Origin of the sequence: Acidisoma sp. L85, from assembly GCF_009765865.1 — a bacterium.
Lineage (GTDB): Bacteria > Pseudomonadota > Alphaproteobacteria > Acetobacterales > Acetobacteraceae > Acidisoma.
The window spans coordinates 1-57,671 of sequence record NZ_LMUQ01000027.1 but is presented as its reverse complement, the minus strand read 5'-3'; the positions used below and the strand labels follow the sequence as shown (position 1 = coordinate 57,671).

Sequence of the window (57,671 nt, the reverse complement as noted above, 5' to 3'; positions counted from 1 at the left end):
ACCGTCGTGGTAAAGGAACTCTTGGTTCCAGGCATGCTCATCGAATGCGTGGTGCATGCATACCTTGGCTAGAAGAGCCCGAAAGCCTTGAGATCTCCAGTGACGAACGATCCCACTCGATCAGTGAAAGATCTAACAATTCGAGCTCTTCTGCAGCTACAGGTTGAATCTGCGGCGGCCGCGAAATGGATCGGACCCGCTGCCAGAATGCTCTTGACTAATCATCCCATCATAGGATGAAGTTACCGCTCGGCATGCGAATCCAACGACGCTGATCCCGTCGCTTGCGGAGGTTATCCTCGTGCATGACAAAAGACGGTCGTACGCATCACGGCGATGATCAGTGGGAGGCTGAGCTGACCATCGTTACTGCCGCAAATGGCTTGGAACGTTACACATGAAACGTGGGAGCGACCGATGAGGAGCATGCTTCAAGCTAGCGGTGTCGCGTTGCTGGTAGGACTCTGTAGTACCAGTATCGCGTTCGCAGCGGCTGGGGTCGCCACGGGCGACACGTCGAAAAAGCGCATAGCGCTGACAGACGGTTTTAGTTCCAACAGCTGGGAGCAATCGGCTTGGAACGCGTGGAAAGCGGTCGCCAGCCGGGCTGTAAAGGACGGGGTGATCGGCGAGCAGAAGATTATAACGGGAAACGACGATCCTGCTCAGCAAATCACACAAATGCAAAACCTGATACTTGAGGGGTATGACGCCATAGTCGTCGATGCCGCATCGCCGACGGCGCTCAACGGCACCATCAAAGAAGCATGCGACGCAGGAATCGTCGTCGTTATCTACGACTCTCTTGCGACCGAGCCTTGTGCCATCAAGGTCAACGTCGACTACAAAGACTATGGCGTGCAGGAAACGCACTACATGGCACAAGCGCTGGGTGAAAAAGGCAACTTCCTCGAAATTCGTGGTGTCGCTGGTTCAGAGGTCGATATAGATATCTCTGCTGGCATCAACGAGACGCTCAAGCAGTATCCCAATATGCATAAAGTCGGGACTGTCTATGGGAATTGGGACGGGACAATTGCTCAAAGGCAGGTTGCCACGGTGTTGCCGACACTGCCGCAGATCGACGGTGTTCTGACCCAGGGCGGAGATGGCTACGGCTCGCTTCAGGCATTCAAGGCGGCTGGCCGGAAGATACCAACGATCATCATGGGAAACAGGCAGGACGAGTTGGCGGTCTGGAAGGAGATGAGGGACAAGGATGGCTACAAAACCTTTTCGATCTCCTCCGCGCCCGGCATGTCGACCATCGCTTTTTGGACGGCTCAACAAATCCTAGCCGGCAAAAAAGTTCCAAACACTTTCTACGTGCCACTTTTGGCGATCAGGGAAAATACCCTCGATAGCTGGCTTGCCGCCACACCGGTTGGCACCGCGGCAAGTCCTCAATACACGCTGAAAGACACCGTGGAACTCATAGACGACAATCTGGCCGGGGTAAAACCAAAGGATCTGCCGCAACCCAAATTGCCGCAGTAGCCTGTACCGTGGCCATCCAGCGCACTGACGGAAGGGCCGCCGACGAGGGCGCCCTTCTGGCGTTGCGTGGGATCAGCAAGTCTTTCGGGCCGGTTCAGGCACTTAAACAAGTCGATCTGGAGGTGCGAGGCGGAGAGCTGCTCGGGCTGGTCGGACACAATGGCGCTGGCAAAAGCACCCTCATGAATATTCTCTTTGGGGTGACATCACCGGATCGCGGCGACATCATACTTGAGAGCCAAGCCATGGACGAGCGCTATGGCCCTGCCCTGGCACACAGGCTCGGAATACGCTGCGTGTTTCAGGAGCTGTCCCTCTGCCCCAATCTCAGCGCCGTCGAGAATGCGCTCATTGTTCATCCGAGTCTGGAAGGCACAGGTTGGAAGAGGCGCGCGAAGTCACTCATCCTAACGAGATTGCATGAAATATTCCCGGGTCACGGAATAGACGTCCAAACGCCGGTTGGAAACCTACCGATTGGTCAGCGGCAAATGGTGGAAATCGCCAGGGCATTCACCGAGAGCAACAATCTTGCGAAAGTCGTGATCCTCGACGAGCCAACCTCCTCGCTGGATTCGTCGGCGGCGCAACAGTTGCTCAGATTCTTGCAACGGACCGTGCTGGATGGAAAAGCCTGCATCTTGATCACCCATAAACTCACCGAGGTCTTGAATTTCGCGCAGCGTGTGGTTGTCATGAAGGACGCTGGCGTGGTTGCCGACGTGTCGGGAGCGGGCCTCTCCCGGGAACGTCTTTTCACTTTGATGGGATCCGTCGAACGAGCGATGGTCACGCCCGAGGCATCGTCGTTCGCAGGAATGCGGCGCGTGGATGTGGTTGGCAACACTGGAGGGCCATCAGAATTGCGGATCGAGGCGGGGGAGACCGTCGGTCTGGCCGGCCTGGCCGGTCATGGGCAGAAGGAGGTTCTCCACCGGATTTATGCGGCGTCTCGCAGTGGCCGTGACAAGGGATGCAGGGTTACGGGTTCAGCCGCCTATGTGAGCGGCGACAGGCAGCGAGAGGGTATATTTCCGCTGTGGTCGATCGCATCCAATATCACGATAGCAAGCGTCCGAAGTCTGTCCCGAGGCAGTTTCATCAATCCGGTCAAAGAACAGCGCCTTGCCGAGGCATGGCGTGAGAAGATAAATATTCGCAGCAAATCTGTGCTTCAGTCGATTTTGTCTCTAAGCGGGGGCAATCGACAGAAAGCGCTCGTGGCTCGGGCCTTTGCGACAGATGCCGAGATCATTTTGTTCGACGATCCGACCCGCGGCGTGGATTTCGACACGAAGCGCGAATTATATAGCCAAATCGATTCGGCTTCGCGTTCAGGACGGTGCTTCGTCTGGTACACGACCGAGACCGATGAGCTGTTCCTCTGCGATCGGGTATACGTGTTTCACGAGGGAAAAGTGGTGGATTCCTTGGTGAGATCTGAACTAAGCGAGGAACGCCTTCTCCAGGCTTCCTTCCATGAGGCGTGAGGCGGGTCGTGGCTAATACCTCGCGACGATACGCTGAAAACGCCGGATCGGCTCTGGCGGTCTTGATGTCCAAACGCTCGACTCTGTCCGTGATTGCCCTGGTGCTTGTCCTCGTAGCCGTATTCTGGATGCGTCCGAATATCGCGCGCTACAATGGTGTTCGGCTACTGCTGAATCTGTCCCCGGTTCTCATCTTCACCGCGCTCGCGCAAATGTTCATCATGACTGCCAGCGACATTGATCTCAGCATCGGATCCTTCGTCGCCCTCGTCAACGTCATTGTGGCGGGGATCGCGAGTCCAGGATTGGCTGCAGCGGCGCTGCTAGCCTGTGTCGCGGGCTACGGCCTAATGGGAGCCTTGATCCACTGGCTGCGTCTACCTTCGATCGTAGTGACCCTGGGAGCGTCGTTCGTCTGGTTGGGGCTGGGACTAATGGTGCTGCCGCTGCCTGGGGGTGATGTGCCTCTATGGCTGTCCGATGCCATGCGACTGCGCCCGCCGTGGGTTCCGGCTCCGGTGCTTGTGGCGCTCGTCGCCATGCTCCTCGGGCATCTAATTCTATACCAGACATCTTTCGGCGTGATCTTGCGCGGCGTTGGAAGCAGCCCCGCCGCTCTCGAAAGAGCAGGTCGCTCCACATTGCGCGCGCGCATGAGCCTCTATGCATTGGCGGGCATTTGCGGCGTCATTGCAGGCGTCTTCCTGGCAGGAATCACGACGACAGGTGACGCGAATGTGGGACGAGGCCTCACGCTCCTCTCCGTGGGCGCAGTCATCATCGGTGGCGGGGAATTTGTAGGCGGGATCGTATCGCCTGTTGGAACCGTGATGGGGGCATTGGTTATGCAGCTGTCTGGCTCCCTCTTGAGTTTCGCATCGGTGGCTCCTGCGTGGCAGTACAGCGTGCAGGGCGGCATCCTCGTCTGCATCCTGGGGTTACGCGCGATCTCCTGGCGGAGAGTAGTGACGTGATGCCGCTCGCCATTCGGCGACTAGTCGCACAACCCTCCTTCTATGCGACGGCCGGGGCGGTTTTGGTTTGGCTGGTCATCGTCGCACATTCGCATGGCGTAGGCGGAGGCGCGGTGATTTCGGGGGCGCTGAACTACTCCGTGTTTTTCGCACTGGTCGGCGTGGGGCAGATGCTGGTCATGGCCAGCGGTGCCGGCAATATCGACCTCTCGATTCCCGCAAATATCACGCTGGCCGCCTATCTGTCCTCGGGACAGATGCAAGGTGCAAATGCCGGCATGGCGGCGGGATTTGCGATAGGTCTTCTAAGCGGTGTGATCATCGGCCTTGCAAATGCTTTGCTGATTTTGGCGCTTCGGATACCGCCGATGGTGGCCACCCTCGCTTCTGGGCTCGTGATCGAGTCGTTTTGCTTCGCCTATTCGCGGGTTTCGGTCGCGAAGCCTGCGCCATTGTTGGTGAGCTTTACCACCCAGCGCCTTGCCGGGATTCCGTTGGTCGTGATAGCTGCTATCGTTGCCTCCGCCGCTGTCATCGCAGTATTGAAGCGTTCGCTTTTCGGCAGACATATTTTCGCCTGTGGGCAGAACATGACCGCAGCCTGGCTTGCCGGAGTGAACGTCCGGCGAACCCGTGTATTTGCCTATGTGGCCTGCTCGACCTTTGCCGCTCTCGCCGGCATTCTATTCGCAGGGTTTACAGGCGGGCCATCGCTCAATATGGGCAGCGAGTTTCTCCTGAGCTCTATCGCGGTGGTTGTGATCGGCGGCACCAATGTGGCAGGCGGACAAGCCAGTGTCGTGGGCACGTGGAGCGCCTCGATATTCTTATTCCTGCTCCTCACCATGCTGAACGTGTTCCAGGTTGATCCGGGACTCAAGAACGTTATCACTGGCGCTCTGATCATAGCGGTCTTGGCCTTGGGCAAAGCAAATAGACCTCAAGCACAGTGAACGGTGTTCGCGCACGATGACGAAGACGATCTTGTCCGGGGTTATGCTACCTTATCGCCTAGACGCGGATACGCACGAAGACAGTTGGGTGGCGGGCGAGTTTCCAGTTTAACTTGGAGCCGTCGTGCCGCACGTTGCATTGAGCGTCCGGGCCAAGGTGTTGCGCTCTCATGCTTGACACAAGTGCTTTTCGTCGAGGTGCTGCGGAGCGGATGCCCCGGGCTGCTGCGATAAATCCGTCCGCTGGAGCGTAGTCGCGCCGGGGCCGTCAGATACATCCCGGTCATCAAATAGGCTGTTTGGCTGTCAGGAATTTCCGAGAGCAGTTTGCCACTGAAGGCGGCGGCCAACGTGTTTCTACGACGGGGATCATCCTCCAGCAATAGCTCGTTGCAAGCGCGCAATTGCACCTGGCAAGCCGCGCACCTTCAAAATCCGGCCAGTGACGTCATAGTCCTCGGAGAGCACCCGGGCGCCCTCGTAGACATCGCCGAGGAGCCCTTGTTTGGCGTAGGGCAGCGCAAGCTCCTCCTCCACCATGGAGGCCTCGAAGAACGCGATGATGGTCTCGCGCAATGCGGCCACGTCTTCCGGCGACTTCGCTGAAGTCAGGATCGCATCCGGATGCCTGGCGATCAACGCCGCACGCGCCGCTTCGTCCACCCGGTCGATCTTGTTGAGGAGGAGGCGGGAGGGTACGACATCTGCGCCGATTTCCCGCAGCACGGCGCGGCTCACCTCGAGCTGCGCCTCGTAGGTCGGATCGGACGCATCAACGACGAACAGCAGCAACGACGCCTCCAGCGCCTCGTCGAGCGTAGATTTGAATGATGCGACGAGGTCATGCGGCAGATGCTTGATGAAACCTACCGTATCGGAGACGAGCACGCGTGGTTTCGCTTCCGGCTTGAGCGCCCGCACCGTCGTGTCGAGCGTAGCGAAGAGCTGGTCCGCAACGAGCACCTCGCTGCCGGTCAGGGCGCGCATGAGCGAGGATTTTCCGGCATTCGTGTATCCCACGAGGGCGACGCGCAGCTGGTCGCGGCGTGCAGTCCGACGCTGCTCGCTATCGCGCTGCACGTGTTCCAGCTCCTCTTTCAACTCCGCCAGGCGATCGCGAATGTTGCGGCGATCCAGCTCGAGGTCGCTTTCACCCGCGCCTACCCCGCGTTGGCGTTCGCTGCGCGACGCGGACTCCCGCAGTCGAGGTGCCACGTATTTCAGGCGTGCCATCTCTACCTGCAGCTTGGCTTCTCGGCTGCGGGCATGGCGATGGAAGATTTCCACGATAACGCCCGTCCTGTCGAGGACCTGCGCACCGGTGGCGTTTTCGAGATTGCGCGCCTGACTGGGTGATATCTCGTGATCGACAATGACGAATTCCGGCCTACGCGCACCGTCCGGTTTCGGTTCGGGAGCACTAGGCGTCGTGGCCTCGGCATTCTCGAAGCGCTCGCGTGCCTTCGATTTCTGGGGAGCCGTCCATCCTCCCACGACCCCGGTCCCACCGGTGATCGCGGCCAGCTCGGCGAGCTTTCCCTTGCCCAGCACCGTGAGCCCGCCAACGCCGTCGCGTTTCTGCGACACCGACCCTGCGACCTCGTAACCGAGGGTCTCGACCAGCCGGCCGAGCTCGTTGAGGCTCGCCTCGTGCGCGACGTCGTCAATGCCGTCGAGTTGGATGCCGACGAGGATTGCCCGCGGCACAGGCTGCTTAGTTTCCATCGCCCACCCTTAGCACGCCAGCAGCGGCGCGCCGATGGGGCTGGGTCGGCCGCACGCCAGAGCCAATGCTTCGCGCCGGCGACAACGATCTCATCGAGGAGCCACTCGTCACCGCGACCGGGTGCTCGATGACGGATGCGGTGGGCGAATCCCGGGACATATCCAGACACTATTGTGGGACAGGCGGGGGAGACACCGATGAGGGCGACGCCGCGGACAGCGGTGGGAACGGGCGGCACTTTTTACCGGAACCATGCCGCCAACGGAGAGTTTGCCGCTCCCTATCGAAGGCGGCGGCGTGTCAGTTATGGCGGTCGGTTTTACCGATCGCCATCTAACCCAGCGAAGGGGTATCGACGCTCAGACCTGCTCCTCTGGCCTGTAGGCCCTGACGATCCACAGCTTGACTATTTCTGGTCCCTGGAACACGGTTCCGCTATCAAAATGGAGAGTCCGAATGGATCAGTCAAAGCCAGACCCTTCCAAAATTCTCCAAATCGGAATGGGATTTTTTGCATCCAAGGTGTTGTTGAGCGCAGTCGAACTCGGCGTCTTCGAGACGGTTGCCGGCGGCCCAATTTGCTTATCCCAATTACGTGATCGTCTTGGGCTGCACGAGCGTGGTGCGGCTGATTTCTTTGATAGTCTCGTGGCACTTGGCCTGTTATCCCGGGAAGGCGATGGCACCAGCGCCCGTTACGGAAACACCGCCGACACGGCGGCGTTTCTGGTTCCTGCAAGTGCCGGCTATATCGGCGGCATACTGAAAATGGCAAATAATCGGCTCTACCATTTTTGGGGAAATTTGACTGAAGCCTTGCGCACGGGCTTGCCGCAAAGCGAAATAAAACAGAGCAATGGCCACGATGCTTTTGCGGCGCTCTATGATGATCCACGGCGGCTCGCCGAGTTCCTGGACGCCATGGCAGGTGTCCAACGTGGCAATTTCGCGGTGCTAGCAGAGACATTCGAGTTCGACCGATTCACCAAGATCTGCGACGTTGGCGGCGCGAGCGGGGCGTTGTCAATTGCCCTCGCGAAGCGTCACCCTTCTCTACAATGCATCTCTTACGATCTTCCGGCGGTAACCGAGCTTGCGCGCCAGAAAATTCTGGATGCGGGATTGAGTGACAGGATTACGGCCGTGAGCGGCAACTTTCTCGCCGACGGCCTGCCTCACGCGGAGGTAATAACAATGGGCAACATTCTGCACGATTGGGGTACCTCAACAAAAACGCTACTTATTGAAAATGCATATGGGGCCTTGCCGTTTGGGGGGGCGTTGATTGCAATCGAGAATGTCATCGACGATGCGCGGCGCGCGAATTCCGGCGGCCTGCTGATGTCGCTCAACATGCTCATTGAAACACCGGACGGTTACGATTACACGTTCGCCCAGTTCGATGACTGGTGCTGCTCAGCGGGCTTCCGATCGACACAAAGTTTCCCTCTCACCGGGGCGGCAAGCGCTGCAATCGCCTGGAAGTAAGAGTCGTAGGGCAAAGAGCGGTGGATAAAATCCTGCGTTTAAGGAGAAGATCGGCGAATTGGCTGTTACGGCCTTAGTTCGGCTGAGCGTCGTCGATACGCGGTAAGAAGGCTTCCTCGTGTTGACCAGCGGCTGGAACTCAACCTCTGGCAGGGAGGCTATTGTCGCGTATCGTGACTGGCGCCTATGCGTCGGAGAGGCCTTCGGTTGTCATGATTGCGGATCCGCCGGCGGTCGGCGGCGCGGGAAGAGGCTTCGGGCGACAGCAGGGCGTTGAAAAAGAGCGTGAGGTTTTGCCAGGCCAGTGCGGACCGGACGGCACCTTCGGCCCGCACACGATGCAGATCGCCGGCGAAGCATGGCCGTCGAAGCCTAATCACTCCGCGATAATTGCGCCGATCTCAGGTAGTTGAGGCTTTGGAAATTGGCCACTGCCAATGGTCTCATTTATATCGCCGTGCTGCCAGAATCTGAAGATTGATACCTGCCACGATATCGGTCATCTTTTGCTTGTCACCCACTGCGATGCGTTCTGGTATGAAAACTACGTCCGCGGCGTCGGCCATCAACGGATCACCGGCAAAACGTAGGTCTGCGCAGCGCTCTGGCAGAGAGATGCGCCCGATAACCAACAAGGTATAGAATCCAGTTGACTGCCCCGAGAAGTGACGCAACCGGGGACTTCTTAACAGAAGCGGTCGCGAAGTTGCACTGCGCCAGAGGCTCGCGACAAGCTAGTTCCATATTTTATCGATGGTTTCCATCAGGGGCCCGCCGGCTGCGTGCAACGGCGGTTTGCAGATCGGCGACGTCTGACGCCGCCTCACGTTGGGGAAAATGAGTTTTACTTACATAGTATTTAGCGACATAGCCATTGAAGAAACCCTTCGAAAAGCTTCCCGTGTTGTAGGCGGAAAGTGCAGCTCGAAGGGCGGTCTGTGGGTCTGGCCAGGTTTGCACGGCCGCTAGATAGTCAGCCGTCAATATGCTCGCCCCCGCTCGGATATTCGTACATGCATCGAACATATCGCGAACCGAGTAGCCTAGGTCGCTAAGATTCGCGCTATCAACCTGCATCAAGCCCATGTCGACCCTATAGCCGCGCTTGATCCAAGCTTGGGCAAGCCTTGTGGCATCTCCAGCACGACTTGCGGGCATTGGCTGTGCACTCAGTCCGTTCACATGAATGGCATAGGGGTACCCGTCCGACTCTATTCGGATCACAGCGCGAAGTGTGCTCGCGGGCACGGTACGACTGCACCGAAGAAGAGCATCGTCCTCCGTTGTCACGGCTATCGGCGCCGGTGCCCGCGCCGGGCCGGCAGTGCATACTGACGTATCAGAGGCAGTGTATCCGCACACGAGGACGGAGCGGGTGTCGGTTTCTGCGGCCGTCGAAAACGCCGCCTCTTGGCGCGAGCTGATCGGCCCGGCGAGGCACATGGAGGCATTGAGCACGAGTAAAAGACCGACAAGAGAGGCTTTGAGGCTGTCGAGCATTCAGTTCGCTGTCTTTCATCCAGACGAAACATGTGGGCGCTTGCAACGGACTCGAATTTCCACCTTAAACCTGCGCCGCCTGGCCGCCGCAGGCTCTTCCGTACCGTCAGTCATTGGCCCACTACCTATCTCGACCGATTTACCCTCGCCGAACTATCCGAGTAGGACGACCCGGAGACGTTTATGCAGGTTTTAGGACGAAGTCGATACACTAAATAGCATTTGACGAAATGACTTTTGTTCCGTTTTCAGTTGTTGAAAAGTCATGCTCGAATATCGAGACAAAGCAGCGCTTCGTGGCTAGACGAGTACTATAGCTGCTCTTAGATACAAACATACAATCCTTGCGTTCGATGGAGTAGCTCTAGGGCAGTGACGTATGAGTTTCACCTTTGTCGTGCTAAACGCTGTCGAGGCAGGGAGATGACGCAATCGAGGATCCGATCCCCCCGTGCGTGTCTGGTGCGCGACGTCGCGCGACCGCGCACCGCCTAGGCGGCGTTGCCCGTCGCCTTGTTGACGTCGGGAAGGGCCGCGTCCGTGGCCACTGTGCCGAGGTCGAGCAGTCCCGCCGCCTTGATACTACTGGCGGCCGTTGTGTCTAGGCGGGTGGTCACCATCTATCGGGTGAGAGGTGGAAAGCGATGAAGAGAAAGCCTACGCTGCGGTTTATTCTGGGCGATCAGCTATCCCGAGAAATCTCCTCCCTTCGCGATGCTGACCCGGCGCGCGACATGGTCTTGATGGCGGAGGTTGCGGAGGAGACGGTCTATGTGCCCCATCACCCCAAGAAGATCGCGTTTCTGTTTTCGGCCATGCGCCACTTTGCGTTGGAACTGCGCAACGAGGGATTTTGCGTCGACTACGTGACCTTAGCTGATCCCGCCAATAGCGGCTCTTTTGCTTCAGAGCTCGCCCGTGCAGTTTCGCGCCACCAGGCGGTCTCCGTCGTGGTGACCCATCCTGGCGAATGGCGCGTCTTGGACGCGATGCAGGTGTGGGAGCAGGCCGCCGGTGTTCCCGTTGAAATCCGAGAAGATGATCGGTTCGTTTGTCCGCTGCCGCGTTTTCGTCGGTGGGCGGAGGGGAAGCGCCAGCTTCGCATGGAATTTTTTTACCGTGAGATGCGGCGAGCAACCGGCTTGCTGATGGAGCAGGACGGCGAGCCCGTGGGCGGCCGCTGGAACTTCGACACAGAGAACCGTAAACCCGTGCCGGCGCGGCTAGATATGCCACCGGCCTTCTTCGTAAAACCCGACGCGATTACGCAGGAGGTTCTAGCTCTTGTCGGAACTCGCTTTGCTGGCAATTTCGGAACGCTGGATGGCTTCGACTACGCGGTGACAGCGTCCGATGCGCGACGTGCCCTCGCGCATTTCATTGCCCATTCGCTGCCATCCTTTGGCGACTACCAGGATGCGATGCGGCAGGGCGAAGATCGATTGTTTCACTCAATGCTTTCGCCCTATCTGAATGCTGGATTACTCGACCCTCGCGCGGTTTGCGACGCAGCAGAGGCTGCCTGGCGGGGTGGCCAGGTTCCGCTCAATGCTGCGGAAGGCTTCATCCGTCAGATTCTCGGCTGGCGCGAATATGTCCGTGGCCTGTACTGGCTAAAAATGCCTGGGTATGCCGACACCAATCGGCTTGGCGCCGATCGCGCGCTTCCCGGCATTTATTGGGGCGGCCCGACCGAAATGAACTGCCTGCGTCAGTGCGTTGATCAAACACGGCGCCTGGCACATGCGCACCACATCCAGAGACTGATGGTGACAGGAAACTTCGCCTTGCTGATCGGTGCCCGACCATCCGAGGTAGAGGCTTGGTATCTTGCCGTCTATATCGACGCCTATGAGTGGGTGGAGTTGCCAAATGTCCACGGTATGATCCTTTATGCTGATGGGGGTTATCTCGGGTCGAAGCCCTATGCGGCAAGTGGCAAATACATTGATCGAATGTCTGATTACTGCGGCCGTTGCCACTACGACGTCAGGCAGACTTTGGGTTCCAAGGCATGTCCCTTCAACTTCCTCTACTGGAACTTTATCATTGCGAAGGCGCCTGAATTGCGCGGCAATCAGAGGATGGCGATGACCTACGCCTCGCTCAACCGCATGGACGATATGAAGCAGGCCGCCATCCAAAGGCAGGCGGCTGAATTTTTGGCCGATTTGCCGGTAGAGTATTGAATAGTTGCAACAGAGGGTGCCCCGCTCGTCCCTGCTCAATCGTCAAACTGCACTATACGAACAAGGATCGGCTGGCCAATTGGGAGCCATCTCAACCGCTTCCAGGACATTGTGGGAGGCAAGTCCTCCCGGTCTAACTGACGTGTAGGGCTATCGACCGAGTAGAGCTTTCTCAATCCGCACGCTGGTCACCGGACCTGCAGAAGCCGCTGTCGCCCGCTGGGTTTAGTGCAGCTCGCCCGAGGCCGACAGCTAAGGTTGACGCCGCCCCGGCAGCGCGCCACCATTCTCATGATCATTGTCGTTTTTCTCTTCGAGACGAACCTTACGGTGAACGCAACGCCCTTAGGGAAAACGTCTGGGATTATCTGCGGCCGCCGCGTCTCGAGCTGGTCCGAGCGAGAATTCGCCGAAGAGTTTCGGAAAACGCCGGTGACCTACGTCCGCACCACCCAGACCGAGATGATCCCCGAGAATGAATGGCCCTATTGAAGGAGCGGCCCGGTCCGAAAGTGCCCGACACAGATCGCGCGCCGGCAGTCGCACGTAAGTGGGGTCAAGAGAATGCCTGACACCGGTCGAACACGAGGATAATCCAAGTTTGACTTTGGCTATGTGGGCAACGTCGCCCAAAAATTTACCATGCCCATGACCTTTACCCGAAAATCTTTAATCGGATGATACCCTATTTTGGATCGCGACTGCGATTCACTGAGTCGGGTCGCTAGCGAAAGCCTGGCGTTGCCGAACGATATCGCTCAAGCCAGTGCGCATACGCAGGGGGGAGCGTCCACGCCGGCCGACTCACGCCAAGCGCGCGTGCCGCCGCATAAGGCCAATGATGGTTTTCCAGGAGAGCGCGGGCAAGCATAACGAGGTCGACCTGATGGTCGCGAACCAGGGCGTTAGCCTCGTCGGGCTCGCTGATATACCAGCTGGTGGCTGTTGGGATGTCAGCCTCACGGCGTATGTGGCCGGCGATAGAGGCCATGAAATTGGGGCCAAACGGAATTTCAGCGTCTGGCGTGGAGAAGCCAAGGCTGACATCAATGAGGTCGAGCCCGCGCAGCTTAAACTCGCGAATAACCGCAACCGATTCCTCGAGCGTCTCTTCCCGATCATCATATTCAATGACGCCCATGCGGGCCGTGAGCGGCAAGTGATCCGGCCAAACCGCTCTCACGGCTGACAAGATTTCGTTCAGGAATCGGCTGCGGTTCGAAAGACTGCCGCCATAAAGGTCGCTACGATGATTGGAATGTGGCGATAGAAAATTTTGCCCGAGATAACCGTGCGCGAAATGCAATTCGAGCCATTCAAAACCAATATCGCGAGCCCGTTCAGCCGCCGCCACAAATTCGCCTGTCACACGAACGATGTCCTCGAGCGCCATCTCTCTGGGCACGCGAGCCAAACCGCCGCCATATGCAATAGCCGACGGTGCAATGGGCTGCCACGCTCGTGGGTCTTCCTCAGGGATATGGTCGTCGCCTTCCCAGGGCCGGTTGGCGCTCGCTTTTCTGCCCGCGTGCGCAATTTGGATTCCGGGCACGGCTCCAGCGGCCCGGATCAGCTCGACCGCTTTCCTGAGCGCCTCGGACTGGCGATCGTTCCAAAGACCCACGCAGCCGGGCGTGATGCGCCCCTCACCCGAAACCCCGGTCGCTTCAACTATCACGAGAGCCGAACCGCCTCGAGCTAATCCGGCAAGGTGGGCATAATGCCAGTCGTTGACGACACCATCGATCGCGGAATACTGACACATAGGTGACACGGCAATACGATTCTTAAGCGTCACGCCCTTCAGTACGAAGGGATCGAAAAGTGCCGTCATAGTCGCTCCTCCCCCGATGAGCAGCTTCAGCTGCATAGATTCAGATTGCAGCCCTCATGATACGACGTTCGCAGGTTCAACTGTGGTGGACCTGCGTACCAAGTCGGGAATAGCAAGCGCCGGATTCGCGCTTTTCAGAAATTCGACGGTCGTAAAAAGTAGCTCGGTATCGCCAATGTTCTCAAGGTCGTGAATCATCGACTGGCCGGAGGGAAATGTCATGTCCCTGGTATCCCCGGAGCGATAGGTCGTCTCGACAGATCGGCCGTCATTGTAGTGGGAGCGCGCGACACCATCCGAGATTACGGTCCAGAAATAGTCGAGTGCATGGCGATGAAAGCCAATTCTCTGGCCCGGTCGCAATCGCAGGCACCAAACCCTAACGCGTTCAGTCTCCGACACAAGTTCAGTGCCAACACAGCCATTTCCGGCGCTTTGCGCGAGCTCCGCCGTCAATAGCTGGTCCCAGCTTGGATCAGGACGCAATTCTGGAGTATTCACTCCGTGGGACATTTGCTTTCTCCTCTATCCGCAGCTTATTGTTCGATCGATCAATGTCAAGAGGATATATCTCGCGCCACCCCCGATGGCCTTGCGGGCACCCGATTGAGGTTATATCGGCATAGGCTTCGACGCCTGGAGGGCGAATGCGGCGCACCGGACCTAATGCTGATTACGCAAATGTTACTCAAAAGCGGACAAACCCTCTGATGGCAAAGAAGGCAATCGTGTCGGTGAAATCGTCTGTCGGCATCCGGCGGCGGCTCCGGCCGGAAGATAGACGAAGACAGATCCTTGACGGAGCGATCTCCTTCTTCGCAGAGCACGGTTTCGAAGGCGGAACACGCGATTTAGCGAAACAGTTGGGCGTCACGCAGTCTTTGATTTTCAACTACTTCCCGACCAAGGAAGAGCTGATCCGAGAGGTCTACCAAAGCGTCTATGTCGGCCGTTGGCGCTCAGAATGGACTGATCTGATCAGCAACACCAGTGTTCCGCTCCGTGCTCGGCTGATCGAGTTTTACATCAACTATACGAGCGTGATTTTCTCTTCAGACTGGCTCCGTATCTATCTGTTTTCCGGATTGAAGGGCCTGCCAATAAATTCCATGTGGATCGCCTTCGTGGAAGATCACCTGATCCGCCGCATTTGCGTCGAGGTTCGCCGTGAGAATAACTTCTGTGAAGGCACCATGTCCGAAATCTCAGCCGAGGAGATCGAGACCTTCTGGCTCTTCCACAGTGGCATCTTTTATTACGGTGTTCGCCGGGAGGTCTACCGGTCACCAGTACATCTTGGCGTGCAGAAATTCGTGGAGACGAGTGTCGACGCTATGCTGGCTGCGCTTCCCGCGATCATGCGGGCCAAGGTTGCGCAATGACTTTCGGCTTGACACCCGTTCTCGACCCCTCCTATTTATAGATCGATCGAACTATAACAATAAAACACCTCGGGGTAACCTGCGGGGGATAGGGTGGCGATTTGAGCTCTCAACCGAGCAAAAGCGCGATTATTGTGGGGGGCTCAATCGCGGGCCTCACGACAGCTCTTCTACTGCATCGCCAAGGATGGAGTGTCGATGTCTTCGAACGATCCGAAGTAGAATTGGCCGGCCGGGGAGCAGGCATCGTCACTCACCGGGATCTGTTCGACGCGCTCCAAGCTGCTGGCATCGAGCTAACCGCGGACCTAGGAGTGAGGGTAGAGGGCAGACGCGTCTTCGACCCTTCCGGAGCGGCTGTTCTGGAACTCGCCTACCCGCAGGTCCTGACATCCTGGGACCGGCTTTATCATGAGCTGCGATCGCGCTTGCCAGATGAATGCTATCACATGGGACACACGCTGGAATCGGTTGAGAATGGTGCCGACGCTGTGGTGGCACGGTTTGCCGGCGGTTCCGAGGCGCGCGCGGATCTTCTGATAGGTGCCGATGGCTTCCGCTCTTCTGTGAGGCGGCACTTCTTTCCGGACATCGTGCCAAACTATGCAGGCTACGTCGCATGGCGCGGGCTTGTCGATGAAGGGGACGTCACAGAGACAACCAGGCGGGATATTTTTGGGCATTTCACCTTCTCACTGCCGAAGGGTGAACAGATGCTTGGCTATCCCGTTGCTGGTGTCAACAACGACATGCGGGTTGGCCGGAGGCGCTATAATTGGGTCTGGTACCGCCCGGCGGATGAAGCGGTCGAGCTGCGAAAACTACTTACGGACGCCCAAGCTAATGTCCATGAGCTATCCATTCCGCCACGCCTGATACGCGGAGAGATGATCGAGGCCATGCAGCGGTCAGCGTCGCGTTCCTTGGCTCCGCAGTTTCAGGAACTCGTACACTTGACTGTCCAGCCCTTCTTTCAGCCGATTTATGATCTTGAGACGCGCCGGATGGCGATAGGCCGTGTGGCGCTCCTCGGGGATGCCGCCTTCGTGGTCCGGCCGCATGTTGGTGCCGGTGTCACCAAAGCAGCTCAAGATGCCCTGTCGCTAGCTAAATCGCTCCGGAATGATGATGGTGTCGAGTCTGCTTTGCTGGGATTCGAGCAAGAGCGTATGCCGGTTGGAGCCAAAATCATGCGGCGGGCGCGGCAACTTGGAGCTTACATGCAGTCGCAGGTTAGTACGCAAGAGGAGCGGCAGGACGCGGAACGGCATCGGACCCCCGAGGCGGTGGTGCAGGAAACGGCATCACTCGAATTCCTCCACTGACCGCATGTCCGAAGCCGCCTCTGAACAAAGTATCTCGTAGACAGAAACGTTCGAATTAGGGATCACGCAGATGCCAAAAATGAGAGCCGCCATCTTCGCCGAGGTCGGCCGCATCGTCCTGGACGAGAAGCCGGTGCCGGATGTCGGACCTACAGATGCTTTAGTACGCATTACGACGACAACAATTTGCGGGACAGATATTCATATCCTCAAAGGGGAGTATCCCGTGGCTAAGGGGCTGACGATCGGTCACGAGCCGATTGGCATCCTTGAAAAGGTTGGTTCTCAGGTCACCGGCTACAAAGAAGGGCAGCGCGTCCTTTGTGCCGCTACGACGCCCTGCGGACAATGCAACTCCTGTCTGATGGGATTTCACTCTCAGTGTGGCGGCAAGACTGCGGGCGGATGGATGCTCGGAAACTACCTTGATGGATGCCAAGCCGAGTACTTTCTCATACCGAACGCCCAGGCAAACATGGCGGTCATCCCAGATAATGTCACAGACGAAGAGGTCCTTCTTGTTCCGGACATTGTGAGCACCGGCTTTTCTGCGGCCGAACATGGCAATATAAAAATCGGCGACACTGTAGTCATTTTCGCCCAGGGTCCAATCGGCCTTTGCGCAACAGCCGGTGCCCGGCAGCTGGGAGCGGGGCTCATCATCGCCGTGGACCCAGTGGCGGAGCGCCGAGAAAAATCGAAGTTGATGGGCGCGGACGTCGTCCTCGATCCCAACGCGACCGATGTAATTTCGGAAGTAATGAGGCTGACCAACGGTGCCGGTGCCGATGTCGCACTCGAATGCCTCGGCCGCACCGAAACCTTAGCGGGTTGCCTGAATTGTACCCGGCCTGGGGCGATAATCTCAAGCGTCGGTATTTATTCCACCGATGTTCCCCTGCCGCTGCAAGGCATAGGAGCTGGACTCGCGAACAAGACGATCGTTACCTCAACTTGTCCCGGAGGCAAGGACCGCATGGCGCGGTTGCTGAAGATCATCGAGAACGGCCGGGTCAAATTCGGCTCTCTTGTGACGCACCGCTACAAGCTGGACGACATCGAGGCAGCCTACGAGTTGTTTGCAAATCAGCGCGATGGCGTCATCAAGGTCGCGGTCACGCCCTAACCACGTCGATACGGAGCAGTTGGCGCCGGAACCCTCCGCGCCGGCTGCGCCATATGGGCCAGAGGCCGGTCCAGCGGCCGGCAACGAGGGGCGCGATGCAACACCAGACCGACGAAATCGATGACGCTAGCGGAGGTCCCGCACCCCAAACGCCTGTGCTGCGCGTCGCGGGCGTGTCGAAGGCATATGGCGCCACGATCGCTCTAAACTCAGTCACACTCGAAGTGCTATCGGGCGAGGTGCATGCTTTGCTCGGTGAGAACGGCGCTGGCAAATCGACCTTCGTCAAGGTTCTGAGTGGCATCGTCCGGCAAGGCGGCGGCGCGCTCTCGCTGGACGGCACACCCTACGAACCCCGATCCCTGATGGACGCGCGTCGTTCTGGCGTCTCTACCGCCTTTCAGGAGCTTAGTCTCCTACCCAACCTCACCGTCGCGGCCAATCTTACACTCCCTCATCCCCTAAAGGGGGGGCTCGGGCTAGCGTCGCGATCACGCAATGAAGCCCGGGCCGTAGAACTCCTCCACCAATTCGATGCCGCCGATATTTCGCCCCGCTCGATCGTCAGCCGCTTATCTCTTGCGCAAAAGCAACGGATCGAGATCATCCGGGCCATCAGCCATAGACCCCGTTTGCTGGTACTGGACGAACCCACCGCGGCGTTGGCGGAACCCGAATGGCTCTTTCGCATCGTTGAGCAGCTGGCTGCTAGTGGAATGGCGACGCTGTACATATCGCACCGTCTTAGTGAGGTGCGCCGCCTCTGCAATAAGGGAACGATCCTGCGCAACGGGGACAGTATCGGCCCGATTGCCATCGCTGAGACAAGCGATAACGAAATCTTCCGCATGATGGTCGGAAAGCGCTCCGAAGAGCGGCGACAGGTCGCGAGCGGTTCCTCTGTGGTCCGGGATGTTGCGATCGAGGTATCCGGGCTGACCGGAGAATCGATCCACGACGTTGGCTTTTCGCTTCACAAGGGCGAAGTGGTGGGTGTGGCTGCACTTGAAGGGCAGGGACAGCGCGAGCTCTTTCGCATTTTGGGCGGGGTGGCGCGACCATTGCGTGGCACCATTTCGCTCGAGGGTTCACTAGTCAACCTGAAGTCCCCGGGACAAGCTTTAGCGGCGGGCGCGGGCATTGCTTTCGTGCCAGAGGAGCGCAAGTCCGAAGGCATTTTCCTTACTCAATCGACATGTGCCAACGTCACGCTTCCTCTGCTGAATCGGCTCAGCCGGTTTGGGCTCGTCAGCAGCAGACGCGAATATGCTGTCGCGGCTGACCAGATACAGCGTGTGCAGCTCGCCGAGCGGCTCCTTCGCCTACGCATTTCTGCGCTCTCGGGTGGAAATCAGCAGAAGGCGCTCATCATGCGCGTTCTCTTGTCGGGCGCGCGAAGCCTGATACTTTTCGATCCAACACGCGGCGTCGACGTGGGAACCAAGCAGACGATCTACGAGGTGATCCATCGCTTTGTACAAGATGGCGGCAGCGTGCTGATTTACTCAACTGAGCTGCCGGAACTGGTGAAGCTTAGCCATCGCTGCCTTGTCTTATACAGAGGCCGGGTGGCGGGTGAGCTTTCAGGTGAGAACCTAAGCGAGGAGGGTTTGGTGGCTCTGGCCACCGGACACAACATCGAAGAGATCCGCTCGAGGGAGACAGCGTGAGCGCTTTTGTAAGCCGAAAAGTTTCCGATCAGACCGCCGATCGTTCGATCAGGCTGTGGCTGGGCAACGGCGCCCTCGTCGTCTCGATCCTCTATGTCCTTTTGTTCGCCTTCTACGCGGCAGCGCAAGGAGACGTCTTCGGCCTTCAGCCGATGAACGACTTAGCCAACGACACCTTGCCACTCGCACTGGCGGCTGCCGGCGGCACAGTCGTGATGTTGACGGGCGGTTTCGATCTGTCTGTCGCCGGGGTCATTTCTCTCGTCAATGTTTGTATAGCGACGCAGATCGGCGATGGGCCGCTCAACGCGTTGTGGGGATTGCTGCTGGCCATCTTGATTGGACTCGCCGTTGGCATGGTCAACGGCGCGCTGGTTGCCTTTGGCAAACTCCAATCGATCGCCTCCACGCTCGCCACAATGATCGTCTGCTCGGGCCTCGCCATCGTGGTGCTTGACGCACCTGGGGGCAACGTATCCGACTTTATCGCGGACAACGCTACGGATCCGATCTTGGGTGTCTTCCCGGCCGCAGGCGCTATCGCACTCGTTATAGTCCTACTTTGGCTCGTAGTTCGCAGCACGGCCTTTGGCGTGGCGATTTACGCGGTGGGAGCCGATGAGACCGCTGCCTCACTGGCGGGCGTGCCGGTCCTTCGCACCAAATTCCTCGCCTATAGTCTGGGAGGAATCTGCTACGGCCTTGCAGGCTTTATGCTCAGCGCAGTGACTGCTACGGGCAGTCCCTCCGCCGGAACGCCCTTTCTATTACTGATGTTCGCCGCCATCGCTATAGGAGGAACGTCATTCGCAGGCGGCTACGGGGGGCCGATCGGCTCAATGGTTGGAGCCGCTCTTCTTGTCTTATTGCAGAAGGCGCTGTTCTCCGCCGGTGTGTCATCCTTCTACACCGTCATCTTCCAGGGAGCGATTATGATTCTCGCGGTCCTTGTGGGCGGCATTTCTGCTTCGATCGCCGCGGGGCGGAGCCGATGACGAAGACTAGCCCTTCCGAGCACGCTACAGCGGCTCCGGTCCCGGAGGCTTCAGCCAAGGCGACGGCAGCCAGATCCGGATTCAGAATTGGGCCTGAGGGCTGGACCACACTTGCCTTGTTTGGGCTTACTGTCTTTATGATCCTGGCGTCTCGCCTCATCAGTTCCGGGTTTGGCAGCTGGCAACAGGCCCAGGCAATTCTCTTACTTTCCTCTTTCACAATCGTGCTGGGATTCGGGCAGGGTCTTGTCATCCTGATAGGCGGTCTTGATCTGTCTGTTGGCGTTGTCATGACTTTGGGCGGAATCCTTGCATACCGTTGGATCGGGACATCTCTCGTCGCCCTCTTTTGGGCGATCCCCTGTATCTTGCTCGTAACTGGCTGCGTCGGAGCAATAAACGGCTTGGGGGCTACACTACTTAGGCTACCGCCTTTTATCATGACTCTTGCTACCAGTTTAATCATTTACGGCGTTTTTCTCGGATTTACGGGAGGCCAGCCACGTGGGGTCGCTTCGCCAGCCTTGACCAGCGCCTATACGAGCACGTTCGCAGGCCTTCCCGTGATCCTCTGGCTGCTGTTGATCTTTATCATTCTTGCCACGCTGGTGCAGTCACACAGTAGTTTTGGCCGCCGACTCTATGCGGTAGGGACTAGCCCGATGGCGGCCTATATCGCGGGCCTTCCGGTGCGCCTGCTGATCGTTGCCGCGTATGCAATCAGTGGCGCGACATCGGGCCTGGCCGGGATTCTGCTCGTCGGTTATGCGACCGGCGCGACACTGACAATGGGTCAGTCTTACTTGCTTCCGTCCGTGGCCGCAGTGGTGGTGGGTGGCGCGTCAATCCTAGGCGGACGTGGCACATATCTGGCGACTGTGGGCGGCGCGCTTTTGCTCACGACCCTCTCCACTATCATCGAGGCCCTCGGACTAGCCGAAGGATGGCGCACGGTCATTTACGGCCTCGTGATTATGCTTGCTCTCCTCGCATTGAGAGAAAACATGGGGATCGGTTGGGCCCTCACGCCCAAATTCAGAAACACCGCGTCCCGCAGTCGCCCGGGCGGCGCAGGTCACAAACCAAATAAAACAGGAGGAAACGGATGATCGGTCAATACCTCAAGCGCGGGCTTTTAGCCTTCAGCGCTGCCGCGGCGTTATTCATGGCGGCGCACGGAGAATCGAAAGCCCAGGATAAGAAGTTCAAGATTTACCTGAGCCTCAGCTACTCGGGAAACGACTGGCAGACCGAGGCGGCCAATATCGTGAAGGCCCTTGCCGCAACACCCCCGTACGACAAGTTGGTTGACCTCAGGGAAGTCATCTCGGGGACGGACGTACAGGCGCAAATCTCCGCCTATGAGAGCATGATCGCTGACAAAGCCGACGGCGTGATTAGTTTCCCCGTCTCGCCCACAGCTCTAAACCGCACGATCCGGAAAGGCTGCAAAGCGGGGGTGCTGTTCTTCATGTACGATGCGACAGTCACTGAGCCCTGCGCCTACAATGTAAGCTATATTACCTCGGGCTTCGGTGAGAACACCGCGCAAGCTTTGGTGAACATGTTGGGCGGTAAAGGTATCATCTTTGAGAACCGGGGTGTTCCGGGAAATTCAGTTGACAAGAGGCATGTGCTAGGAGCCGAGGCTATCTTCAAGAAATACCCCAACATCCATATCGTCGCTACATATTATGGGATGTGGAGCGCTCAGACCTCTCAGCAGGAAACTGCTAAGGCGTTGATTGCTCATCCGGAGGTGACGGGTATATGGTCGGAATATGGTGAGGAAGGCGTGCTGAAGGCGGTGTTAGCCTCCAAGCGTTCCGAACTGTTTCCAATCACTGGTGAGGACTCGAATGCATTCCGCCTCGCGTTGATTGACCCCGCTTTGAAGGCGAGAGGTTTCACCGGCGCTTCCTCTGGATCGCCACCCGCAACAGCCGGCTATGCGTTCAAGATTATGATGGAGGTCCTGACCAAGAAGAGGAACCTCGCTATACACAACATCGAGTATCCTTTGCCGTGGGTGCCCGCCGACAAAGTCAAGGTGTGCCCGGGCGACGAGTTCGAAAACGGCTGTAACGTGTTCCCGAAGGACAAGGTTACGGACTCCTTCACCACCGAGGTTTTCGAGCCGGTATTGCTGCCTGAGCTCACGATGAAAACAGCACTCACAGGCCTTCCCAAGCCCGGAGCGACAATTCAGCCATTACCTGCAGCGCTCCACCCGGCTCCGTTGGAACCCGGAATCAACTGCGGCCACTGTGAGCCGCCGGCGGATCTCTACAAACTCACCAAGGTCCAGCCCGCGGTCCACTAAAAAGAAAGTCAGACCAAGCGACACCAAGTTGTATGCGGCGCGGCAGCGACCCGCATACAACTTGCCGCAGATTCCGTTACGACAGGTGTTATCGTGCAGCAGTGGGCACCTCCGACGTGCCTCGAGGCGAGAACCTGTAGACGGTAGTCCTTGAAATGGGAAATGTAATGACGGGTCAAGAACAACGCAGGACGCCCATTGAGCTTGATGTTGCCATTATGGGGGCGGGTTTCTCCGGCTTGTATCAGCTTAAAATGTTGCGGGAGCTGGGACTGCGGGTAAAAGTCTTCGAGGCCGCCGGATCGTTGGGAGGAACTTGGCACTGGAACTGCTATCCCGGTGCGCGTGTTGATACACCATCGAACATTTACCAGTATTCCGACGAAAGTCTCTGGCGAGACTGGAAATTTCTTGACCTGTATCCCTCCTACAAGGAAATACGTGAGTATTTCGAGTTCGTGGATAAAAAATGGAGCCTGAGCAAAGACATCTATCTCAATACAAAGATCACACACGCCGAGTTCAATCAGGAAAGTAACGCTTGGATCATTTCAACCGACGGGACGCCCGCTGCTATCGCTCGCTTTTTCGTGACATGCACCGGATTCGCTTCGCGACCCTATATTCCGAACATTCCGGGCCTGCAAGATTTCAAGGGAAAAATGCACCACACGGCACGGTGGCCACAAGAAGGCGTGAAGCTTGAGGGCAAGCGAGTCGGTGTGCTCGGGACAGGCGCGAGTGGTGTTCAGGTCATCCAGGAGGTCGGGAAGATCGCCAGCCATGTCACGATCTTCCAACGCACTCCGAACACGGCGCTACCTATGCGCCAGAAACACTTCGACGACGAGGAAGTCCGCAAGTTTAAGGAAGAATTTCCCGCCCGCTTCGAACTGCGAGGACAGACACCCTCAGGTTTCGACATGGATGTCCAACACAAGCGCGGCACCGATGTCACAGAAGAAGAGCGCAGACAAGTCTACGAGAAGCTCTGGGAGCTTGGAGGGTTTCGCTTCTGGCTGGCAAATTTCGACGACCTCATAGAGAGCGAGGAAACAAATCGGTCCGCGTATACGTTCTGGCGGGACAAAGTGCGGGCTCGCGTTGCAGACCCAAAAATGGCTGAGATCCTCGCGCCGACCGAGCCGCTTCATCCGTTCGGCGTAAAACGGCCTAGCCTTGAGCAGAATTTCTACGAAGTCCTGAACCAGCCGAACATTGCCCTGGTGGACCTGAAGACTTCGCCTATCAAGTGGGTCACGCCTTCGACCGTCGTGACTACGGAGGGCGAGTACGAACTAGACGTTCTCGTGCTTGCCACGGGGTTCGACTCCATTACTGGCGGCCTAACGGCGGTCGATATCCGCGGAACCGACGGTCAGACCTTCGCGGAGAAATGGGCCAGCTGCGTGCGGACCCACCTCGGCATGGCTAGTACTTGCTTCCCGAATCTGTTCTTCGTTTTCGGGCCGCAGGGCCCATCAGGATTTGCGAACGGACCGACTTGCGCCGAACTACAAGGCAATTGGGTGATCGACTGCATCGCGTTTATGGTCAAGAATAACCTCACTAGGGTAGAAGCCAAAGCGGATGCTCAGGATCGTTGGACCGACCATCTCGATGTGCTCTTTCACAAAAGTCTCTTTCCACAAGCGGAATCCTGGTACAACGGCGCCAACATCCCGGGAAAGCCGAGACAAATCCTCGGTTATCCAGGCGGTTTCTCGAGCTATCTCGAAATATGCGCGGACTCAGCGCGACGGGGATACGACGGCTTTACGCTGAGTTAGTCCTGGGCTCCAGTGCCACGCCGACTCAAGTGGGCCATCCTCAAACTGAGGATGGTCCGGCACAACGCATCAGAACCTAGCGCCGACCAGGTGCGCGAGTTGAGCGCCACCTTTGTAATATGCCTCCTTGATCCGCCGAAACGGAACATTAACGGGCGTTGAAAGGGGTAGGGGAAGATCCGCGTCCGTGATTTCGCCAAGGAGCAATTTCGCCAAGGTGCGTCCGAACACGGTGCCAGGCGCAATCCCCCGCCCATTGTACCCGTTGAACGATACCACATTGCGTCCCAGCCTATGGAAATGCGGTAGGCTATTCCTTGTCATTCCAATCTCGCCATACCATTCATACTCGAACTCAATATGTGAAAGCTGCGGAAAGAGACGGGTAAGTGCGCGGCGCCCCCACGCGCGATGAATCGGCAGTGCCCTATCGGTCAACGCACCGACGCTGCCGAAAACAAGTCGCCGTGCATTATCGAATCGGAATGAGGTGAGAATCTTCCGCGTATCCCATGCGCCCTGGCCTTCCGGCAGGATCAGCTGACGGGTCTTGTCGCCCAGCGGGCGAGTTGCCATGTTGAAATATGGGAGATGCGCCACTTCCTGTCGCAGTTCCGGCCAAACATTTTTAGTGTAGGCATTGGTCGCAACGACTACCGCTTCCGCGCGTACCTGGCCTGACGCCGTCTTGATTTCCCAATGATCGCCCTGGTCGGTCGCGGAGTGGACGAGACTTCCGGTGTAGATGGTTGCGCCGGCGTCAATTGCCGCGTGTGCCAGGCCGTGCGCATACGCGAGGGGTTGGATGGTACCGGCGCGGCGGTCCAGTAACGCGCCGGAATACCCATCTGTCCCAACTTTTCTCGCGGTTTCCGCAGAGCCCAGCACCTGCACGGGTGCGCCCCGTCCCTGCCACTGCCGGGAGCGCTCTTCGATTTCCGCTAACCCTTTGCGACCGACAGCACAATGGAGCGTCCCCTGCTGTTGAATTTCGCATGCAATTCCGTACTTCTTAACAAGCTCGAAGACCAGGCTGGGAGCGTCACTGAGAAAATCAAGAAGGCGCTCACCATGTAAGCTGCCGAGGATTGCGAGAACGTCGTTCGGCATGATCCACAGACCCGCATTAACTAGGCCGACATTGCGGCCAGAGCCACCGAAACCAACCTCAACCGCCTCAAGGACGACGACGGACGCCCCTCCCTCCGCCAGATGCAGCGCCGCCGACAGCCCGGTATACCCACCACCGATGACAACGACATCCGCCGCGAGTTTTGTTTCTAGCGAGCGGCACGGTGGGGCAGGGGGAGCGGAAGCATCCCAAAGCCCATGGCTGCGGGGATCACCCTGCACGGAAGGAGCCCCGCAAAGACATGCTGCAGTCTCGGCAAAAGCTATTCAAAGCGCGATCCTTAGGAAGTCACTGCTGGAGGGTGCCCAGAAGTTTTCAAAGCCTGAGATTTGGCAGTTAGCCCGTCTAAAACAACTACCTTCAACCGGGGCAAATTGAGTCCTCCGCGCCACAGCTCAGAGTGATTGCAAATAATGCTAAACGCGCCAGCCATTGAGTTGAGGTGTTATCGATAAAGCGCTATTTCGGCTAGCTGTATAGTTAGACGATGGCCTCGGCGTTTAGCTCGGGCCTGGAACGGCCAAGCGCTGTCGCTCCCCGGCAAATTCCTAGTCTCGCCCTACTGTTAGGCACATCCTCCGGTGCCGACCACCTCGAAAGAGCCGAAGCGCATTTCCAAGGAGCCGTCCTACATGACCGGCGCCGAAATATCCGTGGGCGGGGGATACACCGCAACCAGTCAGCGGCAGGATTCCACGTTCGCATTGATACCGAAGAGATGTTCCGCCAGTTCTTTTCATCATCGAAGGCGCGGAAAATCATCCCGCATACAGCGAAACCCACCGTCGGCTCTCGGCGCAGCCGCCCATATCAGCGTCTACGCCCCGTCAATGAAGAAGGCTCTCGACCTCGATCCGGCATGACGGAATCTGACAGCCGACTGATAAGCCGGACTGTCATACCATGCCCGAGCCGCGATCATGTTGGGGAATTCCAGGATCACTGCGCCTTCGATGGTGTCCCCCTAGAGTTGGTCCAGGGCACCGTAGACGGTGAGCGGCTTCAAGGGATGGCTCTGCGCTGCCAGAGAGGCCCTTGGTCCGTACTCAGCAAGCGATGTGGCGTCGGTAGTCTGTTCCCGGACCATCACAAAATAGACAGACATAGTGGGCACTTTCTAACGATGAAGGAGAGCTTCACGCAGCGACGGTCTGCATGTTTAGGCTCTTGAATAACACTTAAGCGGAATCGTCTGGAGTGCCCGCGCGGAGCTGTTCAGACTTGAGCCAAGCCACCATCGACAGGGAGATCAATGGCAGTGACGTAGCTGGACTCACCAGATGCCAAGAAGTAAGCGCCTGCGGCGATTTCCTCGGCCAAGCCGAGGCGGCCGAGCGGCGTCATCGAGGCGAACGCGGTCTTGGCAGCATCCGAGGCGGCATCACTATCGAATTGGCCGCGGATTTTCGGGGTCTCTGTCGCGCCGGGGCTCAACGTGTTGACACGGATTCCCTTGCCCTTGAGTTCCTGGGCCCAAACCCGCACCAGTGCCCGCACACCGGCTTTCGCGGCCGTATAGGTGCCGTGAGCAGGAATGCCCTTCACATTGACGACCGAGGACACGACGACGATCGAACCGTCGCGAGTCATCATCGGCAAAGCTTTCTGAACCGTAAACACCACGACTTTCACGTTGATATCCATCGTCTTGTCGCAATGCGCCTCGGAGAGATCGAAGATTTGGGCATGCTCCTGAAACCGGCATTCGCGACCACGATATCGACAGCACCCTTCTCGGCTTTGACCGTCGCGTAGAGCCGGTCGAGGTCGGCCATGCTGGTCACGTCGCCCTGCACCGCTGTTACGCTTCCCCGATTTCGGCTCTGGCATTGGCCAGTTCGGATTGCCGGCGACCGGTGATGAAGACGTAGGCGCCTTCTTTGACGAAGCGTTTGGCGGTGGCGAGGCCGATGCCGCTCGATCCACCCGTGATAATGGCAATCTAGCTTCGAGATGAGACATGAAATGCTCCGTGTGCCGCCGTTGGTCCAACGGCGTCTGAGTGGGGAGCAGCTACGGCTTGGTGCTGCTCGCGAGACGGAGTGCTATTCCTAGTCACGTGTGTCAGAGCCATATAAGCGATATTGTGTATTCTTACAGGGAATAATGGGCCGATTGCAGGCAATGACGACGTTCGTAAGGGTTGTGGAGATGGGATCCTTCTCCGCCGCGGCCCGACAACTCGGCGTAGGGCAGCCCGCCGTGCCCAAGACAGTCGCCCAATTGGAACAGCAACTTCAGGTAAGATTGCTGGTCCGTTCAACGCATGCTCTCGCTCCAACCGATGCCGGCCTACGTTTCTACGAACGCGCCCGACACGCGCTCCAGGAGGTCGATGAGGCGGAATTGGAGGCGCGAGGCGCGGGCGCGGGGCTGCCGGGCCGGTTGCGGGTCTCAGCGGCCACGACTTTTGCCCGGCTGATGATCGTACCGCACTTGCGGGAGTTCATGGCGTGCCATCCATCACTCGATATCGACGTGGTCCTCGACGACCGCGTCATTGACCTCGTGTCTGAGGGAATTGACATCGCCCTGCGGCTCGGGACGCTGGCCGACTCGGCTGCGGTTGCGCGAAAGATTGCGAGTGGTGGCCGGTCCGTGGTCGCAACGCCGGCCTATTTGGCATGTGCAGGAACGCCGAAGCTGCCCGCCGATCTCGCACACCATCACGCAGTGGTTTACAGCCAGCTTAGTGATAACTGGGTTTTTAGGCAGGGTGGCGAGGAAGTGTCCGTCGCCGTGCGTGGTCGGCTGCGGGTCAGCGCGGCGGAGGGACTCCGCGCCGCAGTGCTTGCCGACATGGGGTTGGCGGTGGCGTCGGACCGGATGTTCGTCCCTGAGATCGCGAGCGGAGCGGTGCAGTGCGTGTTGCCACAGTGGAAGCTCCCACCGATCGACCTTTGGGCCGTCTTCCCAACGGGACGTTTGGTAAGTGCGAAAGGTCGCGCTTTCGCCGACTTTGTAGAGGAAACCTTGGGCACCAAGTACGCTTCCACCTAGACTAGCGCGGGCGTTAAACCACGAGCGGGCGCGAAAGGCCCCGCCACCCGCGGGAGTCGACCGCAGACGGCTCGAGTCACGCCGGAAAGACGTTTCTGCGCGGAGAGGTTCGTGCGACGACCCCGATGTTCGTAAACTTGTCCGACCTGGCACGAAGGCCGCCCCCACCAGGCGGGTTTTTCGCTCGATCAATTTCCGTCTTGTCGTTGGCCAGCAGCACGTGCACCGCAGGATAATCCATCTTCGACCGTCTGCCATGAATGATCAATCACCCGCGAACTCGGGTTTCGCAGGTCGCGAAATGCCAGCGAAATAGAAGTAGTCCCCGTCGTCCAGGATGAACCTATAGGCTCGGCCTTCGCTCCACAGGCGAAATTCAGACGCTGGCACGAGGCAGCGGTGGCTTGAGACGGTCCGCCAAGGCGCGCACCAACGTGTAGGGACGATCGGCGTGCTGGCCGGGCCGAAGACCCAGGCCGCCTCCCATCTCAACACCGTCGCTGTCGCGCCGTATGATGGCGCGGTGCTGACCCAGCGGAGCGTCCAGATCGAATTGGGTTGCGCTCATGCTTGTGCACAGAATAGGAACGGTGGCTCGCTGCAATCGAGTCCGCTGCGGAGACCTGCATGTGCAACAATTATCGATTGGAAGTGGAGGCCTCGGTAATTTTCGAGGAGTTCGCTGACCTCAAGATCAAGATCCGCTTCTCCGAAGGGACGCCGAACGTCCAGGCGCGCCAGGACATTAAGATCACGGATATGGCGCCAATCGTACGCACGATCGACGGCGATCCGGACGCCGGCGATCTGGTGCAGCGGCGATGGAGCTGGCCGGGGCCGAACGGCAAGCCCGTCTACAATCTCCGCTCGGACGGCCGCGAGTTTGCTTCCGGTCGCTGCCTCATCATCGCCGACGGCTTCTACGAATTCACCGATCCAGCGGACGAAAAGAAAAAGCGCAAGGACAAGTGGCTCTTCACGAAAAAGAACGAGCCGATCTTCTGCGTCGCGGGAATTTGGCGCGCCAACAAGGATGTCGGCGAGGCGTTCACGATGCTAACGATGGAGCCTGGCCCGGACATAGCGCCCTACCATGATAGACAGATCGCGATCCTCAATCGGGAGGATTGGAAGGCGTGGCTCGATCCGTCGATTTCTGCGAAGTCTATCCTAAAGTCGCTCCCTGCCGACAGCCTGTCCGTCGAGCAAGCAGGCATTTCTCGGGGCGGCAATCTGAGCGAGCACGTCGCAAGCCTTCAAATGTCCGTGCATCCGGCCAGATGAGCCGTTCATTCCTCGGGCGCGGCGTCGCCGGTCTGAACCTTCTCGCTGCCTCGAGTTTCTGATGAGGCTGGGGGGTCCTGTTTCTCGCCCCTGGCGACGAAATCAGCGCGTCATTCGCGAGCGGTCGCTGCGGCTTCAGCGCCTCGGCGGGCTGCGCCGTCGTTCAGATATCGATCTCCTTCCTGGGTCGTCAGGATCACAGGCATGGTTTTGAGTTGATAGGCATGGACGCGGGCGTTGGTCTCGTTGTCAGAAACCCGAAGATGTTGTTGGTGGTCTCGTGGGGTCGCCAATGTTTAGAGGGCGATTGCGACGTTCCTCACGCCCGAATCCGACCTCTTCCAGCGCCCTTTACGGTCGATCAGGTCATGCCGGCGTCATCGGTTTGCCCCAGCGCGCCGTGGTTAGTGTGACCTGACGCCGGCTATCAGATGTCCCGACAGGAGACAACAACTCTGCTGATAGGCCCGCCATCGCTCCGTGCTGATACCGTCGCGACTCGTGGCGCGGCCTGGTCACCATTGGACGGGTGAAACCACTCACGTGCTCATCCCGCTTCCCTGTTCTGACCGAACAGGAGAGGCAAGCCGAGCATCCGCAGTCGGATTTTATCGAGGATTCGGTCAGGAAGAATTCGCGGCAGCGTCGTCAACAGCGTCGCGTCCTTGCCAGCACGGTATCGAATCTTCGGCCTATCGCTGGTCAGCGCGTGGTAAATGGCTAGGGCCACGACGTCCGGTACGCTGCCACGATTCTCGCGCGCTGTGGCACGTTGCGAGAAGATGCGGAACATCGCGCCGTAACGGCTGCGCGCCTCTGGGGGCCAGCTCTCGATCTCCGTATCGACGCCACCCAGGGTCTTTTCCACAGCAGGCGTCCGGATCGAGCCGGGTTGGACGACGCAGACCTGGATACCGAAAGGATGCAACTCCATGCGCAACGCGTCGCTGAACGATTCAAACGCGGCTTTGCTGGCGCAGAGTGCGCCGCCGAAGGGTATCGTGATCTTGGCGCCCACCGATCCGACATTGACGATGCGGCCCGAACGTCGGCGTAGCAATGGCAGAAATACCTGGATCATTGCGAGTTGGCCGAAGACATTGACATCGAATATGCGGCGGACCCGTTCGAGGTCGACTGCCTCTACAGGAGCCGACATACCAATCCCGGCATTGTTGACCAGACCATCGAGGCCAGCCCCGTTGGTAGCATTTTCGATCAACTGGCGGCCACGCGCGATGCTCTCAATGTCAGCAACATCCATAATCAAGGGAATGATTTGGCCATGGGTCTCCCGCGCCAGGCTCGCGCCATCCTCGAGGCGCCGGCAGGCGGCAAAGACACTGACCCCACTTTGGGCGAGGTGAAGCGCTGTGGCCCGGCCGATTCCGCTGGACGTGCCTGTAACCAGAACGGTCCGCTTCGAGACGTTGGACATGGCAGACTCCAAGCCGATTGCTGGCGAATCGTTTCTTAACAAAACTGCCGATCGGTGGCCATGCTTGCCACCGCCACGTGCTGGCGAGGCCTAGAGGCTAAATCGGCCAGAAGTGTCTGCCCCCGCACCGGGCGGGAAAGTCGCCGGACAACGTGGCAGCGTTGTCCGAGACGAGTGGAGGCTTTGGACGATGGCTCTCACGTCGGGCTCTACTCCCGCCTTGACCCCTAAAAAGCCAGTCTCCGAGGAGCCGCCGCCGCACTCGAATTATGACGGACAGGGAAACGGTCGAACGCTGCTTGGCCGCCTAGGCATCTGTCTGAGAAGGAAGGCTTCGGAAGGGGATGATGCTCCCGAAGCTATGAAGCACGAGTCGTCATGACATTACCGTGCCTCACCAGAAGGGCAGGGCGGGTTGCCTCAAAATCAGAGTCAAACCCGCCGTGACCACCGCAATGGAACAGACCCTAGTCGCCCGCGCCGATAGTCGCAGCAAGTTTATGAATATCCATTAGAGGCAACGGATTTGCCGGATTCTGAAGATTCGGATTCATGTCGTTCGATGCTCCGCCGGGGAAGCGCTTCATGTTCGGGAAATCCACGATGGACTTGTCGAATTCCATGATCACCGGCGCGAGCAGCGAAATAGCCCAGCCATTGTCGTAGCCGGCGTAGCGGCCCGGCGAAGTGGTCGGCAAGCGAGTGCTCACCGCACCGTTAAACGTCATGTCGTATTTCTCATACGGGTCCATGGTGAGATTGTAATAGGAGCCTATGGCGCCGAGGCTCTGCTGTGGACCAAGCCAAGTGTCCTTGGCGGTATAGAGGACTTTCCAAGCGATGTGCGTGTCGGGGTTCGCGGGATCATCGCCGACATCTGCGCGAGCGCCTTCGAAGCTCTCACCGTCGGTATAGATCCACGAGGTGCGCGCCGAATGACGAGCCTTGCCCTCGATGTAGGCACTGTTGTCGATACTGTCGAAGTAGATCGGCTTGCCGTCGTTGTCGGTCCAGGCGCCATGGGGCGGCGGGGTGAGGCCTACCATCGTCGCGAGCGTCGCCCAAAGGTCAATGTGCGACATCATCTCCCCATAACGTGCGCCGGCCGGAATCTTTCCCGGTGCCCACATGATGCCAGGCACACGGAACCCGCCCTCAAACGGCGATCCTTTCTCGCCGCGGAACGGGACAGTGCCGGCGTCAGGCCAAGCATCCTGCCACGCGCCATTGTCGGCCGTAATGATGACGATGGTGTTAGGAGCCTCGGCACGAATGGCATCCATAACCTTACCGATGTTGGAATCTAGTTCCAGCATGGCGTCGGAGTAATTCCCGAGATGCGATTTTCCAATGAACGCCTTGGCCGGGATGTTCGGATTATGCATCTTCATGAAATTCACATCCATGAAGAAGGGCTTGGCGTCCTTAGCGTGCTGCTGGATGTAGCCGACCGCCGAGTCAGCTTGCCGAACATCGAACTCATGTAGATAGTCGTAGTCGATGCGGGCGACCTTGATCGCGGGTTTGCCAGCGGTGCCCTCCCACTCGAACAAGTTTACAACCTTTTGGTATGCGTCCCAATAAGGGGCGTTGAATTTCGGGAACCAAGGATGTGCGAAGCTATCCGTGTCATCATACGTGTAGACGCCCGGATAGTATGCGGCAAACTCCTTCATTTCGTCGAAGCCGTGTTCAATGGGGTAAAATTTGGGTTGATCGCCCAGATGCCATTTACCCGAGTAATAGGTACCATAGCCGTGTTTTTGGAAAAACTCGGCAATCGTCGGCGTTGATTTTGTCAGTCCGTTCGGATCGCCAGGCACAACCACGACCGAGAGAGCCGAACGGATGGGGATGCGCCCGGTAATAAAAGAGGCGCGCCCGGCAGTACAACTCGCCTGACCATACCAGCTCGTAAACACCGCACCTTCCTGGGCGACGCGGTCGACATTCGGCGTCGGATGGCCGAGGTTCGCGCCCCCACCATAGGCGCCGAAATCCCCCCAGCCGGTGTCGTCGGTCATCAGCATGACGACATTCGGACGCTTCTCTTCCTGCGCCTGTGCCGAGCTCGCTACGGCGGCCAAAGCCAACATAGCGACGCCCGCGCTCAGTCCCGCTACGAAGAGCGATTGCGTCTTCCTGACAGTCTTTGGAAGCTCTTGCTGCTGCAGGAGTGTTTAGTGCGCATTTTTATTCTATCCTTCTTGTGATTCCGCTTGTGAAGCCAGACTGCTACATAGGCCGATCGTTTTTCAGAATTTGCCACAGGCTTAATCCAAAAGCTCAGCGGTGGGACGTTATCGGCTGCAATCCCATGGATAATAGCGTTTTGCGCTACTGAGGCTCCCCGCAGTCGTCATTGTCCATAGCCAACATCTGCCTAGACGAGGCTAGGCGCCAATACCATTTCAGAAAAGCAAAAAATGACAAACCCCGTCGGGGTGTTTTTTGTTGCACGCAACGGCGTATTGTCGGCCCCACCTGACCTTCTTTGGAGATTGGTCGGGTTACGGACGGCTACCTCGCGGCCAACCAAGCATCGACCAGCTCGCGAACCGCTTCCGGAATCGGACGGCGTAGCAGGGTGCCATCGAGCGCTGCCCGCGTGAGCCCGATACGCTCGGCTAGAGTGGCAACTGTCGCGGGCGAGCGGTGCCGCTTGGCGCGCAACCACTCTTGCTCGATCTCAATCGGATGCGCCCGGATCAAGAGCGGTCAGGGGCGCTATAGGTCTCCGTCGCCGGCGGGTGTTGTTGTCAAAGGTGGCGGGCAGTTCCGACGGGTTGACGTGAATCTCCCGCGCAAGCTGCCCTAGCGACCAGTGGCGCCATGAGAGAGCGCTCGATCGCGGAAGGCGAGGGACCCGGTGTCGTCGCTCCGCCACCAACCGGCCGATTGGCTAGATCCGTGGTCCGTCGGAACTAAACCTCAGGAGAACGCGTGCTCCACTAATTTATTCCGCATAATGAACTCCCAATCATAACTCACGCCTAGGCCTGGGCCGGTTGGGACCGGGACGCATCCATCGGAGCCGATGGATTCAGGCTGGTCCGAGTAGCCGCAGGTATAGACCGGGGGCACGACGTTGGGCATGCCGGGTCCGACCAGCGCCAGCTCGTAGTAGTGAGTGTTCCGCATTGCGGCGACGCAGGCACGATGGGCCGGCCCGCAGGCATGGACTTGCACGTCGATACCGACCGCCTCACCAAAATGGGCGATCTTCATCGCTCCGGTGATGCCCATATCGTATTCGGGATCCGCGTGGATCATGTCGCATCCGCCGGCCAGGACGAAATTCGCCTTTTGCTCAAGGCCACGGATATGTTCAGTGACGAGCAGCGGCGTCTTGAGCTTCTCCCGCAGCATGCGCTGCCCGTGAGCCGAAACGGATGCGTCCCGATACGGATCCTCATACCAAAAGAAGCTCGCCTCGTCGCAGGCCCGCCCGACATAGAGCGCGTCCGCATAGGTGCGAAGTTCGCAGGCGGGATCGAGCATCAGCGGGTAGTCATCCCCGACAGCGGCCCGAGCGCCAAGCACATTCGCAGCCTCCCGCCGGCGATCTCCGTCGTGCCATCCGTGGATCTTGAAGCCGGCGAAGCCCTGTTCCTTGCAGGCGCGGGCGTAGTCGGCGAAGGCCTCAATCGAATCGAGGCCGCCGCCATCCTCCTGCCCATGGTGCGTACTGGCATAAGTCGGCAGTTTTGAGCGATACGCGCCGAGCATCGTGGCAACTGAGATGCCGTATTTCTTGCCGACCAGATCCCAGAGCGCGATGTCGAGTGGACCGTGGCCCATATGATCATAGGCGCGCAGTTCCCGCTTGAGATCGTCGTAGATTTCCTCACGGTGTTCCGGGTTTCTCCCCAGCAGATGTGGCGCCAGCATGATGGTCTGGGCAAGGGCGGCCGGCGTCCCGACCCAATGAGTGACATATTCGCCCTGGCAGCCATCATCCGTCCTGATGCGTATGGCATAGCGACTAACGGTCAGGGTGCCCCCAGGCGCGTGACGTAGATTGCTAACCCCCATGGCACGGTGCTGTCCGAGGCTGAGCCCCTGCACGGTGAATTCAAAAGGAAGGACGCTAACCTGGGAAATGACGCTCATCTAAATTTATCTCCAAATTAACCTGGGCGGCGACTCATAGGCGATAGATTGCAGCAGCATTTTCAGCGAACAGCTTCCGCCTCTCATCCTCCGGAAAATCGCTCACGATTCTTCTGAACGATCCATAGAGATGATCGAAGCTGCTGTAGAGTTTGTCGACTGGGAAGTTGCTGGCAAACATGCATCGGCTGACGCCGAAGATGTCTATCGTCTCTAGGACAAAAGCGCGAATAGACGCCTCATTCCATTGCCAGTCGGTCATCCCAAGACCAGAAATCTTAACCGAAACGTTTGATTCTCCGGCGAGCCGGCGCATGCCTTCCCGCCATTGGGTGAGGCCTGCTGAATCGCGATCAACCGGCATCCCGGTATGGTTCAAGATGATCGACGTATCAGGATGGTTGTGCGCGAGAGTGGCGGCGTCCATCATCTGAGGCGGGTAGATTTGCAGATCGAAAGACAAACCATGGCGCTTGAGCAAGCCGAAACCTCGTAGCCACGCTGCATCGGTCAAAAGGTCCGGACGTGCCACAAATGTCTTTTCCGGGTCCGAATGCCAGTTCACGATATGCCGGATGCCTCGCAGGTTGGCAAACGCGCAATGTCCTTCCAGAACCTCCGCAACGTTTGGTGCATGCAGCTCCGCTCTTGCCACGATTCCGTGGGGAAATCCATTCTGATTTGCGATCGATTGCAACCACCTCGTCTCCTCGACCGGCCGTGTCGGATCAAACCCGCCATCGACATGAACGGATTTGATCAGGTTTTGGCCTGACGCGTCTGCCAGGTAGTCCTTCAGCAGATATGATCGCGCAATCGGTTCCACATTTCCCGCGACACTTGGAGGCAAAGGCCTTGTGGTCAGCCAGGGGTAGGGGAAGCGGTCAAGATCCCAGAGATGATGATGGGCGTCTATAATTGGCAAGTCGTCCATGAGATCCTCCTCGAACAGGGTGGCCCGCAGCGACCATGATTTACTCGCGTTCACGCGTGTAGGCGCGATAGAGCAGGACAGCAGCTATGATCACGAGCCCGTAGATGATGTTGCGAAAACCGATCGAGATATTGACGATCGCCAGGACTGTCGTAAGAACCGTCAGGAAGAAGGCGCCGACGAATGTGCCGGCATAGCTACCCCGCCCTCCGTAGATCGAAGCCCCGCCCAACACGACAGCGGCGATTGCCGGCAGGACGAATTGATCGCCCATGCCAAGAAAGCTCATCGACGAGAAGCCTGTGAACAAAATCCCGGTCAGGCCCGCGCAGAAACCGCTAACCGTGTAAGCCGCGATCAGGACGAAATCATTATCGATGCCGGTGAGGCGGCTGACCATGGGACTTTCGCCGACGCTGTAGAGATAGCGGCCGCCGCGAGTAGCGTGAAGGCAAGCGCTGACGACGATTGCGAGTCCGATCCAGACGAGTACGATGATAGGAATCGGACCGAGCCAACCGGTCGCGATTTCCTTGATGCTCGCTGGCGCCGAGCCGGAGGGCGTTCCCTGCGAATAGATCAGGGTTAGTCCCTGCATGATGTTGTTCATGCCGAGCGTCATCACGATCGGTGAAATGTTCAGCTTGGCGATACCTAAGCCGTTAGCCAAACCAGCGAGAGCGCCGACACCGAGACCTGCCGCGACCCCAATCCAGAGGTGCCCCTCATTGCCTTGCGTGATGCCGGTGAAAATGATGCTCGCAGCCGTGACGTTCCAGGCGATGGAGAGGTCGATCCCTCCCGTCAATATAACGACCGTCTCACCGATCGCCGCGATGCCGAGGTCAGCGGAGAGGGCCAGCAACATCAGCACATTCGACGGCGCCATGAAGCCGCGGGCCAGGATGCTGCCTACGAGGAACAGAAGGACAGTGCATCCGGTGATCGTCAGTGGCGCGAGGACGACAGGCCGGGCAAAGCTATTCCGCATGCGTCGCGTGTTCGTCATTGTCGCCCTCCACGCACGGCAAGAAGGAATCTTTTCCGGATCATGTCGAAGCCGACGACGCCGACGAGAATCAGGCCGTTGATCAAGCTCTGGTAGAATGAGGATAGGTTCGCGAAGTACAGCAAGCTTCCAATGATGGTTAACGTCAGGGCTCCCATGACGACGCCGAGCGGCGAACCGCGCCCACCGACGATCGCGACTCTGCCCAGCACGACGGCCGCAATCGACAAGAGGATAAAGCTGTCGCCGATCGTAGGCGACCCGTTCGCGGTCGCGATGGCCAGGTAGAGGCCACCCAACCCAGCCAACAGGGCCGCAAGCACATAGGCCCCGAACTTGACGGCCGAGACCGCGACACCGCTGGATCTGGCCGCGCCCTCGTCCCCGCCCACTGCGCGAAGCCAAATTCCGAAGCGGGTCGTCATCGTCCAGCCAGTCGCCAGTGCGGCGCAGACAAGCAGGACCAAAGGCACTGGGAGGAGTGCCGGGCCGCCATTCGTCAGAAAGGCCGTGAGGCCGGCGGGCACGGTGCCCCCGGGACTCGGCAGGATCACAAGTGCGACGCCCTGGAAAATCGACATGGTCGCGAGCGTCGCCAGAATTGGGGGCAGTCGTAGCCTCACGACGAGGATTGCGTTTGCCAAACCTCCGCCGGCCGCCGCGACCATCGCAAGGAGCACCGCGCCGATGGGACTTGTCGAAAAGGTGAGAGCCGCGATCGCGCCGGACACGCTCATCATTGGCCCGAGCGACAAATCGATTCCGTTGGTCAGCACGACAAAGAATTGGCCGAGGGCAACAAGAACCAAAGGCAATGCGTTCATGCAAAGCGTCTTCAGGTCGAACGCGCTGAAATGCCCACCCTTCAGCAAGAAGTCCACGACAAAGAGCACAATGAACGTCACGGTTGCGCCGAATGCACCCTGCCGGGCCGCGCCACTAGGCCGCGGCCCCATCGCGGACCTCCTGCCCAATCGAGGCCCGTACGATGGCTTCGGCGGTAAGGCCGTATCCAGAGAGCTCTGCATTGATGCGGCCATCAATCATCACCAAGACACGATGCCCCAGCTCGACGAGCTCATGTGCGTCGGTAGAATAGAGCAAGACGCCGACGCCAGACGCGGCGAGATCGACGACGATGTCATAAATCTGGGTTTTCGTGCCGATATCGACCCCGCGCGTGACGTCGTTCAGCAACAATACCGTTGGTTTGGTCAGCAGCCATTTCTGCAGCAGGACCTTTTGTTGATTGCCACCGCTCAGCGCGCCAACGGGCTCGGCGCCGGAAGCCGCTCTGATCTTCAGTCTATCGATCGACTGGGAAAGGATTTGCTGTTCGCGCTTGTGATCAATGAGCCCCATCCAACTCGACAAGCGGCGCAGGATCGCGAGCGAGAGGTTGACGGCAATGCTCTTGTGCAACAGCAGGCCCTCCACCTTGCGCTCCTGCGGTACGTAGGCGATGCGGCGGCGGATGGCGTCCGATGGTTTTCGCAGATCACATCTCTTGCCCGCTACGGTGATCGTGCCGCTTATCAATGGATGGTCACCGAAGAGGCTCTTCAGCAGCGCGTCCTGACCCTGGCCGACGAGGCCGCCGACGCCCAGGATTTCGCCGGGCGCCAGCTGTAGCCCGACGCCATGCAGAACGTCACTTTCAAGTCCTTCGGCTTGCAGCAAATCCGTTCCGCCTGATGCCGGACGCTTGCGGGGAAAGGCTATTCCCAGAGGGCGGCCTGTCATTAATTCGACTGCTCGATCGTGTGAGACATCCTCGACGGCGGAATGAGCGACTAGCTCACCGTTCCGCATGATCGCGACTCTCTGGCAAAATGATTCAATCTCCTCCCAGCGATGTGAGATAAACAGAATGATCGTGCCGCGCTCCCGCTCTGCGGCTACGATGCCGGCGAGCCACTTTACTTCCGGGGCGCCGAGTGCGGCCGTGGCCTCGTCCAATAACAATACCTTTGGCCTGCGCGTGACGGCGCGGATGATTTCGACCATTTGTTGCTGACCGAGCGTAAGTTCGCCCACTATCGACGACGCGCGAACCGGTACATCGAAGCGATCGAGCGTCTCCTGGCCTTCGCGCAGGCGACGCGCTTTGTCGATGCTGCCCCAGGAACGGATGGGTGGCTTGAGAAGGCTAAGGTTCTCCCCAACGGTGAGGCTTCTGATCAGTGTGAGTTCCTGGAATACGCTGACAATGCCACGGGCCAGGGCAGACCGCGGGCTCAGCCCTGTAACCGACGCTCCTTCAAGGCGAACCACGCCCTGGTCCGGGCGGATGATCCCGCCCGCGATCTTCATCAGGCTCGACTTGCCAGCGCCATTTTCCCCGACCAGGCCCAAAACGGCGCCGGAGGTAGCGTCGAGCGTCACGTCGCGCACCGCCCTGGTCGCTCCGAAGCTCTTTTCGATGGATTGCAGCACTAGCATGATGACGGCCTCAGCTCAGTGCGGGGCGCGGCCCCGCTCCCGAGTTTTACTTGCCGAGCGAGTCTTCGATGGTGAGTGGCTTGAGGCCAGAGCCAGGGATGTCGATATCGTCGTAGACTGTGGGCGGAAGGTTGGAAAACACATTGACCCCTTCCTTGAGCTGCGCTGTTGTCAGGGTCGGGATGCCGACATTGATGAGTTTTTCGGGAGGCGGATTCTTGTTCAGCACATCCACCGCGACCTTCAACGCATAGGCACCAAGTGTCGGCGGATCGCCAACGGAAATGCCTTCCAGGCCCTGGTCCTTGTATTTCAACATCGAGAGACGCCAGCCGTTCGAACCTTCCCCCGTCATCGGAACGAAAGTTCGGTGCGTGTTAAGGAATGCTTGGACAACGCCATAATCCCCCGCCTGGTTGATGATGCCGTCGATCGATGGGTGAGCTGGAAGAACCTTCATGATTTCCGCTTGTGAAACACTGTCGTCCCACTTGCCGTAGACTTCCGCTACGATATGGATGCCTGGATACTTCTTGAAAGCATCCGTCGCGCCTTGGTATTCTGCTCGATCGCCTTCGAAGCCAGGCACGCCGCGATTCATGATGATATCGCCCTTGCCCTTCAGTGTATCGGCCATCCACTGGCCCATGATTCCACCGAATTTGACGAAATCGACACCGACTTTATACGCGGAGGGTGCCGTCACCGCATGGTCGAAATCGACCACCACGATACCTTGCTTGGCTGCTTCCTCAAGCACGGGGTTCAATGCGGATTCCGAGGCGGGGTCAACCAGGATGGCATCGACTTTCTGGGAAATCATATCATCGATCGCGGCGATCTGTGCCTGAACGTCGGTTCCCGAGTTGACGACTGTCAGCGTCACCTGACCGTCGTAGTATTTTCTCGCATAGGCCTTGGTGAGATTGACCATCTGAACTCGCCACTGATTCCCAATGTAGGAATTGCTAAGGGCGATGTGATAAATCTTATCAGCCGCTTTCGCGGGAACCGCGGCAAGCGCGGATGTCAAAGCGCCGGCGCAGGCCAAGGACAGCAGCGTCGAGCGCCGTATTGATTCGTTGGACATTCATCCCTCCTTTTGACTCGAGCGTGTTCCTCGAGTTCTATGTGTTTTCGTTCCATCTTCGGTGAGCTAGCGAGCGCGGGGTTCTCCTTTGATCAATCGCCAGTGATGAGGCGTTCGAGCTCGTGGCGGGAGCGCTCGATATGGGCACGCATCAAATCGGATGACCGCTGCGGGTCGCGTTTGGCGATCGCCTCGACTATCACGGCATGCTCTGCAAGAGCCGGGGTCGCGTCCACGATTCCGTGGTGCAAATAGAGATGCGCTAGCCTGTGGTGGCTGTGCAAACGATGGATGGCATCCGAAAGGAACCGATTTCGCGCCGCCCTCGCGATGATCGCGTGAAATGCGGCATTGCCGGCAGTGAACTCCGCGAATCTGGCATAGACTTCTCCGGTCGGCGCCACCCGCATCAAAGCTTCAGCGTGCTTAAGCTCGATGAGTTCGTCATCGGTTCTTTCTTTGGCAGCCTCGCCAGCCGCAAAAGGCTCAAGTTGAAGTCTAACGTCGTAGAGGTTGTTGAAAGAGCTTTTTGTAAGCAGCGGCTCCGTTCGGAAGCGCCCGTTCTCGCGTTTGGATACCAGCCCATCGCTCTCGAGCCGCGCCAGCGCTTCCCGGATCGGCGTTTGGGATACCCCTAGGTCCCGAGCAAGCACGTCGATCGCCATCCAGCTTTCTGGCGCGATGTGACGATCGAGAATGAGCCCCCTGAGCGTCTCGTAAGCGTGCTCGGCCAGGATCCGCCGATCCAGCGGCTTGGAATCAACGGCGCGGGCTACACCCAAGATCATGAACGGACTTCGATCCCGAACAGTGTCTCGATAGCCACGCTTTTATCGAACGACGAGCCGATCATGTCAAGGATACCCTATAGGGTATAGGTGTAGGTCGCCGAGCTTTGTGTGAGAAAGACTCCCACATCAATGAATCGTGCTGACACTTACTGTGCCGCGACGCCCATCTCGGTATCCTGCCAGGAGATAAGCGATGACGGGACGCAAAAGGCCCCTTTATGCAGAGAACGATCTAGCGCTGGCGCGTGCGCTGGGGGTGTTGAGCATTGGCTTAGGCCTCGTCGACGTGTTCGCCCGTCGTGCGGTATCGGAAAAGACCGGAGTTCGAAACGAGGCGTTGGTGGGCCTCTATGGCTTGCGCGAGATCGCAACAGGCATCGGCCTATTGGCGGCCCGCGATCCCGTGATCTGGGTATGGGCGCGCGTTGGCGGCGACGCGCTGGACATGGGCACGCTTGCTTCCGGCATCACGCCGCGCAATCCACGACGAAATGGTGCGCTGGCGGGCTTGCTGATGGTGGCAGCCGTCACGGTGTTGGACCTTGCGCTCGCTGGTCGTCTACATTGTGTCGCGGAACGTGGGGCTGATCCGGCATCATGAGCACAAAACGCCGATCCATATCGAGTGTGACCGCGTCGGCGATTGCAGTGGCGTCGCTGCTCGCCCTCGCTGGATGCTACGGTCCTGGCATGGGAGGATACGGCGCCCCGGACTATGAGGGTGGAGCCCCCAATTATGGCCCGGACTATGGTCCGCCTGGATTTGTCGGCGACTACGGCGGAGGTTGCTGGAATTGCGGTTATGGCGGTGGGAACCGTCGGCCGCCGCCTCCGCCACCTGGGTCCCCTCACTATGGCGGTCAGGGCCGCCCTCCGCCGCTCAATGCAGGCCTGCCTCCGAGGCCGCCTCCGGGCGTGCCCATACATCCAATCGGGCCGCCCCCCGCAGCGGCTCCGTTTAATCCGGTAAATCAGCGGAATGGTCAGCCACTCATTCCTCAGGCGCCGCCTCCGATAAGGTAGGCGGCATTGTTGTCTCCGAGGTGAGATCGACGGCGTCTGTTGCCGTCACGATGATGCTGTCATTTGCGTTTGTTCCATGAAAAGGCGGTCAGAGCTTCAGCACTGGCGATAGTGGTCGGCTGGATGCGGACATGTTGGGTAGCTCGAAGAGGGCTTCTCAGGTAGTGCCATCATACTTTGCGCGATCTGATGTCTCGCAATATTTCGCGCCGACGCCGGTTCGTTGGAGCGAGTCACACCTTTAGGCTAAAGGAGGCAGAGTGTTCCTGCGTTATCGAAAAGGTAGACCTCCTCGTATTTGAAAGCCAAGGGTCGCCCGGGCCTTGCAATATGTGGCTCAAAGGTCAGAAGCGGGCTGCTCCCCAATGGCTGACCGCAGTTTGCGTCGATGAAGGCGCGGTTTGTGACGTCGGCTCCGATGCTATGGCCGAAATTCCCCAGGAAATCCAAGTTCTCGTAACCGCGATTGGCGACTTCCCTGGCGACCAGAAAATGAAGTTCCTGAAACGTCATTTCTGGCCGTGCTTCCGCCCGGATGAGCGAATGAAGGGCGGCTTCCGTTGCCATCCCGTCTGCTTCCTCATATCCCGCTGCCTCGGGCGTAACGATATCACCGTCCCTCAGGAAATAGCTTCGCGCACAATCTCCCCATCGGCCGTCAATCTCCGGATGAAGATCGATCGTAATCATTCCGTCAGCACCGATCGCTACCTCGCCCGGAGCGTAGACATCGCCTTCAACCGAAAGGCGCAAATTCTCACCCGCCAGGACGTATGCCGGCGTCGTATACCACCAGTATCCGGTAGCTCCGGCGGCATCCATCAGACGCCGGCATGCGCTCGCCAGAGAAGCCTCTGTAGCACCAGTCTTGATCTCGCTTTGAACGGCGATCAGCGTGTCACGCGCCGAAAGTTGTGCTCGCCTGTGCGCGCGCAACTCCGTGTCGGAAAGTTTCATCTTGTTTTCCTCGTCGGGCCGTTGACCAGTTGCATGGGTCAGAGAGCGATCTTCGTCAACTCAGTTTACCGGCGATGATATCGCGCGACATCGAATGCCCCCCAAAGTCAGGGCCTGTAAGGGCTTAGGCCTCTATGAGAGGTCCGTGATTTAAAATTGAAGAACTTTCAATAACTTTCTGTTGTCAGAAGATGAGAAACTTGACTTATATGCTTGGCACTGTCTGGAGAAGCTTGGAGCTCTACGGGTTGCCAATCATAACATTTGGCTCCGTTTCGCCTTGAACGTACTGATTATGAAAAACTTTCAATGAGTCAACATCAGTTAACCAGTTTGCGTTGAGGCGAGTGCCTCGCACGCGGGCTTCGAATGATCGAGCGAGAGCAGGGAAAAAGCATGGTTGGCGAAACCGGCCCCGTCGGACCGCGGAGAGTGACCCGCTATGAATGGGAACCTTCTTACGTCGGGATACAGACGTTCCTGAAGCTGCCGCTGTGTCTTTCGCCCGAGGATCTTCGGGCCGGCGCGATCGACATAGCAATTGGCGGTATTCCGTGGGACGGTACGAACACCGCGAGAGCTGGGACTCATCTCGGCCCGCAAGCGATCCGTCGTTGCGACAACGCGTGGTCGCCGCCCTTCAATCGTCCGTCGCAGACGGTTCGGGTCGACGCATTCCAGCATTTTGTAATGGCTGACTACGGCGACGCCCAAGTTGTGCCCGGCAATACCGAAATGACCTTTGCGAATATCCGCAGTTTTGTCGGGGAAATCCTTGATGCGGGCGCACTTCCGATTCTCCTCGGGGGCGACCATGCCATCACCGGCCCGATCGTTTCCGCCGTGGCGAAGAAATATGGACCAGGCAAGGTCGGCGTCATCCAGTTGGATGCTCACAGCGACACCGCTCCGACGCCCCAGGGTCATATCATGAACCATGGCAACCAGATGTGGGAACTTGTGCAGAGCGGCGACGTACGGGGTTCCGATTTCGTGCAAATCGGCATGCGCGGTGGTTGGCCCGATCCTTCAGTGACGGCTTGGATGCAAGAGCAGGGGATGAAGACGCATTACATGGCCGAAGTCCTTCACCGGGGGTTCGACACCGTACTTGATGAAGCCATCGCAGAGGCAAAAAGCGGCGCGGAACATTATTTCCTGACGGTTGATATCGACTGTGCCGATCCAGCTTATGCACCGGGCACTGGGTCACCGGAGCCGGGCGGGTTCACCAGTCATCAGATGTTGCGGGCGGTGCGGCGAATCGCGCACGAGGTCGGCTTGGTGGGTATGGATGTCGTCGAGGTTAGTCCGCCCTATGACGTCGGAAACAATATCACGGCGCTGCTCGCGCATCGGTGCGTGCTAGAGGCGATCACCGGCCTGGCGATGCGCCGCCTTGGAATCACGCAAGCGGATTATCTTGACCCGCGCGCCGCTGGCGGACCAGCGGTCGATGGCCGGATAGATCGTATCGGCTCAGGTGGCCGCTAGCGGCGAGCAAGCGAGCCAAACGAATCGCATAGAATACACATCGAAGCTGGCGAACAGTAACGGAGGCTATAGAATGCTCAACCGGCACACACTCGTTCCACTTACCGCCGTTGCAGGTGTCGCGCTTCTGACCGCCGTTGGGTCGAACGGAGCGCTAAGCGCCACGCCGGATCCGAACACAACATTGCGGCTCGGCTACTATGAGGACATTCAAAGTCCCGACCCGGACGTCCAATACGACATCCCCGGCATGGAACTTGTGAACAATACCTATGAGGGCTTGGTTCAATATGCCCCGGGAAACAGCACGAAGATCATTCCCTGGCTTGCAACGAGCTGGACGACCTCGCCGGACAACACAGTATACACCCTTCATCTGCGGCATGGTGTAACCTTCCACGACGGTACACCCTTCGATTCGGCGGCTGCCAAAGCCAGTTTTGAGCGCCGGATCAAGATGAACCAGGGGACGCTGTATCAGGTCCAGGACATCAAGAGCATGGCGACGCCTGATCCCTATACGCTGGTGATCACGCTCGGCAAGACGGTGTCCGCATTCATGGACTATTTGGCCTCAGCCTATGGCACGAAGATGATCAGCCCGACGGCGATCAGTGCCAATAGCAAGGGTAACGATCTAGGTCAGCATTGGCTTGCTACACACGATGCTGGCACCGGACCCTACACCATCACGCAATTCACGCTCGGGCAGCAATACGTTGAGCAGGCTTACCCGAAATGGTGGGGAAGCGCACCCTACTACAAAACCGTCATCTATAAGCTGATTCCCGATGCTGGCAGCCAGGTTCTCCAGCTGAGAGGGGGCGATCTGGACATCCTCCACCAGCAGCCAGGCGCAACGGTGGACAAGTTCAAACACATCTCCGGCTATCAGGTTCAGGTCTTTCCGGTTTTCCTGAAGACCTGGATGCACGTCAACCCGAACCGGCTGCCTTTCTCCGATCCCGCATTGAGGAAGGTTCTGGGGCAGGCCATCAATCGCGCGCTTCTCACCAGGATTTTCTTCGGCAATTACGGCACGACATCGACGAGCATGTATCCGGCAGGTATGCTGCCGCCCGCGCTCGGCGCCGATCCGCAGCCGTACGATCCGAGCAAACTGAAGGCGTTGGTTGCCAAACTGTCGGCTGCCGACCGCGGCGTCAGTCTCGTGTATCTTTCTGGGCACGGGGCGGATATTGGCCGGATCTCCGATGGTGTTGGAAGCGAACTAAGCCAGGCTGGATTGAAGGTGACGGTGACGGAAATTACCGTGGCTCAGCTGTTTAATTACCCGTCAGAGAATCCCAAAACCGTGCCGCAGCTCTTCATCGGCAGTGAGAACCCGGATTCCGCTTCGCCAGACACCTGGGCGCGCTCGTATATGTATAAGGGTGCCGCGCTCAACTACTTCGCGGGTTCGGTTCCGGAAGCAGATCAGGCCATGGACAAGGGCCTGAGCGACACGAACGAGCAGCAACTTCTGGTGGATTACGGGCGGGCCGGTGACATCATCCACGATGCGGGAACCTTTATAACCATCGCCGATGCCGATGACACGTTCATTGCCCGCGCCGGCATCACCGGCTGGGCGCATCAGCTCGAATGCACGACCTGCATCAACCTCGCAACTCTGCGCCCATCGGCAAAATGACGGCTTTGGCTATCCGTTCCCAGCCGCGGCCTCCTCTCCGGCGGGCCTTCGGCTGGGCACTCCGACTAAAGCTCAATGGCGGGGGACTGGGCTGGGTCGAGCGCGTCGTGCTCTGCCTTGCGGCGCTGCTCGTGCTGATGCTGATCGTCCTGCCACCGCTATTGCCCTATGATCCGACTGCTCTGGTCGATCAGCCGCTTCTTGGTCCGAGCTGGGCCCATCCCTTCGGAATGGACGACCTTGGGAGAGACCTGCTCTCCCGGGTGATCTACGGGATGCGCATGAGCCTAACGTCCGCGACTCTCGTGATCGCATCCGGCGTCGTCGTGGGCGGCCTTATTGGCCTGGTAGCCGGTATGGCGGGTGGCTTGTTGGATGCCGCCCTGATGCGCCTCACTGACCTCTTCCTGGCGCTTCCGGGACCCTTACTTGTACTGGCGATCGTCGCGGCGCTTGGGCCGAGCCTTGAGCACACCTTAATCGGTGTCGCTGTCGTGTGGTGGCCTTGGTATGCGCGGGTGGTGCGGGGCCAGGTGCGCGCGACGGTCGGCATGGCGCATGTGGAGACCGCGCGTTTGGTCGGCCTCGGGCGCCTGCGAATTGCCCTGCGCCACGTGTTACCGCACGCCTTCGGACCGGTCATCGTCACCGCATCGCTCGACGTCGGAAATGTGATCTTGCTTCTCGCCAGCCTCTCCTTTCTCGGCCTGGGATCACCCGACCCAGCATCCGAGTTGGGTGCCATGACGGCTCGCGGGCTGACCTATCTACTGACCAATTGGTGGGTCGCGGTCATTCCCGCGGCCGCCGTCTTCCTGCTGACATTCATCGCAAACTTTGCCGGTGATGGTGTCCGTGATCTGATGGAGCGACGCTGACGTGATTCGCCTGATTGCTGGGCGCCTCGCCGCACTGATCGGAATCCTGCTGGCACTCACGCTGGTAGTCTTCATCATTGACACAACCGTGCCTACGGATCCGGTTGCGGCCAACCTGGGTGCGGGTGCCAGTCAAACGCTCATCAAGGCAACGCGTCACGCGCTCGGCTACGATCAGCCGGTCTATGTTCAATATTTTCGCTTTCTCGAACGCATTCTCCATGGCGACTTGGGCACATCGCTGCGGACCCATAACGCGATAACGGCGGATCTCGCCCAGTTCGCGCCCGCGACAATCGAGCTGTCGCTTGTCGCGGCGATCTGGATCTTCGTCCTATCGCTGGCGCTTGGTCTGTGGTCGGCATCCGGTAGGCGGGGTGCCGAGACGATCCGCGTGGTAATGGTGAGTTTCGCATCAGCCCCGACCTTCTTTCTCGGGATAGTCTTTGTGCTGGCCCTCTACAGCTGGCTCGGCTTGCTGCCGGCCTCGGGTCGCACGACGGCGGGTGTTGCAACAGGATTCGTGCTGATTTCCGACTTCTTCACGGGTAAGTTCGGTGGCTACATGGATGGACTTAGGCACGTACTGATGCCGTCCCTCGTTATAGCGCTCGGGCCATCCGTCGCGATCGGACGTGTTCTGCGCGGCGCCTTACTGGATGCGATGCGGCAGGACCATGTACGCACGGCACGCTCCAAGGGAATCTCCGAATGGGCCGTCCTGCTGCGTCACGCGCTACGGAATGCTCTCACGCCGGTTCTTTCGATGGCCGGTTTGCAGCTGGGCCTTGTCTTGACTGGCGTGATCGTCGTTGAGACGGTCTTTGCCTGGCCTGGTCTCGGTCTTTACACCTCCGCGGCTCTGGTCAACTCGGACTTCCCAGCTGTCATTGGCGTAACGCTGGTTCTCGGCGCGATCTATGTGATCATCAACGCCGCCGTGGATGTCCTGCAAGTGGTTGCCGACCCTCGGCTGAAGCAAGCGCGGTGACGTTGCTGTCCCAATCCGAGAGGCCGGCCGAAACCGTCGCAAGCAACGGGCCGCGTCAGCCCGTGGCCGTCATCCAGGATCTTCAAGTGGCTTTTCGCAGCCGGCAGGGAAGGGTGCAGGCTTTACGCTCCGTTTCGCTTGAGATCGCCGCGGGCGAGGTCATCGCCGTCGTGGGAGAGTCGGGTTCGGGTAAGAGTGTGCTTGGGCAGTCAATTCTGGGTCTGGTCGCGCGAACGCCGGGGGCCGAGATCTCCGGAAGTGTACGCATCGCGGGCGTCGACATGCTTGCTGCTGATGACCGGGCCCGGCGCGCTGTGCAGCGCCATCTTCTGGGCGCAGTCTTCCAAGACCCGCTTACCTCCTTGAACCCGACGACCAAGATCGGCGCCCAGCTGACAGAGCGAGGGATCAGGCGAGCGCGCGCTTTGGCGAATCTCGGCGATGCCGGAGTGCCCTCGGCGGCCTCCAGGGCGGGCCAATTTCCACACGAACTTTCTGGGGGCTTGCGCCAGCGTGTCGCGATCGCGATGGCTTTGGGTGCGGCACCGGCGGAGCCGCATAAGGCTGTGCCGACGGACGTCCCTGTTTACGGCCTCGGCAACGCGACAGGTACTCCGCAGTTGATCGTCGCGGATGAACCGACTACGGCTTTGGATGTCAGCGTGCAGGCTCAAATCGTGTTGCTCTTCGATCGACTTCGACGAGAGCATGGATGCGCGGTGCTATTCGTGACTCACGACCTCGGCGTTGCTGCTTCGATCGCCGATCGAATCGTCGTGCTATACGCCGGGCGGATTTGCGAGGTAGGGCCTGCCGCCGATATCCTGGGCGGGCCGACGCACTGGTATACAAAGGCACTTCTGGCGGCTCGTATATCGGTGGACACGCCGGCGGGAGCACCGATACTTGCCATTCCTGGAGCGCCACCCAATCCGACCGCGCCGCCGCCGGGTTGTCCTTTCGCGCCGCGTTGTCCAAACGCCCAAGACGACTGCCGCGCTACGATGCCAGATCTGACCCCACGCCCAGCTTCTGATGGAGCCGGCATGGCGTCCTGCTTTCACCCGCAACCGCTACGCCCCGTTGCCGATCGCGTTGCCGACGCCGCGGCACATCGGATAATTAAGTCGCCAAGCCCGCGTGACGGAGCACCTTTTCCAATCGACGAGGAAATGGCGCTCGAGCTGAGGCAAGTGTCGAAACGGTTCGTGGTCGCCGGCGGGCGGCTGGGACTAGGCGGACAGGATGTTTATGCTGTTGCCGATGTAAGTCTCGCCATTCCATCCGGCGGATCGCTCGCGCTCGTCGGTGAGAGTGGCTGCGGAAAGACAACGACACTTAGAATTGCCTGCGGTCTCATTCGGCCCGATGCCGGCGAAGTGAGATGGGGAACCAGGGCGGGGCGTCCTCAGCTCGTTTTCCAGGACGCCGGTAGCTCGCTCACGCCCTGGATGACGATCGGCGCGCTGCTTGACGAACAATTCGGGCGGCGGGGCATCCCTCGGAGAGAGCGCCGTGATGCAAGCCTCGCACTTCTCGAACGCGTCGGTCTAGATGCGCGCGCCGCAGGTGCCAAAGCCCGTAACCTATCCGGCGGCCAGCGCCAGCGTGCCGCAATTGCACGAGCCCTCGCATCCGAGCCTCGCCTTCTTATCTGCGACGAGCCTGTCAGCGCTCTGGATGCATCGTTGGCGATACGTGTTCTAGAACTTCTGCAGGCGCTTCGTTCCGAACTTGGCGTGGCATTGCTGACCGTGACTCACGACCTTGGGGTCGCCCGTCGGATCGCAGAAGATCTTGCCGTCATGTATCGTGGGGAGATCGTGGAACAGGGCCCCGTTGAAGCTGTCTTCGCCAGGCCCGCGCATCCCTATACAGAGGGCTTGCTCGCCGCGATTCCCACGACGGAGCCCGGGCGGCTATCCCCGAAGCTCGCCGGAGAGCCACCGAGCCCGATCGGCCGCGTCACCGGCTGCGCATTCCAGCCCCGCTGCCCCTTTGCGCAGGCTCGTTGCCTCATAGACAAGCCGCTGCTGCGCGAACTCGGGGGCGGTCGTCGTTGCGCATGCCACTTCGCGGAACAGGTTGACGGTTTTCCAGGTCTGCGAAACTGAACAGCCACAAGGCGCCCCCTCTCAGAAGGACCGTATAGATGACGAAGACGAAAGTGCTGTTGGTTGGCGAAAGTTGGGTCAGCGCCGCGACTCACTACAAAGGGTTTGACCAGTTCAGCAGCGTGACATTCCACCTCGGCGCGGAGCCGCTGGTGACCGCGCTGCGGGACAGCCCCTTCGAGCTCACATACATGACGTCCCACGACGCCGCCGAGAAATTTCCTTTCACGAGCGAAGGGCTAGCCGAATACGGCGCGGTCATTCTGTCGGATGTCGGGGCCAATACATTGCTCCTACCTCCGGCGGTTTGGATGCAAGGCAAGCCGATGCTGAATCGTCTCAAACTGATACGGGATTGGACGCAGCAAGGTGGCGGATTGATGATGATCGGCGGATACCTCAGCTTCCAAGGTATCGACGGCCGTGCCCGCTGGCGTCGAACTCCGGTGGAAGACGCGCTTCCCGTTACGTGTCTTCCATACGACGACCGAATTGAAGTGCCGGAGGGGTTTGTGCCGGAGATCGTTGGCGCTGACGACCACCCGGTGCTGCGCGGTCTCGGCCGGGATTGGCCCCTTCTATTGGGAGCAAATGAAGTTGAAGCCCGGACAGATCCCGCCGTGGAACTTCTCGCCCGGTTGCCGGCATCGGAGGGTGGCCATCCCCTCCTCGTGATCGGCCGCTATGGAAAAGGCCGCACCATGGCCTGGATGTCGGATATCGGGCCGCATTGGGTTCCCGACGCATTTACTAAGTGGGAAGGATTCTCGAAGCTGTGGATCAATTCCCTGTCGTGGTTGACGGCCAGCTCATAGCAAACGGCGACACGCACCTCTGATCCAACAAGCTTCGCAGCGTTGTCATGAGTGGGCGGATGATTGGTTTGCGCACATAAAATTTGGAGTTGAGAGCAATGCCATCGCGAAAGATCCTGCTCGCCGGCGAGTCCTGGGTGACATACAAGGTCGAAGCCAAAGGCTTTTCATCCTATGCGACAAGCACCTATGGCGAAGGACAGGCAGAGATTGTAGCGGCTCTGAAGACCGCAGGGCATGAGGTGACCTTCATTCCGAATCACCTGGCAGTGAATGACTTCCCTTGGAATGTCGAGGCGCTGGCGCCTTACGACGTTGTGATGCTCAGCGACATCTCCGCGGACACGCTCCAGATACATCCCGATTGCTTCGACCATTGCCTCCGCACTCCAGATCGGCTCCGGGTCATCCGCGACTGGGTGAAACTTGGCGGCGGCCTGGTAATGGTGGGTGGCTACCTTTCCTTTTCCGGGCTCGAAGGGAAGGGTCACTACCAGGCAACGCCTTTGGCCGATGCTTTGCCGGTTGAGATGCTCGGCTACGACGATCGCATCGAAACGCCTGAGGGCGTGACACCCGTTGTCGGTGGTACTCATGCCATTCTAAATGGGGTTCTGGGAGACTGGCCGCATTTCCTTGGCTACAATCGCCTCAAGGCAAAAGCCGATGCCCAGGTGCTGATGAGCGTAGAAAACGACCCATTTCTTATTGTCGGGAACTTCGGGCGCGGGCGTGCGGCAGCCTTTGCATCGGATTGCTCCGCGCATTGGGGCAGTCCGGAGTTCCTTGCCTGGGAGCATTATGGAAGGTTCTGGGGCCAATTGGTCGACTGGCTCGGGGTTTCAAGCACGGCCGAGAAATCCGCGGATCAACAAACGTAAGCCCAATCGCCTAGCGACGGTGGATAAGACGTGCAGCGGGCATGACAAAGAAGGCGACTCGATGATCGTGCCGCGCATTGCGCTCGACCACCTCACCAATCCGCAAACCCTGGCAACCGTCTCTTGAAGCGGCGCAGGGCCACCATGCTGAATGTGGCTCGGCTTGCAGATGTCTCCGTCGGCACAGTGTTCAATGTGCTGAACAATACCGTCCCTGTGCGTGCGGTGACACGCGAGAAAGTTGAAGCCGCAATACGCACCCTGAACTTCCAGCCAACGACACTCACACTACCTCCTATCAAACACGTCGATCCTCTTGTCCACGCTCAAAATGTTAATGTGCCTCAGCTTATCGTCGTAGGTGCTGCGAGCGTCGACTACACAGCGACCCTGTCGGTACTCCCTCACCGCAATGATCGCAGCACCGCCCGCAGCATAGAGAAGTCGCTTGGCGGCCCGGCTGCCAACACCGCTGCCTTTGCCGCGGCACTTACCGATCAGTTCCCAGTCGGCACCGAGTTGGTCACCACACTTGGAGACGACGCTGACAGCTACTGGGCACTTGCGGAGCTCGCGCGGAAGAACGTGGGCACAGCGGCGGTACGGCGTCAAGTGAACCAGCGTATCAGCCGATGCATCGTTCTGGTGGAAAAGAATGGGTCCCGCACGATACTAAATGAGCCGGTAGTATTGCTGGAATCCGATCTCAGCCCCTACCTCAGGCGCGTGACGAAGCGAGAGCGATGCCTGCATGTCGATGGCTCGCAGGTCGATCATATGCTGAAGATGGTTTTAGATATAGGTAGAACCGGAGCCATTCTCAGCCTACAAATGACTGATCTTCCCACCGTTTCCCAAACTGCGAACCATCTGGCAACACTAATCAGGCATTTCGATTTAGTCTTTCTCAATCGTGACGTCGTACAGGAAGCGACGCAGTGCCGGGGCGGTCTGACGCCCGTAGTCGAGGCCACGCTCTCCCTTGTGCGCGGCGCTCGTCCAAAAGGCATCATGATCCTTACGCTGGGAGAAGACGGCGCGTTGGTTATATTCCCCGACCGGCGTGAACCGACCCACGTCCCTGGACTGGTTGCTCATGTGATCGACACCACGGGCGCCGGTGACGCTTTCACCGGTGCATTTCTTTCTGTCTGGCTGAACACGCGTGACGCAGTCCAGGCTGCTCGCTATGGCAATGCCGCTGGTGCGTTTGCCGTGTCTGTTGAGGGAACGCAGAATTCGGTTCCGACAGCGGGTCTCCTCAAAAGGTTGCTGGAAGTTGCAGTAAAAGCTCCACTGGATTTAGATGGGGTTTTGCGCTACAGGCGTGTAGATAATCCTCTGCGCGTCTGAGCGTCATTCCTGTTCATCGAACAATTTGGACGGTCGTTCTGACAATGTGGCTGGTGCCGCAGCAGTCTCGCTGGCTTTGCCCGACCGCCCGGAAGCCGCACAGCAGCCGACGAGGGATACGTTCGTGTTGCTGGGCTGTGCTAATAAGGCGCGGTCCTGTATAGGGACGGGCGAATTAAAGTTCGTATTGCCGGCGGGTCATCAGATCTTTTCGCGCAGGTTGTAGCCATGTGGAACTGGAGATTGCTGGGCGCTTGGCCGGGCCCGGGGCAAAGTGAACCCGGCCCCGGCAAGCAGACCTCCCCTGCCGATGACAACAGAGCCGCCGAAACGCTCTCAAACCTATCACCGATCAACCGACACCGCATCATGGTTGATGCGAACGCAGGCCGATGACCACGAAACGAGTCGCGTGTAGAGGCGAGGCACCCGCGCAAAGAAAGGCCGTCAGGGAACATGGCGGCCGCTGCTGAATGCTTGCGCGATGCTGACGACTGTCTGAAGCAAATGTGGGCGCTGAATGAGGGTAGGGCTTTGAAGAGTAGACTGACCAGCTCCAGTTGCGACTACGAAGCCCCGCCCGATGAGGGGCGGGGCTTCGCTTCTCTGCTCGCAGAGGCCGGATGATCCTCGAACAATTGGGCCGGCTTAGGTTGTGCCTGATGAAGGTGACCCAGCTACTACGACATCCTTCGCATGACGATCACGCGTTATGCCCGAGCCCCGCGTCGAATGTGGGTGGCCCCGCGATTACTCCTGGGGTGGCGTTTCCGATCGGCGTCATCGATGTGATCGCCGTACCGAGGCCGAGCGTCTTATCGACCGCGGCGGCCGCACCCGCTGTCAGCGTGAGCGCTCCTTTTGTCCCAAGGTTGAAGACGGCCAAATTGCCTGCGGACTTCCCGTTAAGCGAGACGTTAGCGTCCACGACGTCGTTCCGCGTATCGATGAAGAAGTCGCTTAGGCTGACCATGCCCACCAGATTCCCGAGCGCTAGGCCACTACCCTGATGCAGAATAAGGTCGCCTGCCGCGTTTTCGGAGCCACCGGTAATCGGAAAGTTCGCCACGGGCAGCAGCCCGCTAAGATCCAGACTGGCAAAACCCAGCGTCTTGACGGCCACTCCAAGCTCGGCGAGCGTCGAAGCAGATCCCAAGGTAACCGCCGTGTCGCCGCCGACGATGGGCGCTGTTTCCCCAAGTGGGGGCGGCGGCATTGGCGAAATGAACTGCAGCGAGGGGGTTCCAATTGAATATGGGTTGATGAGAGGCGAAACGATGGCGGTTCCGATCGTTGTGGATGACGTTATGGCGCTGGTGCCCAGGGTCTGATCTACTGCCCCGGCGGCGGCCGAGGTGAGGGTGAGGGTCGGGCCGAATACTCCTGAACCGAGGTCAAAGACAGGCAGGTTGCCGGCCAGCTCTCCGTCTAGGGTCACATTGGCGTCAATCACTCCGTTCTGCGTATCGACCGTGAAGTCGGTCAGCCCGACGGTGCCAGTGCTGTCTTTCAGTTCGAGACCGCTCCCCTGATGCGTGACGACTTCTCCGCCGTTGAGAAGATCACGTGTTCCCCCAGTGATCGGGAAGTTCGCGACCGGCGTACCGCCGGAGGATGTCACAGTCGCGGTGCCAAGCTGTTCGACACTCACCCCAAGCGACGTTAAGGTTCCAGCCGAAGTGAGGTAAACGGATGTCTTTCCGGTGAGAATAGGCTGCTCGTTCAAGCTCGACAGTAGATAGCCAAAGGGGTTGTTGGTCGTGATCGACATGAGAACTCCTGGGGTTGCTCGTCTTGTTGCTTGGGAACCGAGAACGAACCGGCGATGATGATCAGCCGATGACCGGGTCACTAACGGCCCGGAATGCCAGCTCGGACCTTCCGATCTCTCTCGGGTTGAGAGCGTCTGTTTGGATGCGGCCTCACGTTTATGTGAAAAGACTTCAGCTTTGATAGACCGGGTACGTAGCGTGGCGGGACCGGACGGCATCGCCCCGGAGGTGACTGGCCGGGCTGACTCGTTCAGGGACGAGACCGACGAGCTGACGGTTTTGCTGCTGCGCTGCTTCGATGGCGATCGCGCTTCTCTCCGCGAGATCTACGACCGACAGGCGCCGCGACTGCGTGCCTTGGCCATCCGCATCACGGGCGACGGCATGCTGGCAGATGATGTGCTGCACGACGTGTTCGTGCGCCTCATGGTTGCCCCTCATCGCTTCGATCGGGAGCGGGGGTCTGGCGCCGCCTTTCTGACAATGGTGACGCGGTTTGCCGCCATGGAAATGATGCGTGGCCGCCGCCGCGAGCCGGTGATGGGCGGCCAGGCCGGACAGGCCGAGGATGAGGCGGCTGCCACTCTTGCCACCTTGCGAGCCAACGACAGGAGGCCGCTCGCGGAGTGCCTCGAACGGCTCGAACCGCGCACGAGACGCATGATCTTGCTGGCCTTCTGCGAAGGCTATTCCCACGCCGAGCTTTCGAAGCGGTTCGCTATGCCTTTGGGAACAGCGAAGTCTTTGCTCCGGCGGGGGCTGCTCGCTTTGCGACGGTGCCTCGACCAATGACTGACAAGCGCGAAAACCGGACCCTGCTTGCAGCGGAATATGTTCTGGGGATGCTGCCTGACGAGCGCCGTCGCGCGGTCGAGCGGCTCGCAAACCGTGATCCGGCGTTGGCAGAAGAGATTGCCGGCTGGCAGCAGGAGTTCGAGCCGCTCGCTGAGCTGGACTCGCCGAGACCTCCTGCCGCTCATCTTTGGGATCGGATCGAAGCGACGCTGGAGGATCGGGTCGTGCACGCCCCGCCTTCCCGCAGGTCTGAAGCGCGAGACTGGGCGACCAGTCTTGCACGCCGTCTCTCCTTCTGGCGTGCGGGGGCCATCGGCGCCGGCGTCGTCGCGGTCTGCGCCGCGCTGCTCCTCTGGCGCGTGGAAGCGACGATGCCGATTGCGGTTGGGCTGATGCTGCCCCAGGGCACGACGGGTGAAGCCGTGCGGGTGGCCGTGACGGCATCTGACCGTATCTATGTAAGCCCGCGCTCAACACTCCCGGTCCCGCCAGGCCGCCGGTTAGACCTTTGGGCCAAGCCCCTCGAGGCGAAGGCGCCTCAACTGCTGGGAGAGATACCTGCCACGGGCGGGGCTCTGCGCTTCGGCGGCCTGCCGAGTGACGTTACGACCGTCATGATTACCAGCGATCTTGCGACGCCGGGTGCCGCGACGATTCCCGGTCAGACCCTGTTCCTCGGTGTCCTGGCGGCGACCCGCTTCTAGAATCGGCTGACGCGTCGGGGCTTACGCGCGGTTCGCAGACTGGCAAGTCACGGTAGGGTGATGCCCTACGGGAGACCTGCCGGGGGCTGGGCACCGCCCAATATGTCCCGTTCTGAGGAATTATGCCGCTCTCGTGTATGGCGATGCCGCGCCATGCCCCCTTTGATACAAATCAGCGCCTGCGCGATTGACACATTTACGGATCCAAGGGGAAGTCACGTGGAGGCCCTACGCATCTTGCTCGTTGAAGACGAGCCCCTGATCCGCATAGTGGCAGCGGAGATGCTCCGAGATGAAGGCTTCGACGTCGAAGAAGCCTCCAGCGGCGACGCCGCCGCCCTTCGCTTGGTAGGGCCAGAGTTCTTCGATGTGTTGTTCACCGATGTGCAAATGCCCGGTCAAATGGACGGCATCCACGTCGCATTGCACGCCAGAACCCATCACCCTCCGATCATCTTGATCATAGTCTCCGGCTTTGCGCCGCAGGTCCAAGATCGCCTCAAGGGGTTTGATCCTGCGGCTATGTTCTTCGCAAAGCCCTATAGGTCGCGAGATATTGTCAGTAGCATTCGGCGGCTGGCCGCCTAGCAAGCAATTGAGGTTCGGCGCCCAGGGGCTTCATAATACGCGATAGAGAGGGACGAACCTGGGCTCTGACTCACTTTTGATGGAATTGGGGTGCTTTCTGGCCTCGGATCAGCGAGGGAGTTCGCCACTGTGCCCCAGACTTTTCGCGCCTCTGCTC

At 59.0% G+C, this 57,671-nt stretch carries 51 protein-coding genes and 1 pseudogene (1 of these 52 running past the window's edge); 30 read left to right on the top strand and 22 right to left on the bottom strand.

All coding sequences use genetic code 11. The features are described from left to right. The 5 genes from GSQ83_RS08520 to GSQ83_RS08500 form a co-directional block, all read left to right on the top strand. Positions 1 to 72, top strand: the final stretch of a protein-coding gene (locus GSQ83_RS08520; RefSeq protein WP_158802474.1) for a RidA family protein. Its footprint begins 309 nt before the window's first position; the window shows 72 of its 381 coding nt (coding positions 310-381); the start codon falls outside the window, past its left edge; it ends in the stop codon at positions 70 to 72. A gap of 345 nt (positions 73 to 417) precedes the next feature. After that, positions 418 to 1,497, top strand: a complete 1,080-nt coding sequence (locus GSQ83_RS08515; RefSeq protein WP_216849986.1) for an ABC transporter substrate-binding protein — start codon at positions 418 to 420, stop codon at positions 1,495 to 1,497. Between the two features lie 8 nt (positions 1,498 to 1,505). Then, positions 1,506 to 2,987 carry a sugar ABC transporter ATP-binding protein gene (locus GSQ83_RS08510; protein WP_254065567.1) on the top strand — a complete coding sequence of 494 codons (1,482 nt, stop codon included), beginning with the start codon at positions 1,506 to 1,508 and terminating at the stop codon, positions 2,985 to 2,987. A gap of 65 nt (positions 2,988 to 3,052) precedes the next feature. Beyond that, positions 3,053 to 3,961 (top strand): ABC transporter permease, encoded by a 909-nt coding sequence (locus GSQ83_RS08505; RefSeq protein WP_158802473.1) that lies wholly within the window; start codon positions 3,053 to 3,055, stop codon positions 3,959 to 3,961. After that, on the top strand, positions 3,961 to 4,914 hold the full coding sequence (locus GSQ83_RS08500; protein WP_158802472.1) for an ABC transporter permease: 954 nt from the start codon (positions 3,961 to 3,963) through the stop codon (positions 4,912 to 4,914). The genes GSQ83_RS08505 and GSQ83_RS08500 overlap by 1 nt, the downstream gene beginning before the upstream one ends. A gap of 369 nt (positions 4,915 to 5,283) precedes the next feature. Here GSQ83_RS08500 and hflX read toward each other — a convergent pair whose 3' ends face one another. Further along, positions 5,284 to 6,639 carry a GTPase HflX gene (gene hflX, locus GSQ83_RS08490; protein WP_158802470.1) on the bottom strand — a complete coding sequence of 452 codons (1,356 nt, stop codon included), beginning with the start codon at positions 6,637 to 6,639 and terminating at the stop codon, positions 5,284 to 5,286. A gap of 457 nt (positions 6,640 to 7,096) precedes the next feature. Between hflX and GSQ83_RS08485 the strand changes: the two genes are divergently transcribed. Then, the gene (locus tag GSQ83_RS08485) at positions 7,097 to 8,128 is read left to right on the top strand and encodes a methyltransferase (protein WP_158802469.1); all 1,032 of its coding nucleotides are present in this window, start codon (positions 7,097 to 7,099) and stop codon (positions 8,126 to 8,128) included. Positions 8,129 to 8,571: 443 nt separating this feature from the next. On the opposite strand, the gene GSQ83_RS08480 is transcribed toward GSQ83_RS08485, so the two are convergent. The 3 genes from GSQ83_RS08480 to GSQ83_RS30855 form a co-directional block, all read right to left on the bottom strand. Continuing rightward, positions 8,572 to 8,802 (bottom strand): hypothetical protein, encoded by a 231-nt coding sequence (locus GSQ83_RS08480; protein WP_158802468.1) that lies wholly within the window; start codon positions 8,800 to 8,802, stop codon positions 8,572 to 8,574. A gap of 73 nt (positions 8,803 to 8,875) precedes the next feature. Continuing rightward, positions 8,876 to 9,571 (bottom strand): lytic transglycosylase domain-containing protein, encoded by a 696-nt coding sequence (locus GSQ83_RS31135; RefSeq protein WP_371417983.1) that lies wholly within the window; start codon positions 9,569 to 9,571, stop codon positions 8,876 to 8,878. A 548-nt stretch (positions 9,572 to 10,119) separates the two neighbouring features. Beyond that, entirely contained in the window at positions 10,120 to 10,245 is a 126-nt protein-coding gene (locus GSQ83_RS30855; RefSeq protein ID WP_256367127.1) for a hypothetical protein, read from the bottom strand. A 27-nt stretch (positions 10,246 to 10,272) separates the two neighbouring features. Between GSQ83_RS30855 and GSQ83_RS08470 the strand changes: the two genes are divergently transcribed. Then, a complete protein-coding gene (locus GSQ83_RS08470) occupies positions 10,273 to 11,817 on the top strand; it encodes a cryptochrome/photolyase family protein (RefSeq protein WP_158802466.1) in 1,545 nt (514 codons plus the stop codon). 258 nt (positions 11,818 to 12,075) lie between these two features. Then, entirely contained in the window at positions 12,076 to 12,309 is a 234-nt protein-coding gene (locus tag GSQ83_RS08465; protein WP_158802465.1) for a hypothetical protein, read from the top strand. Between the two features lie 232 nt (positions 12,310 to 12,541). Here GSQ83_RS08465 and GSQ83_RS08460 read toward each other — a convergent pair whose 3' ends face one another. Together GSQ83_RS08460 and GSQ83_RS08455 are read right to left on the bottom strand one after the other, a co-directional pair. After that, positions 12,542 to 13,651: an NADH:flavin oxidoreductase/NADH oxidase gene (locus GSQ83_RS08460; RefSeq protein ID WP_158802464.1), complete on the bottom strand. Its 1,110-nt coding sequence runs from the start codon at positions 13,649 to 13,651 to the stop codon at positions 12,542 to 12,544. A gap of 54 nt (positions 13,652 to 13,705) precedes the next feature. Then, positions 13,706 to 14,164 (bottom strand): hypothetical protein, encoded by a 459-nt coding sequence (locus tag GSQ83_RS08455; protein WP_158802463.1) that lies wholly within the window; start codon positions 14,162 to 14,164, stop codon positions 13,706 to 13,708. A gap of 134 nt (positions 14,165 to 14,298) precedes the next feature. On the opposite strand from GSQ83_RS08455, the gene GSQ83_RS08450 reads away from it, so the two are divergent. From GSQ83_RS08450 to GSQ83_RS08415, 8 genes are all read left to right on the top strand, one after another. Continuing rightward, positions 14,299 to 15,033, top strand: a complete 735-nt coding sequence (locus GSQ83_RS08450) for a TetR/AcrR family transcriptional regulator (RefSeq protein ID WP_158802462.1) — start codon at positions 14,299 to 14,301, stop codon at positions 15,031 to 15,033. Positions 15,034 to 15,134: 101 nt separating this feature from the next. Continuing rightward, entirely contained in the window at positions 15,135 to 16,358 is a 1,224-nt protein-coding gene (locus tag GSQ83_RS08445) for an FAD binding domain-containing protein (protein ID WP_158802461.1), read from the top strand. Positions 16,359 to 16,428: 70 nt separating this feature from the next. Then, positions 16,429 to 17,484 (top strand): alcohol dehydrogenase catalytic domain-containing protein, encoded by a 1,056-nt coding sequence (locus GSQ83_RS08440; protein WP_158802460.1) that lies wholly within the window; start codon positions 16,429 to 16,431, stop codon positions 17,482 to 17,484. A gap of 155 nt (positions 17,485 to 17,639) precedes the next feature. After that, entirely contained in the window at positions 17,640 to 19,154 is a 1,515-nt protein-coding gene (locus tag GSQ83_RS08435) for a sugar ABC transporter ATP-binding protein (protein WP_216849985.1), read from the top strand. Further along, positions 19,151 to 20,149 carry an ABC transporter permease gene (locus GSQ83_RS08430; protein ID WP_216849984.1) on the top strand — a complete coding sequence of 333 codons (999 nt, stop codon included), beginning with the start codon at positions 19,151 to 19,153 and terminating at the stop codon, positions 20,147 to 20,149. The genes GSQ83_RS08435 and GSQ83_RS08430 overlap by 4 nt, the downstream gene beginning before the upstream one ends. Next, positions 20,146 to 21,258: an ABC transporter permease gene (locus GSQ83_RS08425; RefSeq protein ID WP_158802458.1), complete on the top strand. Its 1,113-nt coding sequence runs from the start codon at positions 20,146 to 20,148 to the stop codon at positions 21,256 to 21,258. Before GSQ83_RS08430 ends, GSQ83_RS08425 begins: the two co-directional genes overlap by 4 nt. Then, positions 21,255 to 22,472, top strand: a complete 1,218-nt coding sequence (locus GSQ83_RS08420; protein ID WP_158802457.1) for a sugar ABC transporter substrate-binding protein — start codon at positions 21,255 to 21,257, stop codon at positions 22,470 to 22,472. Before GSQ83_RS08425 ends, GSQ83_RS08420 begins: the two co-directional genes overlap by 4 nt. 167 nt (positions 22,473 to 22,639) lie before the next feature. Continuing rightward, positions 22,640 to 24,262: an NAD(P)/FAD-dependent oxidoreductase gene (locus tag GSQ83_RS08415; protein WP_216849983.1), complete on the top strand. Its 1,623-nt coding sequence runs from the start codon at positions 22,640 to 22,642 to the stop codon at positions 24,260 to 24,262. A gap of 69 nt (positions 24,263 to 24,331) precedes the next feature. Here GSQ83_RS08415 and GSQ83_RS08410 read toward each other — a convergent pair whose 3' ends face one another. From GSQ83_RS08410 to GSQ83_RS30375, 4 genes and pseudogenes are all read right to left on the bottom strand, one after another. After that, the gene (locus tag GSQ83_RS08410) at positions 24,332 to 25,615 is read right to left on the bottom strand and encodes an FAD-binding oxidoreductase (protein ID WP_158802455.1); all 1,284 of its coding nucleotides are present in this window, start codon (positions 25,613 to 25,615) and stop codon (positions 24,332 to 24,334) included. Between the two features lie 596 nt (positions 25,616 to 26,211). Beyond that, the gene (locus tag GSQ83_RS31130) at positions 26,212 to 26,337 is read right to left on the bottom strand and encodes a DUF1330 domain-containing protein (protein WP_216849982.1); all 126 of its coding nucleotides are present in this window, start codon (positions 26,335 to 26,337) and stop codon (positions 26,212 to 26,214) included. A gap of 272 nt (positions 26,338 to 26,609) precedes the next feature. Then, complete coding sequence (locus GSQ83_RS30380; protein WP_254065566.1) at positions 26,610 to 27,038, bottom strand: SDR family oxidoreductase; 429 nt, start codon at positions 27,036 to 27,038, stop codon at positions 26,610 to 26,612. Next, positions 27,023 to 27,306: pseudogene (locus GSQ83_RS30375) on the bottom strand (SDR family oxidoreductase). The gene GSQ83_RS30380 and the pseudogene GSQ83_RS30375 overlap by 16 nt, the downstream one beginning before the upstream one ends. A gap of 194 nt (positions 27,307 to 27,500) precedes the next feature. Here GSQ83_RS30375 and GSQ83_RS08395 point away from each other — a divergent pair. Continuing rightward, positions 27,501 to 28,394, top strand: a complete 894-nt coding sequence (locus GSQ83_RS08395; protein ID WP_158802454.1) for a LysR family transcriptional regulator — start codon at positions 27,501 to 27,503, stop codon at positions 28,392 to 28,394. Positions 28,395 to 28,770: 376 nt separating this feature from the next. On the opposite strand, the gene GSQ83_RS08390 is transcribed toward GSQ83_RS08395, so the two are convergent. Further along, positions 28,771 to 28,962 (bottom strand): hypothetical protein, encoded by a 192-nt coding sequence (locus GSQ83_RS08390; protein WP_158802453.1) that lies wholly within the window; start codon positions 28,960 to 28,962, stop codon positions 28,771 to 28,773. A gap of 59 nt (positions 28,963 to 29,021) precedes the next feature. Here GSQ83_RS08390 and GSQ83_RS08385 point away from each other — a divergent pair, with 59 nt between their 5' ends. Further along, positions 29,022 to 29,678 carry an SOS response-associated peptidase gene (locus GSQ83_RS08385; RefSeq protein ID WP_158802452.1) on the top strand — a complete coding sequence of 219 codons (657 nt, stop codon included), beginning with the start codon at positions 29,022 to 29,024 and terminating at the stop codon, positions 29,676 to 29,678. A 547-nt stretch (positions 29,679 to 30,225) separates the two neighbouring features. On the opposite strand, the gene GSQ83_RS08380 is transcribed toward GSQ83_RS08385, so the two are convergent. From GSQ83_RS08380 to GSQ83_RS08340, 9 genes are all read right to left on the bottom strand, one after another. Continuing rightward, positions 30,226 to 31,116 (bottom strand): SDR family oxidoreductase, encoded by an 891-nt coding sequence (locus tag GSQ83_RS08380; protein ID WP_158802451.1) that lies wholly within the window; start codon positions 31,114 to 31,116, stop codon positions 30,226 to 30,228. 467 nt (positions 31,117 to 31,583) lie between these two features. Further along, on the bottom strand, positions 31,584 to 33,212 hold the full coding sequence (locus GSQ83_RS08375; RefSeq protein WP_158802450.1) for an arylsulfatase: 1,629 nt from the start codon (positions 33,210 to 33,212) through the stop codon (positions 31,584 to 31,586). A gap of 835 nt (positions 33,213 to 34,047) precedes the next feature. Next, complete coding sequence (locus tag GSQ83_RS08370; protein WP_158802449.1) at positions 34,048 to 35,229, bottom strand: enolase C-terminal domain-like protein; 1,182 nt, start codon at positions 35,227 to 35,229, stop codon at positions 34,048 to 34,050. Between the two features lie 34 nt (positions 35,230 to 35,263). Then, positions 35,264 to 36,163, bottom strand: coding sequence for an amidohydrolase (locus GSQ83_RS08365; RefSeq protein WP_158802448.1), 900 nt, complete (start codon positions 36,161 to 36,163; stop codon positions 35,264 to 35,266). 40 nt (positions 36,164 to 36,203) lie between these two features. Further along, positions 36,204 to 37,172 carry an ABC transporter permease gene (locus GSQ83_RS08360; protein ID WP_158802447.1) on the bottom strand — a complete coding sequence of 323 codons (969 nt, stop codon included), beginning with the start codon at positions 37,170 to 37,172 and terminating at the stop codon, positions 36,204 to 36,206. Next, complete coding sequence (locus GSQ83_RS08355; protein ID WP_158802446.1) at positions 37,169 to 38,128, bottom strand: ABC transporter permease; 960 nt, start codon at positions 38,126 to 38,128, stop codon at positions 37,169 to 37,171. Before GSQ83_RS08355 ends, GSQ83_RS08360 begins: the two co-directional genes overlap by 4 nt. Beyond that, positions 38,112 to 39,614 carry a sugar ABC transporter ATP-binding protein gene (locus GSQ83_RS08350; protein ID WP_158802445.1) on the bottom strand — a complete coding sequence of 501 codons (1,503 nt, stop codon included), beginning with the start codon at positions 39,612 to 39,614 and terminating at the stop codon, positions 38,112 to 38,114. The genes GSQ83_RS08355 and GSQ83_RS08350 overlap by 17 nt, the downstream gene beginning before the upstream one ends. A 46-nt stretch (positions 39,615 to 39,660) precedes the next feature. Then, complete coding sequence (locus GSQ83_RS08345) at positions 39,661 to 40,704, bottom strand: sugar ABC transporter substrate-binding protein (protein ID WP_158802444.1); 1,044 nt, start codon at positions 40,702 to 40,704, stop codon at positions 39,661 to 39,663. Between the two features lie 92 nt (positions 40,705 to 40,796). After that, entirely contained in the window at positions 40,797 to 41,492 is a 696-nt protein-coding gene (locus GSQ83_RS08340; protein WP_158802443.1) for a GntR family transcriptional regulator, read from the bottom strand. Positions 41,493 to 41,688: 196 nt separating this feature from the next. On the opposite strand from GSQ83_RS08340, the gene GSQ83_RS08335 reads away from it, so the two are divergent. Then, positions 41,689 to 42,096: a hypothetical protein gene (locus tag GSQ83_RS08335; protein WP_158802442.1), complete on the top strand. Its 408-nt coding sequence runs from the start codon at positions 41,689 to 41,691 to the stop codon at positions 42,094 to 42,096. A 668-nt stretch (positions 42,097 to 42,764) separates the two neighbouring features. On the opposite strand, the gene GSQ83_RS08330 is transcribed toward GSQ83_RS08335, so the two are convergent. Then, positions 42,765 to 43,475 carry a M24 family metallopeptidase gene (locus GSQ83_RS08330; RefSeq protein WP_158802441.1) on the bottom strand — a complete coding sequence of 237 codons (711 nt, stop codon included), beginning with the start codon at positions 43,473 to 43,475 and terminating at the stop codon, positions 42,765 to 42,767. A gap of 396 nt (positions 43,476 to 43,871) precedes the next feature. Between GSQ83_RS08330 and GSQ83_RS08325 the strand changes: the two genes are divergently transcribed. From GSQ83_RS08325 to GSQ83_RS08290, 8 genes are all read left to right on the top strand, one after another. Next, on the top strand, positions 43,872 to 44,969 hold the full coding sequence (locus GSQ83_RS08325; RefSeq protein WP_216849981.1) for an agmatinase family protein: 1,098 nt from the start codon (positions 43,872 to 43,874) through the stop codon (positions 44,967 to 44,969). Between the two features lie 184 nt (positions 44,970 to 45,153). Then, a complete protein-coding gene (locus tag GSQ83_RS08320; protein WP_158802439.1) occupies positions 45,154 to 46,623 on the top strand; it encodes an ABC transporter substrate-binding protein in 1,470 nt (489 codons plus the stop codon). 5 nt (positions 46,624 to 46,628) lie between these two features. After that, complete coding sequence (locus GSQ83_RS08315; protein WP_158802438.1) at positions 46,629 to 47,501, top strand: ABC transporter permease; 873 nt, start codon at positions 46,629 to 46,631, stop codon at positions 47,499 to 47,501. A 1-nt stretch (position 47,502) separates the two neighbouring features. Beyond that, the gene (locus tag GSQ83_RS08310) at positions 47,503 to 48,492 is read left to right on the top strand and encodes an ABC transporter permease (RefSeq protein WP_158802437.1); all 990 of its coding nucleotides are present in this window, start codon (positions 47,503 to 47,505) and stop codon (positions 48,490 to 48,492) included. 86 nt (positions 48,493 to 48,578) lie between these two features. Then, positions 48,579 to 50,606 (top strand): ABC transporter ATP-binding protein, encoded by a 2,028-nt coding sequence (locus GSQ83_RS08305; protein ID WP_216849980.1) that lies wholly within the window; start codon positions 48,579 to 48,581, stop codon positions 50,604 to 50,606. 38 nt (positions 50,607 to 50,644) lie between these two features. Beyond that, positions 50,645 to 51,421, top strand: a complete 777-nt coding sequence (locus GSQ83_RS08300) for a glutamine amidotransferase (protein ID WP_158802436.1) — start codon at positions 50,645 to 50,647, stop codon at positions 51,419 to 51,421. A gap of 98 nt (positions 51,422 to 51,519) precedes the next feature. Next, a complete protein-coding gene (locus GSQ83_RS08295) occupies positions 51,520 to 52,302 on the top strand; it encodes a glutamine amidotransferase (RefSeq protein WP_158802435.1) in 783 nt (260 codons plus the stop codon). A gap of 144 nt (positions 52,303 to 52,446) precedes the next feature. Then, positions 52,447 to 53,655, top strand: a complete 1,209-nt coding sequence (locus GSQ83_RS08290) for a PfkB family carbohydrate kinase (RefSeq protein ID WP_158802434.1) — start codon at positions 52,447 to 52,449, stop codon at positions 53,653 to 53,655. 703 nt (positions 53,656 to 54,358) lie between these two features. Here the strand turns inward: GSQ83_RS08290 and GSQ83_RS08285 are convergent. Beyond that, positions 54,359 to 55,426 (bottom strand): hypothetical protein, encoded by a 1,068-nt coding sequence (locus GSQ83_RS08285; protein WP_158802433.1) that lies wholly within the window; start codon positions 55,424 to 55,426, stop codon positions 54,359 to 54,361. Positions 55,427 to 55,625: 199 nt separating this feature from the next. On the opposite strand from GSQ83_RS08285, the gene GSQ83_RS08280 reads away from it, so the two are divergent. From GSQ83_RS08280 to GSQ83_RS31125, 3 genes are read left to right on the top strand one after another with little or no spacing between them, the layout of a single operon-like run. Further along, positions 55,626 to 56,219 carry a sigma-70 family RNA polymerase sigma factor gene (locus GSQ83_RS08280; RefSeq protein WP_158802432.1) on the top strand — a complete coding sequence of 198 codons (594 nt, stop codon included), beginning with the start codon at positions 55,626 to 55,628 and terminating at the stop codon, positions 56,217 to 56,219. Further along, a complete protein-coding gene (locus GSQ83_RS08275) occupies positions 56,216 to 56,926 on the top strand; it encodes an anti-sigma factor domain-containing protein (RefSeq protein WP_158802431.1) in 711 nt (236 codons plus the stop codon). The genes GSQ83_RS08280 and GSQ83_RS08275 overlap by 4 nt, the downstream gene beginning before the upstream one ends. 60 nt (positions 56,927 to 56,986) lie before the next feature. Beyond that, positions 56,987 to 57,514 carry a response regulator gene (locus GSQ83_RS31125; protein WP_371417982.1) on the top strand — a complete coding sequence of 176 codons (528 nt, stop codon included), beginning with the start codon at positions 56,987 to 56,989 and terminating at the stop codon, positions 57,512 to 57,514. The last annotated feature ends 157 nt before the right edge of the window (positions 57,515 to 57,671 follow it).

Excerpts from the sequence above, each read along its gene's own strand:
- GSQ83_RS08515 (WP_216849986.1), top strand. The coding sequence starts at position 418 with ATGAGGAGCATGCTTCAAGCTAGCGGTGTCGCGTTGCTGGTAGGACTC.
- GSQ83_RS08505 (WP_158802473.1), top strand. The coding sequence starts at position 3,053 with ATGTCCAAACGCTCGACTCTGTCCGTGATTGCCCTGGTGCTTGTCCTC.
- GSQ83_RS08500 (WP_158802472.1), top strand. The coding sequence starts at position 3,961 with ATGCCGCTCGCCATTCGGCGACTAGTCGCACAACCCTCCTTCTATGCG.
- hflX (WP_158802470.1), bottom strand. The coding sequence starts at position 6,639 with ATGGAAACTAAGCAGCCTGTGCCGCGGGCAATCCTCGTCGGCATCCAA.
- GSQ83_RS08485 (WP_158802469.1), top strand. The coding sequence starts at position 7,097 with ATGGATCAGTCAAAGCCAGACCCTTCCAAAATTCTCCAAATCGGAATG.
- GSQ83_RS31135 (WP_371417983.1), bottom strand. The coding sequence starts at position 9,571 with ATGTGCCTCGCCGGGCCGATCAGCTCGCGCCAAGAGGCGGCGTTTTCG.
- GSQ83_RS08470 (WP_158802466.1), top strand. The coding sequence starts at position 10,273 with ATGAAGAGAAAGCCTACGCTGCGGTTTATTCTGGGCGATCAGCTATCC.
- GSQ83_RS08460 (WP_158802464.1), bottom strand. The coding sequence starts at position 13,651 with ATGACGGCACTTTTCGATCCCTTCGTACTGAAGGGCGTGACGCTTAAG.
- GSQ83_RS08455 (WP_158802463.1), bottom strand. The coding sequence starts at position 14,164 with ATGTCCCACGGAGTGAATACTCCAGAATTGCGTCCTGATCCAAGCTGG.
- GSQ83_RS08450 (WP_158802462.1), top strand. The coding sequence starts at position 14,299 with ATGCGGCGCACCGGACCTAATGCTGATTACGCAAATGTTACTCAAAAG.
- GSQ83_RS08440 (WP_158802460.1), top strand. The coding sequence starts at position 16,429 with ATGCCAAAAATGAGAGCCGCCATCTTCGCCGAGGTCGGCCGCATCGTC.
- GSQ83_RS08425 (WP_158802458.1), top strand. The coding sequence starts at position 20,146 with ATGACGAAGACTAGCCCTTCCGAGCACGCTACAGCGGCTCCGGTCCCG.
- GSQ83_RS08420 (WP_158802457.1), top strand. The coding sequence starts at position 21,255 with ATGATCGGTCAATACCTCAAGCGCGGGCTTTTAGCCTTCAGCGCTGCC.
- GSQ83_RS08415 (WP_216849983.1), top strand. The coding sequence starts at position 22,640 with ATGACGGGTCAAGAACAACGCAGGACGCCCATTGAGCTTGATGTTGCC.
- GSQ83_RS30380 (WP_254065566.1), bottom strand. The coding sequence starts at position 27,038 with ATGGATATCAACGTGAAAGTCGTGGTGTTTACGGTTCAGAAAGCTTTG.
- GSQ83_RS08395 (WP_158802454.1), top strand. The coding sequence starts at position 27,501 with ATGGGCCGATTGCAGGCAATGACGACGTTCGTAAGGGTTGTGGAGATG.
- GSQ83_RS08390 (WP_158802453.1), bottom strand. The coding sequence starts at position 28,962 with ATGAGCGCAACCCAATTCGATCTGGACGCTCCGCTGGGTCAGCACCGC.
- GSQ83_RS08385 (WP_158802452.1), top strand. The coding sequence starts at position 29,022 with ATGTGCAACAATTATCGATTGGAAGTGGAGGCCTCGGTAATTTTCGAG.
- GSQ83_RS08380 (WP_158802451.1), bottom strand. The coding sequence starts at position 31,116 with ATGTCCAACGTCTCGAAGCGGACCGTTCTGGTTACAGGCACGTCCAGC.
- GSQ83_RS08375 (WP_158802450.1), bottom strand. The coding sequence starts at position 33,212 with ATGTTGGCTTTGGCCGCCGTAGCGAGCTCGGCACAGGCGCAGGAAGAG.
- GSQ83_RS08370 (WP_158802449.1), bottom strand. The coding sequence starts at position 35,229 with ATGAGCGTCATTTCCCAGGTTAGCGTCCTTCCTTTTGAATTCACCGTG.
- GSQ83_RS08365 (WP_158802448.1), bottom strand. The coding sequence starts at position 36,163 with ATGGACGACTTGCCAATTATAGACGCCCATCATCATCTCTGGGATCTT.
- GSQ83_RS08360 (WP_158802447.1), bottom strand. The coding sequence starts at position 37,172 with ATGACGAACACGCGACGCATGCGGAATAGCTTTGCCCGGCCTGTCGTC.
- GSQ83_RS08355 (WP_158802446.1), bottom strand. The coding sequence starts at position 38,128 with ATGGGGCCGCGGCCTAGTGGCGCGGCCCGGCAGGGTGCATTCGGCGCA.
- GSQ83_RS08350 (WP_158802445.1), bottom strand. The coding sequence starts at position 39,614 with ATGCTAGTGCTGCAATCCATCGAAAAGAGCTTCGGAGCGACCAGGGCG.
- GSQ83_RS08345 (WP_158802444.1), bottom strand. The coding sequence starts at position 40,704 with ATGTCCAACGAATCAATACGGCGCTCGACGCTGCTGTCCTTGGCCTGC.
- GSQ83_RS08340 (WP_158802443.1), bottom strand. The coding sequence starts at position 41,492 with ATGATCTTGGGTGTAGCCCGCGCCGTTGATTCCAAGCCGCTGGATCGG.
- GSQ83_RS08335 (WP_158802442.1), top strand. The coding sequence starts at position 41,689 with ATGACGGGACGCAAAAGGCCCCTTTATGCAGAGAACGATCTAGCGCTG.
- GSQ83_RS08330 (WP_158802441.1), bottom strand. The coding sequence starts at position 43,475 with ATGAAACTTTCCGACACGGAGTTGCGCGCGCACAGGCGAGCACAACTT.
- GSQ83_RS08325 (WP_216849981.1), top strand. The coding sequence starts at position 43,872 with ATGGTTGGCGAAACCGGCCCCGTCGGACCGCGGAGAGTGACCCGCTAT.
- GSQ83_RS08300 (WP_158802436.1), top strand. The coding sequence starts at position 50,645 with ATGACGAAGACGAAAGTGCTGTTGGTTGGCGAAAGTTGGGTCAGCGCC.
- GSQ83_RS08295 (WP_158802435.1), top strand. The coding sequence starts at position 51,520 with ATGCCATCGCGAAAGATCCTGCTCGCCGGCGAGTCCTGGGTGACATAC.
- GSQ83_RS08290 (WP_158802434.1), top strand. The coding sequence starts at position 52,447 with ATGCTGAATGTGGCTCGGCTTGCAGATGTCTCCGTCGGCACAGTGTTC.
- GSQ83_RS08285 (WP_158802433.1), bottom strand. The coding sequence starts at position 55,426 with ATGTCGATCACGACCAACAACCCCTTTGGCTATCTACTGTCGAGCTTG.
- GSQ83_RS08275 (WP_158802431.1), top strand. The coding sequence starts at position 56,216 with ATGACTGACAAGCGCGAAAACCGGACCCTGCTTGCAGCGGAATATGTT.
- GSQ83_RS31125 (WP_371417982.1), top strand. The coding sequence starts at position 56,987 with ATGCCCTACGGGAGACCTGCCGGGGGCTGGGCACCGCCCAATATGTCC.